Source organism: Novispirillum itersonii subsp. itersonii ATCC 12639 (assembly GCF_000381985.1).
Taxonomy (GTDB): domain Bacteria; phylum Pseudomonadota; class Alphaproteobacteria; order Rhodospirillales; family Rhodospirillaceae; genus Novispirillum; species Novispirillum itersonii.
On sequence record NZ_KB907354.1, the window covers coordinates 1 to 46,509 of the forward strand.

General features: G+C 62.7%; 55 protein-coding genes, 1 tRNA gene and 1 rRNA gene. 41 read left to right on the plus strand and 16 right to left on the minus strand.

Annotated elements, in window-relative coordinates:
• Positions 1–118: 118 nt before the first annotated feature.
• The 3 genes from G365_RS0118010 to G365_RS23965 all read right to left on the minus strand — a co-directional run bounded on the left by G365_RS0118010 (position 119) and on the right by G365_RS23965 (position 3,912).
• Entirely contained in the window at positions 119–1,795 is a 1,677-nt protein-coding gene (locus G365_RS0118010) for an O-antigen ligase family protein (protein WP_155976363.1), read from the minus strand.
• Positions 1,788–3,593, minus strand: coding sequence for a hypothetical protein (locus G365_RS0118015; protein WP_043742943.1), 1,806 nt, complete (start codon positions 3,591–3,593; stop codon positions 1,788–1,790). Before G365_RS0118015 ends, G365_RS0118010 begins: the two co-directional genes overlap by 8 nt.
• Positions 3,594–3,771: 178 nt before the next feature.
• A complete protein-coding gene (locus G365_RS23965; protein WP_155976364.1) occupies positions 3,772–3,912 on the minus strand; it encodes a hypothetical protein in 141 nt (46 codons plus the stop codon).
• Between the two features lie 152 nt (positions 3,913–4,064).
• Between G365_RS23965 and G365_RS0118025 the strand changes: the two genes are divergently transcribed.
• Positions 4,065–5,315 (plus strand): putative DNA modification/repair radical SAM protein, encoded by a 1,251-nt coding sequence (locus G365_RS0118025; RefSeq protein ID WP_019646940.1) that lies wholly within the window; start codon positions 4,065–4,067, stop codon positions 5,313–5,315.
• Positions 5,316–5,317: 2 nt separating this feature from the next.
• On the plus strand, positions 5,318–6,130 hold the full coding sequence (locus G365_RS0118030) for a TIGR03915 family putative DNA repair protein (RefSeq protein ID WP_019646941.1): 813 nt from the start codon (positions 5,318–5,320) through the stop codon (positions 6,128–6,130).
• 25 nt (positions 6,131–6,155) lie between these two features.
• On the opposite strand, the gene G365_RS0118035 is transcribed toward G365_RS0118030, so the two are convergent.
• From G365_RS0118035 to G365_RS0118055, 5 genes are all read right to left on the minus strand, one after another.
• A complete protein-coding gene (locus tag G365_RS0118035; protein ID WP_019646942.1) occupies positions 6,156–9,662 on the minus strand; it encodes an SbcC/MukB-like Walker B domain-containing protein in 3,507 nt (1,168 codons plus the stop codon).
• Positions 9,649–10,380, minus strand: a complete 732-nt coding sequence (locus G365_RS0118040) for a DUF4194 domain-containing protein (protein WP_019646943.1) — start codon at positions 10,378–10,380, stop codon at positions 9,649–9,651. The genes G365_RS0118035 and G365_RS0118040 overlap by 14 nt, the downstream gene beginning before the upstream one ends.
• On the minus strand, positions 10,370–11,839 hold the full coding sequence (locus tag G365_RS0118045; protein WP_155976365.1) for a Wadjet anti-phage system protein JetA family protein: 1,470 nt from the start codon (positions 11,837–11,839) through the stop codon (positions 10,370–10,372). Before G365_RS0118045 ends, G365_RS0118040 begins: the two co-directional genes overlap by 11 nt.
• 81 nt (positions 11,840–11,920) lie before the next feature.
• Positions 11,921–12,529, minus strand: coding sequence for a DNA-binding protein (locus G365_RS0118050; protein ID WP_169545193.1), 609 nt, complete (start codon positions 12,527–12,529; stop codon positions 11,921–11,923).
• 65 nt (positions 12,530–12,594) lie between these two features.
• A complete protein-coding gene (locus tag G365_RS0118055) occupies positions 12,595–13,254 on the minus strand; it encodes a helix-turn-helix domain-containing protein (RefSeq protein ID WP_169545195.1) in 660 nt (219 codons plus the stop codon).
• Between the two features lie 1,121 nt (positions 13,255–14,375).
• On the opposite strand from G365_RS0118055, the gene G365_RS0118060 reads away from it, so the two are divergent.
• Positions 14,376–15,176 carry a DNA adenine methylase gene (locus tag G365_RS0118060; RefSeq protein ID WP_019646947.1) on the plus strand — a complete coding sequence of 267 codons (801 nt, stop codon included), beginning with the start codon at positions 14,376–14,378 and terminating at the stop codon, positions 15,174–15,176.
• Between the two features lie 60 nt (positions 15,177–15,236).
• Here G365_RS0118060 and G365_RS0118065 read toward each other — a convergent pair whose 3' ends face one another.
• The gene (locus G365_RS0118065) at positions 15,237–16,199 is read right to left on the minus strand and encodes a phage portal protein (RefSeq protein ID WP_019646948.1); all 963 of its coding nucleotides are present in this window, start codon (positions 16,197–16,199) and stop codon (positions 15,237–15,239) included.
• Positions 16,196–18,013, minus strand: coding sequence for a terminase large subunit domain-containing protein (locus tag G365_RS0118070; RefSeq protein ID WP_019646949.1), 1,818 nt, complete (start codon positions 18,011–18,013; stop codon positions 16,196–16,198). The genes G365_RS0118065 and G365_RS0118070 overlap by 4 nt, the downstream gene beginning before the upstream one ends.
• Before the next feature lie 158 nt (positions 18,014–18,171).
• Here G365_RS0118070 and G365_RS0118075 point away from each other — a divergent pair, with 158 nt between their 5' ends.
• The 24 genes from G365_RS0118075 to G365_RS23650 all read left to right on the plus strand — a co-directional run bounded on the left by G365_RS0118075 (position 18,172) and on the right by G365_RS23650 (position 34,911).
• Positions 18,172–18,933, plus strand: coding sequence for a GPO family capsid scaffolding protein (locus tag G365_RS0118075; protein ID WP_019646950.1), 762 nt, complete (start codon positions 18,172–18,174; stop codon positions 18,931–18,933).
• A 45-nt stretch (positions 18,934–18,978) separates the two neighbouring features.
• Positions 18,979–19,989 (plus strand): phage major capsid protein, P2 family, encoded by a 1,011-nt coding sequence (locus tag G365_RS0118080; RefSeq protein ID WP_019646951.1) that lies wholly within the window; start codon positions 18,979–18,981, stop codon positions 19,987–19,989.
• Positions 19,989–20,723, plus strand: a complete 735-nt coding sequence (gene gpM / locus G365_RS22280) for a phage terminase small subunit (RefSeq protein ID WP_019646952.1) — start codon at positions 19,989–19,991, stop codon at positions 20,721–20,723. Before G365_RS0118080 ends, gpM begins: the two co-directional genes overlap by 1 nt.
• Before the next feature lie 99 nt (positions 20,724–20,822).
• Positions 20,823–21,278 carry a head completion/stabilization protein gene (locus G365_RS0118090; protein WP_019646953.1) on the plus strand — a complete coding sequence of 152 codons (456 nt, stop codon included), beginning with the start codon at positions 20,823–20,825 and terminating at the stop codon, positions 21,276–21,278.
• 1 nt (position 21,279) lies between these two features.
• On the plus strand, positions 21,280–21,486 hold the full coding sequence (locus G365_RS0118095; RefSeq protein WP_019646954.1) for a tail protein X: 207 nt from the start codon (positions 21,280–21,282) through the stop codon (positions 21,484–21,486).
• 5 nt (positions 21,487–21,491) lie between these two features.
• The gene (locus tag G365_RS0118100; RefSeq protein ID WP_019646955.1) at positions 21,492–21,698 is read left to right on the plus strand and encodes a holin; all 207 of its coding nucleotides are present in this window, start codon (positions 21,492–21,494) and stop codon (positions 21,696–21,698) included.
• On the plus strand, positions 21,695–22,159 hold the full coding sequence (locus tag G365_RS22285; protein WP_019646956.1) for a lysozyme: 465 nt from the start codon (positions 21,695–21,697) through the stop codon (positions 22,157–22,159). The genes G365_RS0118100 and G365_RS22285 overlap by 4 nt, the downstream gene beginning before the upstream one ends.
• Positions 22,159–22,617: a lysis system i-spanin subunit Rz gene (locus tag G365_RS24250; protein WP_019646957.1), complete on the plus strand. Its 459-nt coding sequence runs from the start codon at positions 22,159–22,161 to the stop codon at positions 22,615–22,617. The genes G365_RS22285 and G365_RS24250 overlap by 1 nt, the downstream gene beginning before the upstream one ends.
• Positions 22,608–23,063, plus strand: a complete 456-nt coding sequence (locus G365_RS0118115; RefSeq protein WP_019646958.1) for a phage tail protein — start codon at positions 22,608–22,610, stop codon at positions 23,061–23,063. Before G365_RS24250 ends, G365_RS0118115 begins: the two co-directional genes overlap by 10 nt.
• Positions 23,060–23,530, plus strand: coding sequence for a phage virion morphogenesis protein (locus G365_RS0118120; RefSeq protein WP_019646959.1), 471 nt, complete (start codon positions 23,060–23,062; stop codon positions 23,528–23,530). The genes G365_RS0118115 and G365_RS0118120 overlap by 4 nt, the downstream gene beginning before the upstream one ends.
• Positions 23,531–23,592: 62 nt before the next feature.
• Positions 23,593–24,246, plus strand: coding sequence for a phage baseplate assembly protein V (locus tag G365_RS0118125; RefSeq protein ID WP_019646960.1), 654 nt, complete (start codon positions 23,593–23,595; stop codon positions 24,244–24,246).
• A gap of 12 nt (positions 24,247–24,258) precedes the next feature.
• Positions 24,259–24,615 carry a GPW/gp25 family protein gene (locus G365_RS0118130; protein WP_019646961.1) on the plus strand — a complete coding sequence of 119 codons (357 nt, stop codon included), beginning with the start codon at positions 24,259–24,261 and terminating at the stop codon, positions 24,613–24,615.
• On the plus strand, positions 24,605–25,513 hold the full coding sequence (locus G365_RS0118135) for a baseplate assembly protein (RefSeq protein ID WP_019646962.1): 909 nt from the start codon (positions 24,605–24,607) through the stop codon (positions 25,511–25,513). The genes G365_RS0118130 and G365_RS0118135 overlap by 11 nt, the downstream gene beginning before the upstream one ends.
• Complete coding sequence (locus tag G365_RS23255) at positions 25,510–26,112, plus strand: phage tail protein I (protein ID WP_019646963.1); 603 nt, start codon at positions 25,510–25,512, stop codon at positions 26,110–26,112. The genes G365_RS0118135 and G365_RS23255 overlap by 4 nt, the downstream gene beginning before the upstream one ends.
• 7 nt (positions 26,113–26,119) lie before the next feature.
• Positions 26,120–27,535 carry a phage tail protein gene (locus G365_RS23260; RefSeq protein WP_019646964.1) on the plus strand — a complete coding sequence of 472 codons (1,416 nt, stop codon included), beginning with the start codon at positions 26,120–26,122 and terminating at the stop codon, positions 27,533–27,535.
• Positions 27,536–27,549: 14 nt separating this feature from the next.
• Positions 27,550–27,903: a hypothetical protein gene (locus G365_RS23265; RefSeq protein WP_019646965.1), complete on the plus strand. Its 354-nt coding sequence runs from the start codon at positions 27,550–27,552 to the stop codon at positions 27,901–27,903.
• 22 nt (positions 27,904–27,925) lie between these two features.
• A complete protein-coding gene (locus tag G365_RS0118155; RefSeq protein WP_019646966.1) occupies positions 27,926–29,122 on the plus strand; it encodes a phage tail sheath subtilisin-like domain-containing protein in 1,197 nt (398 codons plus the stop codon).
• Between the two features lie 19 nt (positions 29,123–29,141).
• Positions 29,142–29,648 carry a phage major tail tube protein gene (locus G365_RS22315; RefSeq protein WP_019646967.1) on the plus strand — a complete coding sequence of 169 codons (507 nt, stop codon included), beginning with the start codon at positions 29,142–29,144 and terminating at the stop codon, positions 29,646–29,648.
• 26 nt (positions 29,649–29,674) lie between these two features.
• Positions 29,675–29,989 carry a phage tail assembly protein gene (locus tag G365_RS0118165; protein ID WP_019646968.1) on the plus strand — a complete coding sequence of 105 codons (315 nt, stop codon included), beginning with the start codon at positions 29,675–29,677 and terminating at the stop codon, positions 29,987–29,989.
• A 137-nt stretch (positions 29,990–30,126) separates the two neighbouring features.
• Positions 30,127–32,619 carry a phage tail tape measure protein gene (locus G365_RS0118170; protein ID WP_019646969.1) on the plus strand — a complete coding sequence of 831 codons (2,493 nt, stop codon included), beginning with the start codon at positions 30,127–30,129 and terminating at the stop codon, positions 32,617–32,619.
• A gap of 9 nt (positions 32,620–32,628) precedes the next feature.
• Positions 32,629–33,072, plus strand: a complete 444-nt coding sequence (locus tag G365_RS0118175) for a phage tail protein (RefSeq protein WP_019646970.1) — start codon at positions 32,629–32,631, stop codon at positions 33,070–33,072.
• Positions 33,069–34,043 (plus strand): contractile injection system protein, VgrG/Pvc8 family, encoded by a 975-nt coding sequence (locus tag G365_RS0118180; protein WP_019646971.1) that lies wholly within the window; start codon positions 33,069–33,071, stop codon positions 34,041–34,043. The genes G365_RS0118175 and G365_RS0118180 overlap by 4 nt, the downstream gene beginning before the upstream one ends.
• 251 nt (positions 34,044–34,294) lie before the next feature.
• Positions 34,295–34,489, plus strand: a complete 195-nt coding sequence (locus G365_RS0118185; RefSeq protein WP_019646972.1) for a hypothetical protein — start codon at positions 34,295–34,297, stop codon at positions 34,487–34,489.
• Positions 34,486–34,911: a helix-turn-helix domain-containing protein gene (locus G365_RS23650; protein ID WP_019646973.1), complete on the plus strand. Its 426-nt coding sequence runs from the start codon at positions 34,486–34,488 to the stop codon at positions 34,909–34,911. Before G365_RS0118185 ends, G365_RS23650 begins: the two co-directional genes overlap by 4 nt.
• Positions 34,912–34,957: 46 nt before the next feature.
• Here G365_RS23650 and G365_RS22325 read toward each other — a convergent pair whose 3' ends face one another.
• Positions 34,958–35,569 (minus strand): acyl-homoserine-lactone synthase, encoded by a 612-nt coding sequence (locus tag G365_RS22325; protein WP_019646974.1) that lies wholly within the window; start codon positions 35,567–35,569, stop codon positions 34,958–34,960.
• Between the two features lie 90 nt (positions 35,570–35,659).
• On the minus strand, positions 35,660–36,358 hold the full coding sequence (locus G365_RS0118200) for a helix-turn-helix transcriptional regulator (RefSeq protein ID WP_019646975.1): 699 nt from the start codon (positions 36,356–36,358) through the stop codon (positions 35,660–35,662).
• Between the two features lie 105 nt (positions 36,359–36,463).
• Between G365_RS0118200 and G365_RS23975 the strand changes: the two genes are divergently transcribed.
• Positions 36,464–36,634 carry a hypothetical protein gene (locus G365_RS23975; protein WP_019646976.1) on the plus strand — a complete coding sequence of 57 codons (171 nt, stop codon included), beginning with the start codon at positions 36,464–36,466 and terminating at the stop codon, positions 36,632–36,634.
• A 10-nt stretch (positions 36,635–36,644) separates the two neighbouring features.
• Here the strand turns inward: G365_RS23975 and G365_RS0118210 are convergent, their stop codons facing one another.
• On the minus strand, positions 36,645–37,100 hold the full coding sequence (locus tag G365_RS0118210; protein ID WP_155976367.1) for a hypothetical protein: 456 nt from the start codon (positions 37,098–37,100) through the stop codon (positions 36,645–36,647).
• 126 nt (positions 37,101–37,226) lie between these two features.
• Between G365_RS0118210 and G365_RS24600 the strand changes: the two genes are divergently transcribed.
• Together G365_RS24600 and G365_RS22330 are read left to right on the plus strand one after the other, a co-directional pair.
• The gene (locus G365_RS24600; protein ID WP_155976369.1) at positions 37,227–37,508 is read left to right on the plus strand and encodes a helix-turn-helix domain-containing protein; all 282 of its coding nucleotides are present in this window, start codon (positions 37,227–37,229) and stop codon (positions 37,506–37,508) included.
• Entirely contained in the window at positions 37,490–37,735 is a 246-nt protein-coding gene (locus tag G365_RS22330; RefSeq protein WP_019646978.1) for an ogr/Delta-like zinc finger family protein, read from the plus strand. The genes G365_RS24600 and G365_RS22330 overlap by 19 nt, the downstream gene beginning before the upstream one ends.
• A 2-nt stretch (positions 37,736–37,737) precedes the next feature.
• Here G365_RS22330 and G365_RS0118220 read toward each other — a convergent pair whose 3' ends face one another.
• Positions 37,738–38,931, minus strand: coding sequence for a hypothetical protein (locus G365_RS0118220; protein WP_019646979.1), 1,194 nt, complete (start codon positions 38,929–38,931; stop codon positions 37,738–37,740).
• A 405-nt stretch (positions 38,932–39,336) separates the two neighbouring features.
• Between G365_RS0118220 and G365_RS0118225 the strand changes: the two genes are divergently transcribed.
• Genes G365_RS0118225 through G365_RS24605 form a run of 11 tightly spaced genes read left to right on the plus strand, consistent with a single transcriptional unit; the run spans position 39,337 to position 46,276 of the window.
• Positions 39,337–39,591 carry a hypothetical protein gene (locus G365_RS0118225; protein ID WP_019646980.1) on the plus strand — a complete coding sequence of 85 codons (255 nt, stop codon included), beginning with the start codon at positions 39,337–39,339 and terminating at the stop codon, positions 39,589–39,591.
• Positions 39,588–39,971, plus strand: coding sequence for a helix-turn-helix domain-containing protein (locus tag G365_RS0118230; RefSeq protein ID WP_019646981.1), 384 nt, complete (start codon positions 39,588–39,590; stop codon positions 39,969–39,971). Before G365_RS0118225 ends, G365_RS0118230 begins: the two co-directional genes overlap by 4 nt.
• On the plus strand, positions 39,968–40,198 hold the full coding sequence (locus G365_RS0118235; RefSeq protein WP_155976368.1) for a hypothetical protein: 231 nt from the start codon (positions 39,968–39,970) through the stop codon (positions 40,196–40,198). The genes G365_RS0118230 and G365_RS0118235 overlap by 4 nt, the downstream gene beginning before the upstream one ends.
• A complete protein-coding gene (locus G365_RS0118240) occupies positions 40,188–40,397 on the plus strand; it encodes a hypothetical protein (RefSeq protein WP_019646983.1) in 210 nt (69 codons plus the stop codon). The genes G365_RS0118235 and G365_RS0118240 overlap by 11 nt, the downstream gene beginning before the upstream one ends.
• Complete coding sequence (locus G365_RS0118245) at positions 40,390–40,683, plus strand: hypothetical protein (RefSeq protein ID WP_019646984.1); 294 nt, start codon at positions 40,390–40,392, stop codon at positions 40,681–40,683. Before G365_RS0118240 ends, G365_RS0118245 begins: the two co-directional genes overlap by 8 nt.
• 3 nt (positions 40,684–40,686) lie before the next feature.
• A complete protein-coding gene (locus G365_RS0118250) occupies positions 40,687–43,323 on the plus strand; it encodes a toprim domain-containing protein (protein ID WP_019646985.1) in 2,637 nt (878 codons plus the stop codon).
• Positions 43,320–43,574: a hypothetical protein gene (locus G365_RS0118255; protein WP_019646986.1), complete on the plus strand. Its 255-nt coding sequence runs from the start codon at positions 43,320–43,322 to the stop codon at positions 43,572–43,574. Before G365_RS0118250 ends, G365_RS0118255 begins: the two co-directional genes overlap by 4 nt.
• Positions 43,575–43,630: 56 nt before the next feature.
• Positions 43,631–44,131, plus strand: a complete 501-nt coding sequence (locus G365_RS0118260; RefSeq protein ID WP_245554781.1) for a class I SAM-dependent methyltransferase — start codon at positions 43,631–43,633, stop codon at positions 44,129–44,131.
• A complete protein-coding gene (locus tag G365_RS0118265) occupies positions 44,128–44,529 on the plus strand; it encodes a hypothetical protein (protein ID WP_019646988.1) in 402 nt (133 codons plus the stop codon). The genes G365_RS0118260 and G365_RS0118265 overlap by 4 nt, the downstream gene beginning before the upstream one ends.
• Complete coding sequence (locus G365_RS23980; RefSeq protein ID WP_019646989.1) at positions 44,526–44,720, plus strand: hypothetical protein; 195 nt, start codon at positions 44,526–44,528, stop codon at positions 44,718–44,720. The genes G365_RS0118265 and G365_RS23980 overlap by 4 nt, the downstream gene beginning before the upstream one ends.
• Positions 44,648–46,276 carry a recombinase family protein gene (locus G365_RS24605; RefSeq protein WP_407635443.1) on the plus strand — a complete coding sequence of 543 codons (1,629 nt, stop codon included), beginning with the start codon at positions 44,648–44,650 and terminating at the stop codon, positions 46,274–46,276. Before G365_RS23980 ends, G365_RS24605 begins: the two co-directional genes overlap by 73 nt.
• Here the strand turns inward: G365_RS24605 and G365_RS0118285 are convergent.
• Positions 46,233–46,309: transfer RNA gene (locus G365_RS0118285), tRNA-Met, on the minus strand. The genes G365_RS24605 and G365_RS0118285 overlap by 44 nt on opposite strands.
• 118 nt (positions 46,310–46,427) lie before the next feature.
• Positions 46,428–46,509: ribosomal RNA gene (gene rrf / locus G365_RS24655) — 5S ribosomal RNA — on the minus strand; the annotation flags it as partial.

Sequence of the window (46,509 nt, forward strand, 5' to 3'; positions counted from 1 at the left end):
GCTTTTCGCTGCGGCCCGCGTCGTCGGGAGGCGCTTTATAGGTCCCCCACGCAGAACCGTCAAACACTTTTTTCAGAAAAATGACTCTTTTTCAGGACCCTGCGGTTTCAGGCCGGTTTCAGGCCCCCTCCTCTCCCGCAGGCGGCAGCCCCGCCAAAAGCCCCCATAACCAGATCGTATGCGGACTCATCGCAAAAAACTTTGCCGGGTCAACCAGCTCAGTAATCAAAATAGCGCCCGCAAAAAGCACAGCCCCCCGGACATAGACAGCCGTCGTGAAATCAGCATAGGAGGTCAGGAAGGCCGCACGGATTTGCCCCAGAAGACACCAGACGAAGAGAGCATAGATGCCGAGCCCGGGAAGGCCAAATCCCCCTCCCATCTCGATCACAGCGTTATGCGGAGTATCAAAGGGAAACTGCAGGGCTGCGCTATAAGCCTCGCTCCAGCCACCGGGGCCGATGCCAAGGAGCCAGTTCTCTTTCCAGATCTCAAGGCCAGCCCGCCACAGCCGATCCCGTTGTCCGGTACAAGTTACACTCTCACATTCACGGGTCTTATACTCAATCGGGCCATCGAAATTGCGGTACATCTCGCTGCGATCAACGGGTATCTCTCTCTTTCTTTGGGCTTGACCGGCCACCGGCGGCGCGACCGTCATCTCAACAGACTGGGACAGCCGGAACTGACTTGCCAGACGCGCAGCCAAATCCGGAGTTTCCGATTTTTTTTCAGCGGCTTTCGGCAATTCTGGCGGGCTTGGCTTATGCATTCCCCGCTGGATAACCGTCTTTTCAAGACCCCCGGCAAGAACGGCCCCATACCCAAGAGCCAGTCCCAATACGACAACAGCAGACCCGGCAGAAAAAACAGCACGGCGACGGGACCGCCCCCAAAGCCAAAGCGCCGCAAGCAAGGGAGCCCCGGTCATGCCCAGCAGGGAGGCTTTCGACAGAGTCGCCCCTATCGCAACAGCACCAAGGGCAGTCATCAACAGCAATGCGATTTTTATGCGCACAGAGCACCGTAACGGGCCTGAACCATCCCATACAAAGGCAGCCCAAACCGCCGCCAGAAGGAAAGCTTGTCCGGCAATAAGGAATTTTGCTGTCGCATTAGGGTTCGCATGCACGCCAGCCAAGCGCACCCCTTGCCAACTGGGTATCAGCCGGAGGGCCAAAGCCGTTTCTGAAAAGTAGACCGCCAGAACGTCAACAAGGATAGTGAAGACCAAGGATAAAGCGACGGCGCACATTGCAGAACGGTAGAAGGCCTCTCTTCGCGGACCCGCGCAATAAGAGGAAACAATCATGGCAAATCCGCATACGCAAAAAAGGAAAACTAATTCTTTGAAATTATTTAAAGATAATATTTTATTGTAAAATAATCCTCCTATTAAAAAATAAAATGAATAAACAAATAAAAACATGAACATTATTTTTATTAATATTGATTTTTTATCGAAAATTGATTTCACTTTTAAAGCATCTCTCCAGCTATTATAATTTTTAATATTAATTGATATAATCAATAGTGCCAGAATAAACGGCATTTCCTGGCGTGATATCCCCCAGATCCCTTGAATGGGGGTAATCATGATTAACAGTAAGAGACTGCTTTGCGGGAAAAGGATGCTGACTCCAATCAAAATCCCCCCTACCGCGCTAAGAGCAAGCCGGGGAAAAACCAATCCAAGAGCGGCACAGGCTAAAAAGCACACCAACAGCCCGACCAAAACCCCGGCCATGCCTCTGTCAGACAGTTGCTCTTCCCACCGTGCTACCCGCTTAATCACGGCTGCCCCGCCAAATCATAACGCCACGGAATAACGCGAACAGAAATCCAACCGCCGTCAAAAGGCCCAATATGCTCAGGGGTCGATCAACCTGCGTCTGCTTCTGTACCGCAACCGCTTCAGGCGGAGCCTGACGTGCCGGATCAGACAGGCAAACAGACAGACTGGCGATTGCCCGGCCCGCATCGTCTAAGACGGGCTGCGTGGCCATACCCGCCGGAAAAGCCACCAGAAGGGACGTCCGGTTCATGGCGCTGACCACCACGTTCATCGACTGACCATGAACCAGGGCCGCATCACCGATGGCTTCAGCAATCATTGACCGGGCCTGAACATAACACCCCGGCGTCAGGTCATAACGGGCATAGAGAATGTCGTTCCGTCCCGCCAGCGCGGCCCCAAGGGCCCAGACCTGGATCCCCCCAACCGCCAGAAGCGCCAGAACCAGAAGCGCATGTGCCGGTTTTTTCAGCCGTTGCATCGGAAACGTCCGGCATCCCCACAAGGCCAGAGACTGCAGGAAAAGTGATGGCAAAATCGGCATCAGGCCTGCAAAAGAGGTCCGCCACAGGGCAAAACCAAACAGTACATCGGTCTCCACCCCCTTACGGGCCAAATACCGCCACGCAAAAATCAGCAGAACCGGGACGGCCATCATCCACAGGATCGGCGGCCCGGGGAAATAGGCCCTTGCCTCACCATAAATCAGCGACGTCGTCTCCCCCAGCCCGGCCCCGCCATAAATGTGACGGAACAGGAATTCTTCGAGATTGGGGGCATCACTCAGCCGTAACTTCCGCAACAGCTGATCGGTCAGGGTCGGCATCTCAACACCGCTGTCCACCAGATGCCCCGCCATGACAGCCTGATACAGCGGAAAGGCCACCCGCTGCCCCAGCCGGGTTTTCAGATCCCCCGGCGGCATCAACATGTCTGCCGGAGGAGCGGGCAGAACGACACGCTGACCGGACCGGTTCACGATGACCTGCTGCCCCCCGGGTGCCTTTTCCTTTGCGTCAGCGGGGGCCGTATGCTCGCGCGGCAAGACCGACAGCCCCATGCTCATCGCCAGCCAGCTCGGCGAGCGCATTCTGGTATCCTGAATCCCGGCCTGCACAACGGCGGCCCCCAGCAGCAGGGCGAACAGGCCGGTCATCACATTGCGCCGACAAAAGGCCGGAAACTCCTGCCGACGCCGCTTCGACCACACTGCGGTACAGGCCTGCTCAGCAAGGGGCAGCAGGAAGCCAAAGGCATAGAGAGCCACCACCATCGCCCGGTACGGCGACAGAATCATCCCCATCAAAAGGCTGACACCAAGGGCCATTTTCAGAAAACTGCGGGGCCGGGCGTATAGATACAGTTGCAACAGGGCCGGTAAGGCGAGGTTTTCCATCGAGACAAAGTGCCCATAAGCACTGGACTCGTTCAGGCGGGAGACAAAAGCCGGGCCAAACTGAATCAGGCCGAGATGAATCCCCATCACGGTCAGGCTGCCTGCGACAAACAGATATTCGCTCGCCGTTGCCTCGCGCACCGTACTCTCGGCCGGAACCGCAACCATCAGCCAGCGGCGCCAGAGAGCAAGCGCAATCACACCGCCATAAGCGAGGACATTAAGCGTCCCGACCCAGCGGGCCCCAGCCGTACAGTCCTCGGGAGCAATGGAATTGATGGCGCAGGCATAATTCCCGGACGGAAAAACCTGCACAGGAAATACCGCTGCCACCCCCAGCATTAAACAGGCCACGGCAAACGCCAGCAGCAATCCCAGCAGCAAAGGCAACCGAAGACCCATTACCGAGAAACCCCTGAAAATTCAGCCCCGAGAGACGATACGGGCACCACCACACCAATTTTGTACAGCAGAGAGCGCTATGATCTCTGTCCCGCCTTACAACACAGAGATCCCCCTGCATTGTGGGGGACACGGTATATCACCCGATAATTGTCGAAACAGTCTTTTCTTCACCTGATCAGGCGCGGCTCCCCTCCCCCCAGTTCAGCAACCGGATCTCAACAAAAGCACGGCCCTGCAGGGTCAGACGGTCATGACCGACGTACACAGCCTGAATCGCCTTGATCCTTCCGGCATTAAACGGCCCGTGGACCGACACCAGACGCCCCGCAACACGATCGCCGCGAACATGAAACGCCCCCGGAAGGAACAAGGGGTGAACATTTTTCTTGCGCCCGGCTGGCGACTCATTAGTCTGCATCAGAGAGATTAGAACAAAACAAGATCACCCCGGAGAGAGGGCTGACCGCCATGGCCCAGCTGGATATTGCCCAAAAACTTTCCATCCTTGCTGACGCAGCCAAATACGATGCGTCCTGCTCCTCCTCAGGCGGTAAGAAGCGCAGTTCTGTCGGCGGGAAAGGAATAGGCTCCACCTCCGGCGGCAGCGGCATCTGCCATGCCTACACCCCGGATGGGCGCTGCATCAGCCTGCTGAAAATCCTGCTGACCAACAGCTGCATCTTTGATTGCCACTACTGCATCAACCGGCGGTCTTCCAACGTGCGCCGGGCCCGCTTCACCGCGCAGGAAGTGGTGGCCCTGACGCTGGATTTTTACCGGCGGAATTATATTGAGGGACTGTTCCTGTCATCGGGGATCATTCACAGCCCCGATTACACAATGGAACAGATTCTTGAAGTGGCGCGGTCCCTGCGGGAAGACCACGACTTTCGGGGATACATTCATCTGAAAACTATCCCGGACGCCGACCCGGCCCTTGTCACCCGCGCCGGACAGCATGCCGACCGGGTTTCCATCAACGTCGAGCTGCCGACCCGTGATGGTCTGCATGCCTTGGCCCCGGAAAAATCGGAAACCCGGATTGAAAACGCCATGGGCTTTATGCAGACCGCAATCGCTGACGGGGCCGATGCGCGGCGGCGATACCGTTATGCCCCGGTCTTTGCCCCGGCCGGGCAATCAACCCAGATGATCGTCGGTGCCGATACCGCCAATGACCGCGACATTGTGGCCCGTGCCGGCCGACTGTACGGCCAGTTTGAGCTGCGGCGGATCTATTATTCAGCGTTCAGCCCGATCCCCGATGCCAGTGCGGCCCTGCCGCCACGCCGCCCGCCGTTAATGCGGGAACACCGGCTGTATCAATCCGACTGGCTGATGCGCTTTTATGCCTTTACCCCGGACGAGGTGGGAGATGCCGCCGACCCGGTAACCGGTATGCTGCCGCTGGATATCGACCCCAAACTGGCGTGGGCCCTGAAATTCCGCGAACAGTTTCCCGTCGATGTCAACCGCGCCCCGAAAGAACTGCTGCTGCGGGTCCCCGGGCTTGGCCCCCGGGCGGTGCAGGCAATTGTACAGGCCCGGCGCTGGCGGCGCCTGCGGCTGGAAGATGTTGGCCGACTGACTGTTTCACTGAAAAAGCTGCGGCCTTTTCTGATCACCGATGACTGGCGGCCTATCAGCCTGACCGACCGCACCGACCTGCGTCAGCTGGTTGCCCCCCAACCACAGCAGCTTGACCTGTTTGCGGGGTAATCATGCGGGTGGTCAGACTGGATGATGAGGATGACTTTGACGGCTGGCGCACCGCAGCCCGGGCACTGGCGGCGGAGCGGGTACCCGCCGATCAGGTCCTGTGGCAGATCGGGGATGCCCCCACGGACCTGTTTGCCGCCACCGCCGGGACCGCCCTGCCCAACCGGAGCCTGACGGTCCCCAAGGACTTTCTCGGGCTGGCTGCCAGCGTGTGCCTGCACCGTGATCCGCAGCGCTTCAGTCTGCTCTATGCCCTGCTTCTGCGGGTACTGGTACAGCCGCACATCCTGCAGGACCGTGCTGACCGGCGGATTTCCGTTCTGCGGCGGATGCAGCAGGCGGTGGGGCGGGACGTTCATAAAATGCACGCCTTTGTACGGTTTCGGGAACTGACGGAGGGCGAACAATCACGCTTTGTCGCGTGGTTTGAACCGGATCACCACATTCTGCGGGCTACCGCCGGATTTTTCGTCAACCGCTTTGCCACCATGCACTGGTCGATCCTGACCCCGGAAGGATCGCTGCACTGGGATACCCGCAGCCTGACCGAAGGCCCCCCGGCAGAGAAAACCGACGCACCGGGGGATGACCCGGTAGAGGCCATCTGGAAGAGCTATTACGCCTCCACCTTCAACCCGGCGCGGGTCAATTCCCGGGCCATGCTGAAAGAAATGCCGAAAAAATACTGGCACGGGCTGCCTGAGGCCGCGTTGATCCCGTCTCTGGTGGCCGGAGCCAGCCAGCGGGAACGCGAGATGATCGCCCGGCTCCCGACCACACCGCGCCGGATGGGCAGAAGACCGGACCCCTCCTGAGTGCAGGAGGGGTCCGGTCATGTCCTCAGCCGGAGGCCACAGCCTCCATCCGGGCGCGGAACCCATCAAGCCCGATGTGATCAGGGTTGATGGCCGCAATCTGCTGTCTGGCGTAATCAGACGGATACTCACTGTCCAGATAGACTTCCTGCCGCACCGGGTCGCGGTTGACGGACACGATGCAGTCCAGAACCTCGGTGAAGGTTGGCCGCTTGTCTTCCGGGGCAGCCAAAATCAGCTGTAGACCAAGATCCTTGAAGAACTGGATCAAGGACTGGGTGGTGACGATATCCAGCTTATTGAAGGCCTCGTCAAACAGCACAAGGCCCATGCCTGACGGCTCACCATGCGGATGCCCCCCCGGATAATAGGCCAGAGCCATTGAAGCGGCGATCGCCACATAAAACGGCGCCTGCCCTTCCCCGCCCGATCCGACCGTGGCACGGCCACTCAGGCTGATCAGCCCTTTCTTCCGGACTTCACTGTCGTCGATCTCGATAGACTCATCAGGCTCGGTGTTGGCCGGATGCATATAAAGATCAAAGGTGAAGTAGTTGCGGTAATCCTCGGTCCCCTCACCGCCGGTATTTTCCAGATATTCGTTCAGCTCAGAGATCGCCGCCTGCATCACCAGATCGCCGCTGCGGTTGGCAACAATCGACTGGGCCTTATCCGGGTTGCTGCCAACCTCGATGGCAAGGCGGCGCAGACGGTCAAAGCGGGGGTCAGCTTTCTTACGGAAACTGTAAAACTGGCCGGTAAACTTATGACGGCGCAGCTGCGCATTCAGGCTGCGCAACTGGATATCCAGCTTCTGGAACCGACCGTTCAGGTTGACCAGCAGGTCTTCCTTGAGGGTGAAATACATCTCCCGCTCGGCTTCCTCAGCCCGGACCCGGTGTTCCCGCAGCTCGTTCTGCTGAAGCTTGCTGTGCTGAAGGACAACCCAGTTATAATCCACGCGATAGGGGCTGTCGTCCGCCATCGGGCGCTCAATCCCGTAATCACGGAGATAGTCGTCCAGCATCCTGCGGGCGAGAAGACCCGCCCGGCTGATCCGGTCATCAATATGATCAAGACGGGTGGCACAGTCTGCAATGAACGCATCGTGCCGGGCCGGGAAGCCATCCCCCGGCCAGCCCCGGTGCGGGCGGGTTTCAAAATACGGGGGGGCACTGTCACCGGCCCATTGCAGGGCGGTCCGCAGATCCTCGTTGCGGGCGGCGAAACCATTGGCGGCCCGCCGCATCAGACCGACCTCAAGCCGCATCTGCTCCCGCTTCCGCTCCACCGCCGCCTCGGCCTTGCTTTTGGCGGCGACAGCCTTCTTCCACGCCTCTTTTGCGTCCTCAACCTCGGCCCGGCGCTGCCTGATTTCGTTGGTGATGGCGTCAATTTCCGTGATCAGCGCCGTTTCTTCATCCGACATCACCGCCTGACGGCGGCGCTCAATCTCACTTTCCCCACGGCGGATCTCATCATAGGTCTCGGCAGCCGCCCGCGGATCGAGATCAAGGGTGGCAACGGTCTCGCCAAAGCGCTGCGCCTGCCGCAGCAAGGCGATCTCTGCGGTCAGCCGGCTGGTGTCCGCCGCCAGACGGTCCAGCCCGTCCCGCAGGGTCTGCACCACAGAGGCATCCTGCCGCCCCAGAATGTGAACGATGTCCTGATTGACCGAGAAGGCAAGGCCTGAGGTGGCTCGCCCATCGCGCATGATCGCACGGTGGGCGCGGTTAAGATCAGCAATCGTCTCAACCCGCTTGACTCCGCCCAGATGAGTACAGATCAGGGCCTGAGCATGCGGGTTATCCGTCTTAAGCACTGCGCCGAGGCTATCAGAATCAAGATCGGTCTCTGCGCTGTCGGTCCGGTTGGTTTTCACCAGACGGATTTTATGCAGCCCCTGAGCATTCCGGTTGGCATACAGGATTTCGTTGGCCCGGGTCAGGTGGCGCGGGGCAACAATGACCGCCTCACGGAACAGCCCCAGCAGGGACTCTGCGGCGAACTGCCAGTCTGCATCCGTGACATCCACCACATCACAGAAAACGGTGGCGTCAATATCCTCCGCCCGCAACAGCCGCAGGAAGGCCACGGTGTGGGAGGACAGGGGCCGCGCCCCTTCCGCAGCACGGGCAATGTTCTCCTCAAGGGCCTCACGTTGGCGGCGCAGATCAACAAGGCCCGCCTGACGGTCAGCGACCATCGGCTCGAGGCGGGACGGCAGATCCGCCAGTGGTCTGAGCTTCGCCAGACTGTCTGCGACCGCACCCGCATGCTCGATCAGCCACCCCAGCCCCGGTTTTCCGAGCAGCGAGGCGGCAGACGCCGCCGCCGCAACCGCCCCGCGGGCAGAGGCGGGCAGAAACTCACTGACCGCCTCCAGCGTGGCGGCTGCCCGCAGCAGGTCCCTGATGGTCTTGTCCTGCGCCTGCACCGGGGCAAGCCGCAGGGCCAGAATTTTCCGGTCTGCTTCCAGCTGCTGCAGACGGCCACTGATGCCGCTGTCATTGAGCATTGCCTTCAGGCGGTCCCGCTCGCTGCCTGCTGCTGCCAGTTCGCGCTCAAGGCGTTTCTGGGCCTCTTCAACGCGGATCATCTCGGCGCTGGCGGCAGACATCTGCCCACACAGGCGGCGCAGTTCCTTCTTCGATTTATCAACCCGGACGCAGGCCTGCCCCCATTGGTCCATCGCCCGGCCAATGACCAGATTGCCCCATTCCGCATACTTTGCCCGGACCGAGGCAATACGCTTCAGCTTCTCTTCAATCAGGCGCACCGTTTCCGCCAGAGAGCGCCAGCGCAGGATCGACTCCCTGACCCGCTCGATATCCAGCGGATCAGGCTCCAGAATGTAGGAGCGTACAAACTGGGTCGGGTCAAAGATCGGCCGGAAGGCCACCGCGTTGGAAAACGTGTGCAGGAAATGGCGGGTATCCGGCTGGCGGCCATGGGTCCGCATTTCCGCCAGCATATCGGCCACAAACTTTTCTGCGGTGTTCCGGTAAAAGCGGACTGCCGGACAGCGGCGTTTCAGCTCTTTCTCCAGATCATCCCAGCGCATGACATAGATGCCATCGTCACGCTGCTCCTTAAAGTCTTCGACGGAAAACTGATACCCCGGAGCAATAAAGCGGCTGAGCACCACTTCGCGGGAATCTTCAGCCCGCGCCGACAGCGCAAGACCAACACTGACATGATGCACGCTGCCGTCGGCATGCTGTGCCGAAAACACCACGCTCAGCACGGTTTCGCACTGCGACCGCAACGGCACGCCACCGTCGCTTTTCGGGATGGTGTACCCCAGACAGTAATCGATAATCTTCCGGCCGGATTTGCCACTGGCCGAAGCGTTGGTATGGATATGGCGGTGACTGCCGCCGCAGACCACGGTCTGGATACCGTCTTCGATAGAGGATTTGCCGGAGCCGGTCGGACCAATGAAAGCCGTCGCATCCCGGATATCAACATCCTTTGCCGACACAAGGTACCAGTTGAAGGCGCTGAAACGGGTAGCCTTATACAGCGGCATGATCTTCCTCCTCTCCGGCTGCCTCGGCCGCCCCATCCGGTCCGTCTGTGTCCCCCTCCGTCGTCTCACCCGGGGGCATCTGCCCCGCCCAGTCAGAAACCTGCTGCATGTACGCGTCGGGACAGGCCACTTCGATACCGGGCAGGACGGTCAGCGGGCGCACCCGTTCCACCGGATCCCGTTCCCCCAGCACCACAATCCCTTTCCGCCGGAACTGCTCGAGGATCGCGTACAGCCGGGTTTCCTCAATCTCAACACCGCCGACAACACTCAGCTTGTCGATGAGGTCATCGGTGGTGATCTCCACCGTACCCTTCACCGTCATCGCCTGCGCCTTAAAGCCTTCCTCATAGGCCAGCTTCAGGACAAACAACACCAGCGTTTCGTCTTTTTTCAGCCGGTTGGCCTGCCAGTCGTAGCGCTTTTTGTCCGCACCGGGAAAGCGCAGGGCAATCATGTCAGACCGGGTATCGTGGTACAGCTCCAGCCCCATGGTGGCAAAGTAGCGGCGGAAGAAATCCTGATAGCCATGCCACCGCAGAATGGCATAGACCCGGCTGAGAGTATGCTGGAACGGATAGATGCACTGGCGGGACAGCATCACCTGAATGCAGCGGGTGACTTCCTCTTCCGTCGGTGGCTCGGGCACGCCCTGCCCCGGGCGGTGCCCGTCAGCCTTATCGAGGAGTTCCGCCAGATCTTTCAGTTCATGCGCCATGGTGCGGCCCCTTTGCGGTAACGGTTTTCGCCCGCGTAACGGTGAAATCCGGGAAATCCAGCCACGAATTACAGGCGCGGCGGTTCAGCGGGGTTACCGAAAAATCGCGGGCAAGCGCCCCGTCAAACATAAAGGGAACGTCACGAAGACGTTGAAAAACAATAAAATCGTCCACAGTCTCTACCGAAATTTCACTACCAGTCACACTATCACGCCCCTCGAGAATCCGGTTGAGAAACGCCCGGACCCGCTGCGGTGAAACCGTCACCTGACGGGCATAGTCAAGCTTTGCCAGCCGGAACGCCTCAAACGCCGGATCGGGATGGGTTTCCCGGACCATCGAGCGGTCAATCCCCCGGCTGACCTGACGCCGGTTATACAGAATATCCCCCCCCAGCAGAGGGTCGAGCAGCAGCAGACAGGGATCGGTGGGCACATCCGTCTCCATCCGCACCCCCGTCGCCCCAAGGGCCCGGATCGCCGCCGTCGCCCGCTCCACCGCTCCGCCATCGTGACGGTCCATATACCGGACGATGGTGTGAATTTTCCGCTCAATACGCTGCTGGGTCTCGCTGATCACCTCTAGATGGCGATCAATGGTGTCAAACAGCCGGTACACGTCATGCAGTTCCCGCCGGATGACCAGATCAGCACTGGCATCATCCGCCGCACGGCCTTCGCGGACATACGCGCCGCACAGGCGGGCCATAAGGTCTGCATCCCCTTCGATCTCCGTAACCCGCTGCAGGATGTTATGACGGAACCGGAAAGGATTGTTCCGGGTTTTCAGCGTCTTATAGTCTGCGATCAGCATGTCGGCGACAAACTCATCGAAGAACGCCTGAAACACCGCCCGCAGCCCGTCCTGCGACAGGACGTGATCTTCAATCCGCCGCATCCGGGACGACAAAGACCGCAGATGGTGCGAGAAATCGCTGGAAAAAGACCATGCGTTCCGGATCGCCTCAGAGCGGTCATCGGGGAAGGCAACGGCCGCATCAAGGGCACCGAGCACATTCAGCACCGCGCCACCATAAGACCGGGTATCGCCCTGAACGATCTTCTGAATTTCCCGCAGCAACAGCCGCCCTTCAGCAGACAGATCCACCAGCTTACGAAAGCGGTCCCGCGATTCCGTCAGCCAGCCGCAATCAACCAGATACTGAAAGGTAAAATAACGGCGCAGATCCTGCGTGTCAGAGGATTTCGCCTCACGCGCCAAGGCCCGGGCCTGTAACGGCGCCACATCTTCATCACCCTGTTCCAGCGCCCCGTTCTGGCGCGTATAACGGTCAATGTAATCCCCAAGCTCAGAAATCACATCGGCACGGCGCGGCGTGTCGCCAATGGCAGAGAACGTATGCTCATACAGGTGCAGCAGAAGGGCTGCGTAAAAGCGACGGTTGGTTGCCGCCAAAGGCCGGAAAATTTTATCGGGAACTTTATCAAAAAGCGTCACGGCTTGTTCCATGTGAACAGGTTTTCCGGTGTCCTCTAAAGCATTTTCAGACGGAGGGGAAACCGGTTAATCAAAAAAACTCTAACGTCCGCCAGCGCCCTCTTTCACAGCCCGCAACTCCTGCCGGGCCGCCGCCAGCTTCGCTTCCAGCCGCACCATCTGATCCCGGCGATCTGCATCCACCGCAGTGTGGGCTGCCTGTAACTGCATCATCTGTCTGGCCATCTCGCTCTGCAGGCGCTGCACGGCCGCCTCGGCGTCCTGCGCACGAGCTTCCGCTTTCAGCAGCGCCTGCCGCAGGTCTTTCATCTCCCTCAAAAGGGCGTCCCGCTCCGCCTGCAAGGCAGTCACCTGCGCAGCCGGCGGCCCTGACCGTTTGGCATCATATTCTGTCTGAAGTGTGGCAGTTCCCTGCTCCTGCCGCTCTTCCCGCAGGATGGCCATAAAAGCCCCAAGAACCCCCTGGCTGATTTCTGCCAGATAACGCTCCAGTCTGGGGGGAATCTCGCAGGGTCCGGCCTCGACAGAGGGCCCCGTGCGCCCTTCCCGCCAGTTCTGAAGATGCGGCAGGATATCATTGGGGGACCCTCCCCCAAGTTCCTCGCGCACTTTGCGCACACTTGGCTTGTCCCCACGCGCGATAATGCGGTCCGCAGCAGCAGCGATTGCATCAAAGGTGACTCTAGCCATCGTCATGCCCCCTCGGAGAGCCGGAAGACATAACAGATACCGAATCAGGCCCTTTCCCCCAAGGTCTAAATCCGATGAGGATGGGGCAATCCTTTTGACCGGGGGAACTGACCCTGCCCCTGCCCGGCCTGTACAGAATCTTGTTTGGATTTCTTTGTAAGGTATTTCAGGGTGACAGATCGGTCACCCTCCCCTGACAGATCCGTCTGTGGATAAGTCACTGGTTCGGCTTCTGTTTCGGACCCGGCGGTTTCGTCGGCCTCGGCATACCGGGAGGCCAGTTCGGCCTTCACGGCGGCAACCGCCTGCCGCAGTTGCTCCACCCGCGCCGCCACCGGACGCAGATCAATGCCGCCGGAAATTGACCTCCGGTTGAGGCCATTGTACCGCCGGATGATCCACCCGACGTCTTCCAGCTCACGCAAAAAGCGCGATACCTGCCGGGGTGATACCCGCAGCGAGGCTGCCAAAGATGCATTTCCGGGGGTGACCGTCAGATCCCCCGACGACCAGCGGGCGGCATCAAAGACGTATTCGCACAGCCGCGCCAGCAAGAAACCGGCCCCGAGGCTCAAGTCCGGGGTAACGATTCGCACCCCCGAAAGGATCAGGGAAACGACACGGGCGGTAGTCACGCCACTACAGCGGGCATTGCGAGTATTTTTGACAAGGGTATCAAATGCTTCTGCCCGACGGGCAAAACCGGCGCGGGGCCGGTCCATCATTTGCACAACCTGCATATCTGTTCAGGGCTTTTACTGTCCGAACGCCCCATTTGACTTGACAAAGCGGGGGCGTCAGCGCAGAATAATCCCACTACAGTCCGGGGAGTGTTCTGCACTTTCCACGAAGCCTCGCAGCGCCAACTGCGAGGTTTCTTTTTTTGGGGATCAGGACGTTAGAGCGCCGCCTCCTATCTGGGACGGTAGCCGCTCCATTTTTTCGCTGGACACGCGAAACCGCCTCATGTATCCAGAATCTTATTCTGACACATGAAGCGGTCGTTGGTTGCGGGGGCACGCAACCGCCGCTACCAGAATGTAACCTCACCGGTCAGCATCAGCGCTTAACCTGCGGGTCCCTATCAAGCCTGCCGAGCAATCTGGCGGGGTTTATTTTTTCAGTCAACAAAAACATCCCCGATTTAAAAACGACCATCGGAAAGCGGTTACATCGGTTACAGATACATATTTCATCTCATAACGTTGATATATAATAATTTTTTAGCAATTAAGAACGCTATGATCTGGTCACAAAATGGTTACGGTGTAACCATTTTTACGGTTACGGGCCGCGCTGAAAAAACGATTAAATTTCAAACACTTAAATAATGTAACCGCACATGAAACCGTTTGTAACCAGTCGCGAGTTACAAAAAAACAATTTAATATCAATTGGTTAGTTTCCAATCTAATAGGCTGCAACTGATGTAACCGCGATGCGTCGCCCATCGGGCGCAGCTGGTCTACAGCGCCGCACCGCCACCAGTGTACTGGTCTCTAATTCCTGCTCGTCGATTTGCGTAGATGCCAGAGACCGCAGAACCCGCTCCTAAGCCACGCCCTGCGCCAGTTGCAAGCAACCTCGGCATGAAGAGAAACCCACACACTTTGACCGCAGGTGTGGTGGGGGGAGACTGCGATTGTTTGCGGGCTGGTGGCGGTCTGGGCGCGGTTGAGGTTGGAACACCAACTATCAACCCAGCGGCGCTGTCACGCCGGGCTGTGGTGTGCGAAGCGGGGTTCCGGGTGGTGGAACACCCGGAACGACAGGAGGAACCCCTGCCACGGTAGAACCGCCCCGCAAGCTGCGATCACAGCGCGGGGACTCCTAGAGGATGTATGCAATGGAGTCAATTCTTATTCCGCGTGTGCAGGCTGTTCCGGTTGCCCCGTATGTCGGAGGCAAGCGCCTGCTGGCCAAGCGGATCATCGAGCGCATCAACGAAATCCCCCACAGCCTGTACGTTGAACCGTTCGTCGGGATGGGGGGCGTGTTCCTGCGCCGCCCGGTTCCGGCGCGGACGGAGGTCATCAACGACATCAGCGGCGACGTGGTGACCCTGTTCCGCGTGCTGCAACGGCACTATTCGTATTTTGTGGATTTCCTGCGCTTCACTCTGGCCAGCCGCCGGGAGTTTGAACGGCTACAGGCGACCGACCCCACCACCCTGACCGATTTCGAGCGGGCGGCGCGGTTCCTCTACCTCCAGCGGGTGTCTTTCGGCGGGAAGGTTAAGGGCCGCACCTTCGGGCTGGCGACCGATCACGGATCGCGCTTCAACCTGACCCGGCTGGTTCCGATGCTGGATGACCTGCACACCCGGCTGGCCGGAGTGGTGATTGAAAACCTCCCCTATCAGGAGGCCATCGCCCGCTATGACCGCGACCACACCCTGTTTTATCTGGATCCGCCCTACTATCGCTGCGAAGACTATTACGGTGACGGGGTGTTCAGCCGGGAGGATTTCACCCGCCTCGCCGGTCTGCTGACCGGTATCAAGGGCCGGTTCATCATGAGCCTGAACGACACGCCGGAGGTCAGGGAGATCTTCGCCGCTTTCCGTGTCGACGCGGTTGAAACCCGCTATTCCTTGCGGAAGAACAGCAACACCATCGCCGGGGAGGTGCTGATCTCCAACGCCTGATCCCCAAAAAGGGAACAGCCCCGGCACATGGTCCGGGGCTGTTCCCTTTTACTGGGCTGGTCAGAGTGTGGTGGAAATCACCTCCACCCCCGCCCACTCATTCAGCGCCTGAAAATCCGCAAACAGCGGCTTGATCTCGTTGTCGATGAACGTCTCCCGCGCTTTGCTGATATCCCCAAACCCCCCGGCGTTGCTGGGCACGATCCCCAGCAGCTGGGGCGGAACGCGGTGGACCGCCAGCGTGTCGTCGCGGGTGACGGTCTTGATCCCGACGAATTCGTCTTTCGCCATGGCATCGGCCACCGGGATCACTTTCAGCCCGTCCGGCTTGCCGTTCGGCGCGTACATAAACAGATTTCGGAAATTCCCCGGGCCCTTGGCGTTCTTTAGAGCTTCCCGCAGCCGGTCGATATCCTCCGGCGTGTGCGCGGCATCGGTCAGGTACAGGATGTACCCGGCGTGCGAGCCGTTGATGTAGTACCGCCGCCGGAACAGCGTCGCGTTCTCGGCCAGCAGGATCGACTGGATCGCCGCCAGATAGGTCGGAAGACCGTAAATTTCCTGCCGCACGTCCGGCTCAGTGATCAGGCGCAGCGTGCCCGGGCGGAATGCGTGGGCCTGCCCGCCATCTGCCGACAGGAAAAACGCCGCGCCGTCCCGCCCGACGCGGGTCCACAGCGCCGGGGATCGCCGCAGAGCCATCACCCGGCCCAGACGGGACGGCACCACCTCCACCGCCGCCGTGCCGAAGACCAGATAATCCAGCGCAATCGCCCGGAAATCCGCCTGCGACAGCAGCGGATGGCCGGGGAACAGGCTGGCCAGTAGCCGCGCCTTCAGCCGGATCGCCGATCCGTGATGCGGGCTGGCGTCCAGCAGCTTGGCCAGCCCGTGATAGGATACCGGCGGCTCGTACCATTGGCCGGTCCACGTCGTCTCCAGCAGGCTGACGATGTCTCGCCCGTCCAGCACCGGAACCGGGTCGCCAAAGGTAAACGCCTCAACCGGCAAAGAGCTGGTCATCCGTGAATCTCCATGAAAGACACGCGCTTCTGGCTGGCGCCGTCGGCGAAATCGTTGAAGGTCAGGCGGTCAAAGGCGTGCATGATCGCCCACGCCACATCGGCGTGCCCGGCTTCCTTGCTGCGCCCGGCGCTGAAGGTCGCCTGCCGCCCGCTGGCGGTGGCCCCCTTGCGGATTTGCAGGAACGCCGTCACCACATCGGTGGCGGCCGCGTCATATTCGAACAGCCCTTTGCCGAGGATCTGCTTGGCCTTCAGGACCAACCCGGTCTTGATCTCAACGCTGTAGGAACGGCCCACCACCTGCGGGAAAAAGCCCCGGACGATTTCCAAGACCCCGGCCCCGATGGTGGAGCAGTCCATGCCGATATGCTCCACCCGGTACCGCTGGGTCAGGGTCAGGATCGCTGCCGCCTGCGCCGCAAAGTCGACACCCCGGAACGACAGTTTATCGAGCAGCCGGTACTTTTTGCAGTCGCCATGCGGCGGGGCGACCACCACGACGGCGGCGGAATCCTGCGACAGCGCCGGGTCGTAGCCAATCCAGACGGGCCCGCCGTAGGGCGCGGCGGCGTAGCGGTCAACATCCGTCCAGTCGGTGTCCGGGTCGACCATCCCGGCCTGCAGCTCGGCGAAGGTGAAGAACGAGCTGGTGTCGTCCACCCATTCGCAGCTGAACAGGTTGGCAAAATCCTGATCGTTGTACTCTTTCCGCAGCTGATCGATATCGAACAGGCTGCAGCCGCCGCCCAGGGCGTCGTAGATGGTGACGATCTGCCGCCACTGGCCGTCCTCGCACACCCGTCCGTCGCGCAGGGCGGCGTGGCTGACGTCCAGCGTGATGTGCTGATCCTTCGGGCGGCCTTTGTTGTAATGCTCGCCGGACCAGAAAGCATAGCTTTCGTGCCCGATGACGGACGGGGTGGAGAAATAGGTCTGCCGCCATTTGGAATGCGTCGCCATGCCGCTGGCGACCTTCCGGAATTCGGCAAACCGCCCGATCCACGCAAATTCGTCGAGGTAGACGTGGCCGTGATAGCTCTGGGCGGTGCGGATGTTGGTGCCGAGGAAATACAGCTCCGCCCCATTGGGCAGGGTGATCGGCGTCCCCTTCAGCTCCACCCCGGTGACGTCGCGCACCCACTGGACGATGTAGGCACGGAACACCAGCGCCTGCGCCTTACTTGCTGACAGGAAAACCTGATTGTCGCCGGTCTTCAGGGCGTCAACGAACGCCTCGCGGGCGAAATACCACGTCGCCCCGATCTGGCGGGACTTCAGAATGGTACGGATCCGGTGCCGCTTGGCGTCCAGCCACGTCTGCTGATAGGTGTACAGGTTGCTTTCGAAGTCTTCGATCAGCTGCCCGATCTGCTCGTCGGTCAGCTGATTCTTGGTTTTATCCTGCTCCTCCCGCTTGCGGCGTCGGCCCTCGTTCCGCTTTTTGATATTGGGGTTGAGGTCGCTTTCCTTGCCGGTCTGGCCGTAGTGTTCGATGCGGGCGGTCCGCTCCATCACACGGGTCAGCTCGTCGATTTCCCGGTAATCGCGGTCGGTCTTGTCCGGCTTGGCAATCAGCAGCAGCAGGCGGTGGCCGGTGACAGCGGCCAGCCGGGTCGCCATCGGGGCGTCTGCCCATTTCTCCCGCGTCTTCCAAGTGGCTACGGTGCTATACGGAATTGTAAGTTTACGTGCAATTTCCGCCGCCTTATATCCCTGCCAGTACAGGTTCCGCGCCGTCAGCCGCAGGCTGTCGGTGTCGTCGCTGTCGGTGGTGGTCTCGTCCCACGGCGGGGTCTGCGTCGTGTTGCTCATGCGCCCAAGCTGTCGGCGCGGCGCGGATCTTGTCGTGGGGGCGAGAGTTGAAACTGTCCCTTTCAACTCTCGTCCGCTGGTCAGGGCGCGGATGGCTCCCACACCCTGAGAGCCTCTTTCACCGGCTGCCCGCCCCCACAGGCCCCACAAGGACAGGCATGAAGACGAAATTTATCCGGGTCGCTCAGAGCGGCAAAACCATCGACGGGCGGGAGATCACCCCCGGCGACATCAACCAGATGGCCGCCAGCTATAACCCGGCCACCTACGGTGCGCGGGTGAATATGGAGCATATCCGCTCCCTGCTGCCGGACAGTCCGTTCCGTGCCTATGGCGACGTGCTGGCGCTGAAAGCCGAGGACGGCCCCAACGGCAGCCGGGTATTGCTGGCGGAACTGGACCTGACCGACGATGCCGTCGCCTTGCTGAAAAATGGTCAGAAGGTCTATTGGTCGATCGAGATCACCACGCCGTTCCCGACAACCGGCGGCGCGTATCTGGCCGGGCTGGCGATGACGGATTCCCCGGCCTCGCTGGGAACGGAAAGCCTGAAATTCAACGCCTTCCGCGCCAGCCTGCCGGTAGACCGGGCGAAGAACCTGTTCTCCGTGCCGGTCGAGGACGCCCCGGATTTCCCCGCTGCCGCCGATCCGAAACCCTCCATCTATGAAAAGGTTATGTCGATGTTTTCCAAGGGCAAGGGCGCCGATATTGACAAGGCGGTCGAAGCCGTCGCCGCCGAGGTGCAGGCGCTGAAGGACGGTGCGGTCTCTGCCGCTGACTTCGCCGCGCTGCAGGCCTCGGTCACCACTCTGACCGGCCAGCTGGCTACCCTGACCGAAACGCTGTCGAAAACCTCGGACACCCCGGACCGGCCGCAGGCCACCGGTGGCACCGGTGAGACCCTGACCGACTGCTGATTCCCGCCGGGCTGCCCGCCTCCCCCCTTTCCTAAGGACCACTCCATGAAAAACAGTACCCGGGCCAAGCTCAACGCTTTCGCCAGCCATCTGGCAACGCTGAACGGCGTCTCTTCTGTGTCCAATACCTTCACGGTCGCGCCGTCCGTCGCGCAGACGATGCTGGACCGGATCCGCGAAAGCGCGGAATTCCTGAACGAAATTAATTACGTCGGTGTCGATGAGCTGAAGGGCGATAAACTGTTCTTCGACGTGGCCCGCCCGATCGCCGGTCGCGTTGATACCGCCGCCACCGATCGCGATCCGTCCGAGGTCCATGGGTTAACCCGCGATGGCTATGAGTGCTGGGAAACCCAGTTCGACGCTGCCCTCAACTACAGCACTCTCGACACTTGGGCGAAGTTCCCGGATTTCCAGCTCCGGGTTCGGAACGGTATCAACGCCCAGATCGCCCGCGATCAGCTGATGATCGGCTGGAACGGCACCAGCCGCGCCGTCACCACCAACCGCGCCACCAACACGCTGCTGCAGGACGTCAACACCGGCTGGCTGCACAAGATCCGCACCCATGCGCCGCAGCGGGTGCTGTCGTCGCTGAAGATCGGCGATCAGGCCGGGGCCGATTTCAAGAATCTGGACGCCGCCGTGCAGGCGCTGACCAGCACCTGCATCGACGACTGGCACCAGACCCCGGCCCTGCGGGTGATCTGCGGTTCGGCGCTGGTCGATGAAAAGTATCTGGCCCTGACCAACCGGGCCAATACCCCGACCGAGATCGAGGCGCTGAACAACATCAGCCTGTCGAAGCTGATCGGTGGGCATCTGGCCAAGGTGGTGCCGTATTTCAAGTCGCGCTCCCTGCTGCTGACCCCGACGAAAAACCTGTCGATCTACACCCAGACCGGCAGCATCCGCCGCTTTGTGGTGGAGCAGCCGCAACGCAGCCGGATGGCGTTTTTCAATTCGATGAACACCGATTACGTGGTCGAGGATTACGGCGCAGCCGCCTTGATCGACACCATTCTGGTGCCCGATGGCGCGGGGGGCTGGCACTGATGAGCCACGCCATCCGCCGTCATTATGAAGAAACCTCGGCACGGCTTCAGGCTGAAGCCGCCGGATCCGGCGGGGTCCCCCCCGCCCGTCCGGTGGCCGGGGACAACCGCACCCCGGTTGCCGCCTTGCTGGCCAGTCATCAGTTCGAGCTGAAGCAGACCAAAAGCCTGCAGCGCAAGCTGGCGTACAAGGGCAAGGTTCTGCCGGAGTATGCCGCCTACGTCAGCGGCGTTCTGGCCGCAAACCAGCCGGTCCCTGATCCGGTGGTCCTGCAAATCTTCATCTGGCGCATCGACACCGGGGATTTTGCCGGGGCGCTGGAGATCGCCCGCTGGGCGATGGCCCATGGCATCGCCCTGCCGGATGGAATCGGCTTCAAGCGCACCTTGCCGGAAGTGCTGATTGAGGAGATGGCGGAAATCGCCCTCGGCGGCATCACCGCCGGGGCGGCCGACCCCGATCTGATCGCCCCGCTGGAGGAGGCGCTGGCGCTGGTTGCCGACGTCGACATGGCCGACGAAATCCGCGCCAAGGCCCACAAGGCCGCCGGGCGGCTGCGGGCTGACACCGATCCGGCCCGGGCGCTGGCGCATCTGGAACAGGCCAACACCCTCAACCCGTCTTGCGGGGTGAAGGGCGATATCAAGGCCCTCCAGAAGGCGCTGGCTACCCCGCCGCCTGATAATCCCGAGCCGGAGACGGGGGAAGATCCCCCCGCTGATCCGGGCGCATAACGAGGTCCCCCCCGAACGGCGACGGCGCGGGGGCGAGTGACCTGCTTGCAGATATCTCTCCCCCACCGTTGCCGTTCCCCCCTTTTTCAGCAGGCCGTGATGAACAGCTTTATCCCATCCGCCCCCCCGTCGCTGTCCGGGGTTATCCCCGGTGACGGCTGGTATCCCGACCTGCCCGTGGCCGACTTTGCCGCTACCACCGGTCTGGGGGTGGGATTCAGCCCGGACCTGATCCGCGAGACGCTCTCCGGCGCGATGCTGGAGTGCATGGCTGGCGTGGCGGCGTGGCGGGCCGGGCAGACCGCCGCGTCGCTGGCCGGGGTGCCGGGTCCGCAGCTGGGCAACGACAGCGCCGCCGTCCTCCACTGGCGGCGGGCGGTGTTTGCACTGGCGCGGGCCCGGCTGCTCGGCCTCCGCCCTGACCACGATGCCACCAAGGACGGCCTCGACCGCAGCGATGCCCTGCGCCAGACCGCCGACACATGGCTGGCCATCCACGCGCAGGCCCTCCGCGCCCTGACCAGCGGGGGCCGGGTGGTGGTGGAGGCCCTGTAAAATGCCGCGCACCGTCACCGCATGGCAGGGCGAAACCGTCGACGCACTGGTCTGGCGCGTCACCGGATCCAGCGCCCTGACCGACGCGGTGTTTGCCGCCAATCCCGGCCTCGCCGATCTGGGGCTGTTTTTACCGATGGGCACGCCGGTGGTGATCCCCGATGCCCCGGCCACCGTCACCCTGCCACGCACCACCCTGTGGGACTGACCAGCATGGACCACCTGAAATACGCCTCCCCCGCCACCTACGTGACCGGACTGTCGGTCGCCGGGTTCGGCCTGTCGGTCAACGAGCTGGCCGCGCTGGGTGGTCTGGCTGTGGCGGTGCTGACCGCCCTGATCAACTGGTATTATCGGCGCGCCGAGTATCGGCTGAAGGCCCGCGCCGCCGGTCTGCCCGGCGACGGGGACCCGTCATGACCCCGGTCCAGCGTGGGGCCGCTGCCGTGGCACTGGCCACCGGCCTGATCGCCGGGGCTGAAGGGCTGCGGCTGACCGCCTACCTCGACCCGGTGACGCCCACCATTTGTTACGGCGAAACCGAGGGCGTCCGTATGGGCGACACCGCCACGCTGGCGGAGTGTCAGGCCAAGCTCGACCGCCGTGTCCGGGTGTTTGCCGCCACCGTGCGCCGCTGCGCCGGGGAGGATCTGCCGCCACCGGTCGAGGCGGCGTTTACCTCGCTGGCCTACAACATCGGTGGCGGGGCGTTTTGCGGGTCGACGCTGGCCCGCAAGGCGAAGGCCGGGGACCTGCCGGGGGCCTGTGCTGAAATCAGCCGCTGGACCTATGCCTATGGGGTCCATGTGCAGGGGCTGGCCAACCGCCGCGCCACCGAACGCGCCCTGTGCGAAACCGCCCTCGCCGGAGATCCCTCCTGATGCCGCGCCTGATCCTCCTCGCCGCCCTGCTGATGGGCGGGTTTACCGCTGGCTGGACCGTCAACGGCTGGCGGCTGAATGCCCGGCAGGCCGACCTGATCGCCGCCTATGACACCGCGCTGGATGAGGCTGTCGCCGCCGCCCGGGCTCAGGTGGAGGCGACGGCCCGCCGTCTGGCCGAGGCCGACACCCGCCACACTACCGCCTTGCTGGAGGCTACCGATGAAATCAACCGTCTGCGCCTGTCTGTCGCTGCTGGTGCTGTCAGGCTGCGCGTCCGCGCCACCTGTCCAGCCGCCGCCGCTGTGCCCGGATCCGCCGCGCCCTCCGGCGTGGGTGATGACACCGCCCCCGAACTGGCCGGAGACGCTCGGGAGGCTTATTACACCCTCCGCGACCAACTGACGCGGATGGAAGCGCAGCTGCGCTGGTGGCAGGAGGCCGGGACATGCCGCTGAGCCACCCCGCCACCCTGCGCACCGCCCTGCTGACCGGGCCGCTGGCGCTGCGGGCGGACCAGCTGGCGGTGCTGATCCAAAAAGGCCGGCTGTCCAGCGCCCGGATGCCGAACAACGGCCATTTCCGGCTGGACTATACGCTGGAGGTGATCGTTACCGGGTTTGGCGGGGACCCCGCCGACCTGCTGTATCTGGTCACCGACTGGCTGCACCGCGCCGCTCCGGCGGCGAAAGAGGACGCCCTTACCTTCGATGTCGATTTCCTCGGCGGCGAGACGGCGGGGTGCGACGTGATGATCCACGTCGCGCTGACCGAATATCAGACGCTCCGCGCTGATCCAGACGGCACCCGCCTCGCGCCGCTGCCGGTGCGGGATGTGCAGTCCCCCGGCTGGCTTGCAGCCTCTCTTGGTCTGCCCGTCACGCTGACCGACGCCTCCCCATGACGATCCTGCAGGATGATCTGGAGCCGGGCATCCGCCAGATGCTGGCCAGACTGTCTGATCCGGCCCGCCGCCGTCTGGCGGTGGATATCGGGCGGATTCTCCGCCGGTCGCTGTCCGCGCGGCTGGAGGCACAGCAAGCCCCGGACGGCACCCCGTGGGAGCCCCGGAAACCGCGCCGCGAACCGACAGGTATCCGCCAGCGGACCGCGATGCTGACCGGCCTGCGGTCACAGCGGGTGCTGCAGGTGCAGGCGCTGGCCAGTGGCGTGTCGATCGGCTGGAACGGTCGCGCCGGGCTGCTGGCGTGGATCCACCACACCGGGGCGGTGGCCAGCGTCGCCCCCGGCGGGCCAGAGGTCCAGTACCCGGCGCGCCCCTTGCTGGGGCTGTCGGATCAGGACGCCGCCGCGATCCGCGCCGTCGTCACCGCCGCTATCGGTCGCAGCCTGAGCGGCCTGACGGGTTGAAATCAGCAGTTTCAACCCCGGTTGCCTTTCTGCGGGGCGGCGGCGGGCAGCATCCTGCCCCAATGAACAGCACCGAACTCCACCGCCTGATCGAAAATATCGTCGGCATCGGCACCATCGCCGAGGTCAGTGGCGACCATAGCCGCGTCCGCGTGGCGGTGGCCGACCGTCCGCCGGGCAACTGGCTGCCGGTACCGGGGGAGATCACCAACCGCGCCCGTGGCTGGCACCCGCTGCGACTGGGCACGCAGGTGGTGGTGCTGTGCCCCGGCGGCGATCCGGCGCAGGCGGTCATCGGTGCCATCCTGTATTCAGACGCCCTGCCGCCGCCGGAAACCGGCCCCGACGTCACCGTCACCCGCTGGGAGGATGGCACCACCGTCCGCTACGACGCCGCCGCTCAGGCGATGACCGTCACCACGCCGGGATCGGTCACCGTCGATGCCGCCGCCAGCCTGACCGCCACCACGGCGGGGCCGGTCGCGGTCACCGCTGCCGGTGCCGTCACCGTCACCTCTGCCTCATCAGTGGTCCTTACCGCGCCATCTGTTTTGCTGAACGCCACGCAACCCGGTGCCGGGGCCGCTGAAATGGTCGGATCGTTCCGCCTGCGCGGCGATCTGGAGGTGATCGGCGATGTCACCGTCACCGGCAATCAGCACGTCAGCGGCAACCTGACCTGTGGCGGTGTCAACTCCAACCACCACAGCCACTGACGGGAGGGAGCAATGGCCGCCGTCTGCGTCCATACCGGACGCCTGCTTAACCGGCAGGAGGATATCAGCCAGTCAGTCGTGACGATCCTGACCACGCCGGTCGGCAGCCGGGTGCGCCGCCGCGACTATGGCTCCCTGCTGCCGGATCTGGTCGACAGCCCGGCGAATGCCGCCGGAATGCTGGCGATCATCGCCGCCACCGCCGACGCCATCACCCGCTGGGAACACCGGGTGGTGTTCAACGGCGCGGCGGTGGTACCAGCTTTTGACGGGCAGACCGCCCTCTCCCTCGACCTGACGGACCGCGAGACCGGAGAACCGGTCCGCCTGACGCTGCCGCTGGCATCCGGGGGGAATCATGACGGATAGCGCCCATCTGATCGATCTGTCGGCGCTGCCTGCCCCCACGGTGGTGGAACCCCTGTCCTATGAAGAGATCTACAACCGCAACGCCGCCGCCTACCGTGCGCAGTTCGTCGCGATCCACCCCGGACAGGACTGGGATCCGACCAATGAGGCCGACGCCGCCGTCATCGACATCCAGCAGGTGTCCGAGGTGGAGCTGCAGATGCGTCAGCGCATCAACGATGCCGCCCGTGCCCTGCTGCTGGCCTATGCGCAGCAGACTGACTTGACCCACCTCGCCGCCAATCACGAGGTGGCGCGGCTGGTGGTTGATCCCGGCGATGCCACGGCGGTCCCGCCACGTCCGGCTGTACTCGAATCCGATGACCGGCTGCGGCGGCGGGTGCAGCTGTCGTGGTCGCGGCTGTCTACGGCCGGACCCCGCCGCAGCTACATTTATCACGCGCTAAGCGCCTCGCCGCTTGTCGCCGATGCCGATGCCGACAGCCCGGCACCGTGCGAGGTGGTGGTGGTGATCATGTCCACCGCGCCGGACGGCACCGCTGACGCCTCGCTGTTGGACACGGTGCTGGCGGCGCTGTCAGACGAGGACCGCCGCCCGACATCGGAGGAGCTGACCGTGGTGTCAGCCCAGCCGGTGCCCTACAGCATCGACGCCGATCTGGAAGTCAGCCCCGGCCCTGACCGCGAGGTGGTCCGCGCTGCCTCAGAGGCGTCCGCCGCCGCCTATGCCACCGCGCAGCGGCGGCTGGGGGAACCGGTGACGCTGGACGGTGTCTATAAAGCCCTGCGGGTCGCTGGAGTGCGTCGGGTCCGGCTGATCAGCCCTGCCGCCGATATCGACACCGGGTGGACGGAATTTCCGGCCCTCCAGTCGCTGCGGGTGGGGCTGTTGCCATGACCACGCTCCTGCCCCCGAACGCCACTCCGTTGCAACTCGCGCTGGAAGCCGCGTCCGCCGCCATCCGCACGGTGCCGGTGCCACTGCGCACCCTGCACGATCCGCAGACCTGTCCGCTGGCGCTGCTGCCGTGGCTGGCGTGGGCCCGGCAGGTCGATGTGTGGGATCCGGCGTGGCCGGAAGCCCGGCAGCGGGCGGTGGTGGCAGCTATGCCCGCCATCCACCGCACCCGTGGCACTGTCGGCGCGGTGCGCCGCGCCATGGCCGCCCACGGCTTCCCTTGCACCTATGTCGGCTGGCGGCAGGCGGGGTTGCCGCGCGGCACCTTCGCCCTGCGGACGGCTGCGGGCGCGGCCTTCGCCCCCTCCGACCTGACCACGCTGCGCCGGGTGATTGATTCCGCCAAGGCGCTGCGGTCGCACCTCGCCGCGCTGACCCTGACCGAAACTGCCGCCGCCGCGCCCCTGTTTGCCGGTATCAGCGTGCGGATGGTGCATCACCATGCCGCCGGAATGGCGCTGATCCCGTCCGCCGCCGACCCCGCCGCCACCCCGGACATCTGTGCCGGAGTGCTGACCGTATCCCGCGTGACCCTGTGAGGACCTGATGGCTGAAACTGACCCCTACGGCTGGCGGATGACTCCTGCCGGACTGGCACTGATTGCCAGCGCCATCGCCAGCAATACCCCGATCGGCATCGCCACGCTGGTGCTGGGCGACGGCGGCGGCACGGTGCCGCCAGCCAGTGCCACCGGCATTGTAAACGAAGTCTGGCGCGGCCCGGTCTCCACCGTTCGCCGTGCCCCGGATAACCCGCTGCTGGTCGAGGTTCAGGCGGTGGTGCCGGTGACTGCCGGTCCGTTTGTCGTCCGGGAAGCCGCGATCCTGTCCGCCGATGGCACGCCACTGGCCCTGTGCCGCCGGAGCGACCTGTACAAGGGCGGCCCGGCAGAAACCCACACCATCGACCTGCTGGCCCGCATCGCCGTGTCCGACGCCGCCGTCATCGACCTGACCGTGGACAGTGGCACCTATGCCACGCTGATGGCGGTCTCTGCCGCGATCAGCGATCACGCCAACGGGCGCAGCCACCCCGACGCGACGGAGACGGCGAAGGGCTTTACCCGCCTTGCCACAGCTGCCGAGACGGGCAGCGGTCAGCTCGCGACGGTGGCGGTCCATCCTGCCGGGCTCAAAGCTGCACTGGATGGTCTCGGCCTCGCCGATGTGGCTAAGAGCGGATCTTATAATGCCCTGCAGGATCGTCCTGACCTCAGCGTATACGCACTGGCGACAGACAGCATCTATCCACTCGCAGCGGTGCCGTATCCGACTGTCGTAACGCCTGACTGTAGGATCAACATCACGCCCTCCGCCGTGACTGGCACAGGCGGCGCCATCAGCGTGCCGGCAGGTGTTGATATAGTCATGGCGCAAGAGGTGCGATCCGGTCACGGTCGGATGGTTACAGCAACCACCTCAGCTTGGACGAGCCAACCGCTCGATGTGGGGGCAACATACTATCTGCGCGCCCACATCGACGGGGGGGCACTGTTGATCTACGCCCAGCGAGGCGCAGATACCGATGCCATCCCGGCCAGCCAGAGGGGGACCCCCAACGCGGCATCCGGCGGCGGGTTTGACACCACCAAGACCGACGTGCTGCTGGCCCGCGTGGTGACCGGTGCCGCCGGGGGCGTGCCGACCGTCACGCGGCTCTCTAACAGCGACAGGCTGATGGCTCATATGGAGGCGACGGGGCAGGCCACGGGCTACATCCCGGAAGCTATCGCTTACACGTACACGGTTAATTTTACCTACAACTGGGCTCGCACGCCAGTCGTTGCCAGCGAGTTTGGCTGGCTCTCGGGGGTAGACGCATACATGCAGGGGGGGGTGCGGCGGCTGACCAGATCGGTGAGCCGTTACGGTGCCAGCCTGACGTACCACGGCGATTGGTACAGCTCGCTAGGATCCGGGACGCAGACCCACTGCGGCGCGACCATAGATGTCTCGGCTTGATAGGAGGAGGCCATATGTACGCGACTTTTGACGACGCCGGGCGATGTCAGGTTAAGGGATCAGGCATCGGGGTGGTCGGCATCCCGCTGCCGCCAGACCTATGGGATATCCCATGCCATGAGCTGTATCTCGACGCCTTTGGTAGCGTCACCCGTCGGGTGACGCCTGCGCCTGCCACGGTCCGCAGCCGGGCGGCCGAGATTGCCGCACGGCTGACCGCGATTGACGCCTCCAGCTCTCGCCCCTTGCGGGCGATCATCACCAACGCAGCAACGCAGGCCGACCACGACCGGCTGGCAGCGCTGGAGGCCGAGGCCGCCAGCCTGCGGGCCGAGCTGGCTGCGCTGGCCACCATCCCCACCCCCTGAATCCCCCACAGGAGCCTGATCTATGGCCGATGATTATCTGCACGGTGTACGATCTAAAATCGTTAATACCGGTCTGCGTCCGATCCGCACCATCCCCACCGCAATCATCGGTCTGGCTGCGACTGCCGAAGATGCGGATCCCACTGTCTTCCCGGCTGATGAGGCGGTGCTGATCACCGATGTCTCGCGTGCTATCAGTAAGGCCGGGAACACCGGCACCTTGCCGCTTGCTCTCGATGGGATCAAGGACCACGGCGACGCCGTAGTCGTGGTCGTCCGTGTCCCCGAGGGGGACACGGAGGAAGAAACGGTGGCCAATACCATCGGCACCACTCTGCCCAGCGGCAAACGGACCGGGCTGCAGGCTCTCTATACGGCGGAAAGTAAGCTGCTGGTCCAGCCACGGATCCTCGGAGCGCCGGGCCTTGATCGTCTGCCGGTGGCGGTGGAACTCGCCTCGCTGGCCCATCAGATGAACGGGTTTACCTACGTCTCGGCATGTGGCTGCCAGACGATGGAAGAGGCTGCCCTGTACCGCCAGAACTTCGGCGCAAAGGAAATGATGCTGATCTGGCCCGACGGTGTCGGGCAGGACCCGACCCTGAACCGCCCCGGGGTCATCCCCGCGACGGCACGGGCACTTGGCCTTCGCGCCAAAATCGATCATGAACAGGGGTGGCATAAATCCATATCTAACGTCACGATCGACGGTCTGACGGGTATCAGCCAGCCGGTCTCATGGCTGCGCGGCAAGGAAACCTCGGACGCGCATTATCTCAACAGCCGGGGCGTCACGACGCTTATCCAGAACAAGGGATACAAGTTCTGGGGCAACGAAACCTGCAGCGATGACCCGCTGTGGATGTTTGAGGTTTACGTCAGGACCAGCCAGATCCTCGCTGACACCATTACCGACTGGATGATCTGGGCTGCCGATCAGCCCCTCTCTCCCCTGCTCGCGAAGGATGTGGTCGACAGCATCGACGCCAAGCTGCGGGACTGGGTCACCGCCGGATACATCGTCAAGGGCCGCGTCTGGTTTGATCCACGCGAAAACTCCGAGGCCAATCTTTATCGCGGGCAAGTCGCCTTCCATCTGGACTACTGCCCGATCCCCCCTGCGCAGGGGATCACGCTGATCCAAGAGGTTAATACCAGCTATATGGCTGACCTCAGCGCGGGGATCGTCCGCGCCACCTCTACCCGCTACAGCGCTTAATGTCTCAGGAGCATTCCCCATGGGCTACCCCCGTACCTTGCAAAACTTTAATGTGTTCCTTGACGGCGGCTCCCTCGCGGGGGTCGCCAAGGAAGTCACCCTGCCCAAGCTGACCGTCAAAACCATCGATCACATCGCGGCGGGCATGTCAGCCCCGGTGGCGCTGCCGGTCGGCTCGTTCGAGGCGCTGACCCTGTCGATGACGGTCGCCGAGGCCACCAAGCAGATGCTGACCGGCATCGGCACCGTGATGCCGGTCCGGTTCGTGGGTGCGCTCCTTGACGGGTCTGCCAGCCTTGGCGCGCTGGAGGTCTACGTGCGCGGCCCGCTGACCGAGGCTGACATGGGCACGGCCAAGCGCGAGGCCGGTCTGGACACCAAGCTGGACATGAAGGGCCTGCATTACTACCGCCTGTCGCTGGATTCCGAGGTTCTGGTTGAGATCGACGCCTTTGGCAGCGCCACCATCGGCAGCAGCACGCTGGGGCGTGACCTGCTGCGCATGGTCGGCATCAACATCTCCTGACACATCCCCCAGCCGGAGCAACCATCATGACCGTCCCCGCTGACATCACCACCGTGACGCTGCATGACCCGATTCCCTACGGGTCCGGCACGCTGGCGGAGCTTAAAATCCGCCGGCCAACCACCGGCGACCTGCGCGGCGTGAAGACCGTACTGATGCAGGATGCTGATTTTGGCATCCTGCAGGACATCCTGCCCCGTATCAGCATGCAGCCGCTGACGGCGCAGCATGTGGCCAGCATCAGCCTGCCGGACGGGCTGGAGCTTATGGCGGTGATCGCCGGTTTTTTCGCCCGGCGGCGGGCGGATACCCAGTCCCCGCAGACATTGACCGCGCACTGATCGTCATTCTGGCTGTCCTCCCCGGTGCCCTGCGCATCGGGGAGATCGCCACCCTCCCCCTTGATGATCTGGCTTATGCCTACCACCTCGCGGCGCTGACGCTGGAAGAGCGGGCAGCCGCAGAAGGATAGCCCATCATGTCTGACATGAAATTCCGGGTGCTTTTTGAGGGCATCGACCGCATCACCGCCCCCTTTCGGCAGGCACGGACCGAAACCAACGCCCTGAAAGACAGTCTGAAAGCAGGGGCGGACGGGCTGAAGCGGCTGGCGGATCACGGTAAATCCCTCGACCAGCTGGAAAAGCTGACGGGGATCAAGCGGGCGGCGCAGGAAAACGCGGCCGCCCTGCGGGAGGATCTCGCCCTGATGCAGGCCGGGCAGTCGACGGTGGCCGAAAGCCGCCGTCGACTGGAGGAACGCCGCCAGACCCTGCTGGCGGAGCGCGATGCCACCAAACGCGGGAGCGAAGAGTATAAGCAGGCGCAGGCGGCGCTGAACGCCCTGACCGCCGAACTGCGGCAGGCGAACCGGGATTACAAAGAGTATGAGACCGCCATCAGCCGTGCCAGCCGGGAAAGCCAGCAGGCGGAGGCCAAGATCGCCTCTGCTGCCACCAAGATGGGCCAGCTGCGCGACCGGCTGAAGGAGGCCGGTCTATCCACCGCCTCTCTCGCCGACGCGCAGGCGGAGCTGAAGGCCCGCACCGCAGCTGTCACCGCCACGTTCGACAAAAATTCCGCCGCCATGGCGAAGATGGAAGAGCGCACCAAGCGGCTGGCCGCCGCGCGGGAAAACCTCGACCGTCGGCTGAACCGCGCCACCGGGCTGGCAGCCAGCGGCATGTCCGGCGTTGCCACCGGGCGGCAGGGCCTGACCGCGCTGGATGAGTTCACGGGCGACGCCAAAGAGGCAGAACACACCCGCGCCGCCTTCGCCCTGACCGCCGGGATCGACGCCACAAAGCTGGAAGAGGTCCGGCAGCGGGTGAAAGCGCTGGCAGCGGAAACCAATCAGGACGCCACAGACCTGCAGGACGCCCTTGGCGTTCTGGTCGGGAAAGGCATGGAACCCGATGCCGCGCTGGAGGCACTGCGGGCCATGGGCTTCGCCGCCACCGGCGCCGGAGCCGACATCCGCGACATGGCGGCGCTGACGTTTTCGTTTATGGACAACCTGAAAATTGCGCCGGCCGAAATCGGCAAGGCGATCGACATCGCCACCAAATCCGGCGACCTCGGCGGGTTTGAACTGAAGGACATGGCGAAGACGTTCCCGATGCTGACCGCATCGGCGCAGGCGATGGGGCTGACCGGCAGCCGCGCCATCGGCACCCTGACCGCCGCCCTGCAGGTGGCGATGAAGGGGGCGTCCTCCACCGACGAAGCCGCCAACAATATGGCGAATTTCCTCGCCAAAATCACCGCGCCGGAGACGGTGAAACGGTTCGACGAATTTGGGATCGACATCAAGAAAGCGATGACCGAGGCGGTCGGCAAGGGCGAAAACCCGTTCGACGTCATGCTGAAAAACATCGGCAAAGCGGTGGGTGCGGATCTGGAAAAGGAGATGGACGAGGCCGTCAAGTCCGGCCTGAATCCCGAGCAGGCGGCGCAGGCCCTGGGCGAACGCTTCAACCTCGGCAACCTGTTTGGCGACATGCAGGTCCTGAACGCGCTCGGACCGCTGCTGGCTAACATGGGGGAATTCCGGCGCATCCGCGACGAGGCAATGGGTGCCGAAGGCACCGTCAACGCCAAATTCGCGGCCATGATGCAGACCTCTCAGGAAATTGAAAAATCCTCCTCGATCGCATGGAAAAACCTGAAGGAAACGCTGGGGACCGGCCTGCTGCCGATCCTGAATCAGGGGATGGCGGCGCTGCGGGACCTGATGGTCAGGGTCACCGAATGGGCCGGGAAGAACCCCGAAACCGCCCGCACCATCCTGCTGGTGGCCGGGGGGCTGGCGGCGGTGATCGCCGTCGGCGGGGCGCTGGCAGTGGCGCTGGCCGGGCTGGTGGCTCCGATTGCAGCCGTCCAGTTCGCGATGGGTGTGCTGAACGTCATCATGGCGGCGAACCCGCTGGGGCTGATCGTGCTGGCGGTGGCGGCGGTGATCGCGGCGCTGGCGCTGATGGTCATCTATTGGGATGATGTTAAGGTCGTGGTGCTGGCGGTCTGGGAATATATCAAGACGGCCCTGTCCTTCAGCCCGCTGGGGCTGATCGCAGCGGCGTGGGGGCCGGTGGTCGACTATTTCAAGGGCGACATCGGCAGTATCGGCGAGCTGGTCGAGGCGGTGTTCGGAAAACTGTGGGAGCGGATTAAATCCTTCTGGGGGGCGCTGAAGGACCTGAAATCCGCCGTCACCGGCCTGTTCAGCAGCGATGCCGCGCCGACGGAACTGAACCTGCCGGATCCTCCGCCACTGGCGGCGGTGCCCTCCGGCCAGTCGCTGGCTGCCGTCGCCGGGGGTTCCACCACCACGACCACCAACACCATCACCGTTAACGCCGCACCCGGCATGGATGAAAAGCAGGTCGGGGAAGAGGTGGCACGGCAACTGCGGGAGAAAGAGGCCCGCGACCGCGCCAAAACCCGCACCGACTATTCCGACCGCGATCTGTAGGGCGCAACAATGGCAGACAGCACCGTTTCCACCCAATTTGCCAGCCTCGGGCTGTTCGTGTTCAGCCCGCTGACCGTGCCGGTGCAAGGGGTCAGCCGCACCACCAGCCACCGCATCGACGGGCGCGGGCGGGCCGGTGGGCCGATGGCCTATCAGTCCGCCGGGCCGGGCGATGACAAGCGCACCATCAACGGGGCGCTGATTCCCCCGTGGACCGGCCCTGCTGCCTCGCTGGACCGGCTGCGGGCGATGATGGCCACCGGCAAAGCGTGGATCCTGACCACCGGCAGCGGCAGGCCGGATGGCTGGTGGTACATCGATCAGATTCAGGAAACGCAGACCGACTGGGTCGGGCCCGGCGTGGTGGCGGCGCTGACGTTCACCCTCAGCCTGACGCGGGAGCCTGACGAGGTTCCGGAAAATCTGGGCGACCTGCGGGAGAGCAAGCCGTGACCCCGGATTTCCGGCTGATCGCCGACGCCGCCGACATCACCGCTGCCCTGCGCAGCCAGCTGCTGCAACTGCGCCTGACGGACAAACGCGGTATGGAGGCAGACGAGCTGGAGATCACCCTCAACGCGCCCCCCACACTGGCGCTGCCGCCCAAGGGCGCGCGGCTGGAGGTGGCACTGGGGTGGCGAGGGCGCGGGCTGATCGATAAAGGGGTCTTCGTCGCAGACCCGCCACGGTTCCGGGGACCCCCGGACGAAATCATCATCACCGCCAAGGCCGCTGACTTTGGCAGCCCTCTCCGGGAAAACCGCAGTGCCGCCTACCATGGGCAGACGCTCGGGGTAATCCTTGGCACGGTTGCCGAGCGCCACGGGCTGTCATCTGTGATCGAGGGCGGACTGGCTGCCATGGCCATCGATCATCTGGACCAGACCAATGAGAGCGACATCAACCTTATCCGTCGCCTCGGCGATCAGTACGACGCCATAGCAACGATCAAGGAGGAGCGGCTGCTGTTTGTGCCTGCCGGGAAGGGCATCACGGCCAGCGGTGCCCCGCTGCCGGTGGCCGTGATAGACCGCCGCGACACCGACCGCTATGAGTTCGGTCCCGCCAGCGGTGACAGCGATGTCACCGGGGTCAAGGCCAAGTGGCGGGCTCTGGGGCCGGGGAAAACCAAGGACGAGCTGGCTGGCAAGGACGGCAACACCCGCACCCTGAAACGCACCTATCCGACGCAGGCCGAAGCCCGCGCCGCCGCCGAGGCGGCATGGGCCAAGACGCAGCGCGGAGCCTACGAACTGTCGCTGTCGCTGGTGCATGGGCGGCCAGACCTGATCGCTGGCCAGCCTGTGACCGTGACAGGCTGGCGGAGCGAAATCACCGGACGCGACTGGGTGGCGAAGGACATCACTCACACCCTGACCAACAGCCGGTTCACCACCGAAGTGCCGTGCGAGGAGAGGGTATAAGGTGGCATAAAAAACCTACAAAGGAGGTTATTTTCCCCTTGCGGAAAACCTACTTTGTAGGTAAATTCTCTCTTGTGGTCAGGGGCCGGAAGGGCCGGTCCCCCGCCACAGAGGAGAGTGAAGATGCTGAAACACTTCAAGCTCCACTTCGTACTCTTCGGGATGCAAGTCCTGATCGAGATCAAACCGAAGTGAGATACGGTGCCGGGGCTAGCCCCCCGGCACCACTCTCCAAGGATAAGGGGATTGCCATGTCCGTTCAAGATGTGTTCCGCACCCTGAAAACCCGCCTGCCAGTACTGTTTTCCCTGTTGCTTGCCGGTGTGGTTCTGGCAGTGATCCTGCCGTCTCTGGCGGTGATTATCCTGTTGTCTACGGCAGCGGCGCTGCTGTTTGCAGTGCTGGCCGTGCTGTTCGGAAAACCGGTCAAGAGAGGGCAGCCATGACCCCGGACCTGTTCAAGAGCTGGCGGAAGTCCCTGAAGCTGACGCAGCGCGATGCCGCTAAGGCATTAGGACTCAGTCTGGCGACGATCCAGCTGTACGAAGCCGGTCAGCGGTTCGACACCGGGGCGACTGTGGTTATTCCCACGACCGTGGGTCTGGCCTGTGCCGCTGTGAATGCCGGACTGGTGCCCATACCGTGGCGGGTTGAGCGGTCGGAAGACCGCTGGATCATCTGCGATGCCGTGGGCCCGTTGATGGAGGCCCGCCGCCTTCCTTCGGGCGGATGGGGTGCCTTCGATGACCTTGGCGAACGCGATGATGAAGAAGGGGCAAAAGGTTACCCCTCGCCGGAGCGCGTTGTACTGTTCACGCGGATTAAATTTTCGCTGCAACGGAAACCCGGAGAAGATGACGGGGCCTAAGTAAAGCGGTGCCGCCCGTTAACAGGGCGGCACCTCCATTTGCTGCTCACGCCGCCACCGCCTGCGCCTCCAGCAGGGCGCGGACCCGCGCCACCGTGGCCGGGTCAACGGCGATTTCCCCGGCTGCGGTCGGGGTCCCGTCGATCAACTGTTCCCCCTCAGTCAGTATCCGCACGGAAACCCCGTTGCGGATCAGCGCCATCCGCCACACCAGCAGCGGCATCAGCCCCAGATAGTGGCGGACCCCCAGCCGGATCCCTTCTTCCTGCACCGCCAGAATCAGCGTCAGCAGGCACTGACGCCGCAGCCCGGCAGGCAGAGTGTGATCGACGGCGATCCGGCTTGCCTCCCAGATATCAGGTGCGCGGGGTGGGGTGTAGGGCAGCAGGCCCGGGAACACATCGGCCAGCATATAAGGCACCTCGGTCGGTACCAGACGACAGGCGGCAGCACACTGCCCCCCATATTCGACCAGCACATAGCGGGCTGCCGGGGTGTCAAACTGGTCCCACTCCGTGCCGTCATGGTGGGGGATATCCCATCCCTGCCGGGCCACGAACGCCTGATAGCGCAGGCGGTGATGCTGGTACCACAGCGGGCCATGACTATGGATTGTGGCCCAGCTTATGGTGTGTGCGGTAATGGTATCGGGCTGCATGATTGACTCCGGTTGATGAGAAACCGGACATCGTAGGCAGCGGGATAACAGGCCGGCAGTGGCCTGCGGGTTGTTTTCGCGCCTAGGTTATCAGATCCGTAGGATCCCCAGCGCTACGGCCCGCAGCAGCGCCGCCTCTGTGGTACGGGCTGCGAGCTTGGCCTTCGCGTCCTTCAGGCACCAATTCACACCGTCCACCGTCAGCCCCAGTTGCGCCGCGATCTCTTTGCGGGTGCGCCCGGCCATGGTCAGCCGCAGCACCTCGACCGTGTTCGCGGTCAGGGTGGTGGCATCCGGGCTGATGCAGCGCAGCCGCAGATAGGCCGCGAAGAAACCGGCTGCGATCATTTCCAGCGTCAGCAAGGTGGCGGGATCCAGATCCGCAGGATCGGGCCGGACGGCGCAGAAAACATAACAGCCGGATAACGTTCGTAACGGAATTGATACCCCCGACTTCAGGCCATATTCCGCTGCGGCATCAAACATTTCCGGGCAATAATGCCGCAGATCACGCCACTGCACCGCCCCGGTGGCATACGGCATCACCAACACCACCGGGTCGACCCGCTCGTACTGCGCCTTGAAATAGGCGCGGATCCAGTCATCGGGATAGTTCAGGGCGACGGCAGGTTCGGCGTGATCTTCGAACGCATTCCCGTCGCCCCACAGCGCCCCGAACGCCCAGAACGGGAACCCGGTACGGGCCAGCGTGCGGGCCAGAACGGCGTAGAGATCCCGCACGGACGTGCAGGCAGCGGCTTCGCGGGCAAAAACGTCTAGGCAGTCCATGCGGGGTCCCTGTCTGTGCCGGGGAGCGGCAGGCCGGGGGGGTTGCCGACTCCCATATCTGGTAGTATTTAACATCCTTAACGAGCGCGTGATATCGGGGATAGAATGTCTGAAGAACAGATCCGGCAGCTGATCCGCGAGGCGGTTCAGCCCAAAGCCACAGCACCAGCACCCAGTCAGACCGGCACCAATACCGGCACCATCATCGTCGGACTGACGTCAGCGGCCCTGCTGGCCATTATCGCGCTCGTCGGCATTGTCGCGGTGGTGCGCTGACACTCTGGCCTCAGCGGCGGGAGGCCAGCCGGATCACATTGCCGAGGTCCGCCAGACCATCAGCCCGACCAGACTGCTGCTGCACGTAGTGATGCAGGCTGATGACCAGATCCGCAAACTTAGCCGGGTTGGCTGCCTCAAGGTCTGATTCCTGCATCACCTGAAGCACGGTGGTCAGTACCGTGCGCACCGTGGCCTCGTCCAGCGTCCGGCCTGCCACGCCGCTGCCGCCGGTCACCAGCCAGCCAAAATCCACACCGGCACCGGCGGCAAGGCCACGCAGCCCTTCGGCGCTGGCCTTGGCCTCGCCCCTGATCCATTTGCGCAGCTGCTCTGCCGTCAGTCCCGCCGCATCTGCCGCCGCGGCCCGGGTCGGGAAACGGTCAGCCGCTGTGGCGATCCGCTGCCCCAGCGCCTCGCGGTAGGCGTCCCCGCCCCCGGTGCCATCCTGATCAATCGAAAGCATCGCGACAAAACCTTTCATCAATCGCCACAATAAGCGATTTTTGTTTGCCCATTCCTCTTGTGCGATCAAACAAAAGTCGCTAATCATACATCTAGTGTGACGTTAAACGCGATTTTTGTCGAGATGATGGCGATTAAATCTTGGGATAAAGCAGGCATCAAAGCAGCGGTGATCGCCCGGGGGCTGACCCTACGCGGCGTTTCGCTGGCGGCTGGCCTGCCCCGCGATGCTGCCAGTCAGGCCCTGCACCGCCCTTGGGCGGCAGCAGAGGCCGCAATTGCAGCGGCAATCGGCGAGGCACCGGCGACGTTGTGGCCTGATCGCTACGACCCACACGGGGACGGGGACGGGACACCCCCAGACACTCCACGGCGGCGGCGGAGGCGGCCATGTACAACCAACGTCTGATCAGGTGCCCGCACTGCGGCAGCTACTGCAACGTCCTCAAGACCCGGCTGATCACGCCGGTCTGTTCGGAGGTCACGGTGCAGTGTCGCAATGTCGACTGCCTGCACCGCTATGTCGCTCAGATTTCGCCGGTCCGCACGTTGGTCCCCAGCCAGAGGCCGCGCGGCGACATTCACCTGCCGCAGGCCCGCACGCTGTCGGGGCCGGTGGCGAAGGGGGGAGTATGATGTCAACCACCAGCGGCGGCGTTCTCGCGCTGCACCACCATGCGGAAGAGGTCTGCCCCGAAGCGGGTGATCGTGACGCGGACAGATTTGATGGTCCGGTCGCACTCCGGCCCGCTCAGGACCGGCTGACAGGCCGCAATGAAAGCCTTCTGGTCCGCCATCGGCCAGTTGGACGCCGCAGTCATCAGGATTTGCTCCAGCGTGGCCTTCAGTCCACCATCATAAGCCGACGGCTTATCGGTCATGGGGCGAACCATATCGACAGACAGCAAGGCCGCGCCGGAGACCCCCAACCCCGGAGCAGTTTCGATCACGACACGGGTCCGGCTTGGGATCGAATAGAAGGACAGCGTTTCAACCTGTCCGCTCTCCGTTTTGTTCTCTTCAGTCAACTTCGGTATCAGCAGCCGCAAACCAGAAATGAACCCTGCGCTGTTGCCATAGCTGATGACCCTGTCTTTGCGGAGGTCGGCCGGGCTGGAGGCGGATTTAGCTGTGACTTTAGGCGGAGCTGCTGCCTGCTTTTCAGCTTTCGGCAGAGAAATTACACACCCACCAAAAAAGGTGAGCGCCACAAGGAAATAGGCTGCAAAGGCATTTGCCCGGCGCATTTTGGTGTGTACCGGATACAGACTGGGTTTGAATGCCGCGGCAACGGCCAGAACGAGAAAAGCAAGAGACAGGAAAATCAGGATCTCAGACAGACCAAAGATCGTCAGAATGCCGGACGACAAAACCGCTGTAACGGCAAGGAGGCAGCCTTTGTTATTGATCTCTGTCTGGGTGTTGGTTGTACCAGATTCATCAGGCAGGGGATCAAGCTGGTATTGACGGTCAGCGTCTGCCCACTGCTGAGAACGAACCTCGTCCGGTATCGGATGGCCCATCCATTTGAAGAAGTCTTCGCCGGACAGAACCTGTCCGTCCCTGTCCACCACATCACTGACCCGATCCATTCGGAAGGTGCGGTATTCGCCGCGCAGCCAGCAATGAGCCCCAAAATGGGGCGGGGTCAACCAACGGAACGTAACGATGCGTTTTGTCCGATCCCCGTCGCTGTCGGTATAGTAAATGCCGACAGATTCACCACTGACATCAGCGGGTGGAGCTGCATCAAACGACAGCAGATGATCAGGCTCGGTCTTTTTTCTCCGCCCTCTTTTGCGGCCGGGGGGAACATCAAATTTATCCGTCATCCCGCAGACACCTATCAGTCCATTTTTTTTACCGTCTTTACCCGCTATGCGGGCTTCCCGCCTGAACATTCTTGCATTTTTTATTCTGTGTCCACCGGAAGATTTTTTGTGTTGACCGCCGCACGTGTGGCGCGTACCGTCAGTGTCGGAGGCGTCGAAACCCTCCATCACATCAACGACGGTAGCCGCCCCGAAAGCTTGCGGCTATTTTTGCGCCTGCCTCACGGCAGCGCATACCCCGCTACGGCGGGAGGGCGACGGATAGAATACCCTTCGGGGGAAGAAGTCGCGCTCAATTCCCTGCTCGTTGACAGTGACATTGGGTTTCGAACCTCCCGCCACCAGTGCGCCTTCGAAAGCGATCTGGCGGTGCGGTCCAACGCCCATCAACGGGGGCCCACACCCATGACACCGCAGCACCCTGCCGACCTGAGGTCGGTGGTGAACGATGCCGCATACCTGCTTGCAACCATAGCAGACGCCCTGCGCGGTACCGCCACCCTTGCACACACCAACAACGCCCCAGAAGTCGCCGCGACCTGCGCCCTGATCGCGCATGCCGCCGACGGCTACTCCCTCGCACTGCTGACGCTGACCGGGCAGATCCGCCCGGCCTCCGGCACCGCCACGACATCTGCTCCGCAGGAGACCCGCAAATGAATCCCGATTTCCAGCCCAACCCCATCGACAGCTACGTCGGCGACCGTCTGCGCTGCCGCCGCGAGGTCCTGAACATCACACAGCAGCAGCTGGCGACAGCTATCAATGTCTCGTTCCAGCAGGTGCAAAAGTACGAGCGCGGCCTTAACCGCATGTCGGCCAGCCGCCTGTACATGGCAGCCTGCGCACTCCGGGTGCCGGTCGGATATTTCTTCGAGGATATGGATCCCGGCGTGTACCGGGGGCAGGTGATCCCCGCGAAAGACCCGATGCACCGCACGGAGAACATGGTGCTGGTCCGCGACATAGACCGGCTGCCCACCGCGCAGGCCGACGCCGTGCGGAACCTGATCTCCACCATGGCAGGGGGGCGGGCGTGATGTGCGACTGTCTCACCAAGATTCAGGACAATCTGAAAGCAAAGGGCTTGGAGATTCCCACCAGCCTGCCGCTGCGCGGCGGACCGGCGATACCCTTTTTCCCGCTGTATCGGGCAGACACCGGCAAACTGGAGACCCGGCGCGGGCGCCCGAAATACGTGATGCCAACCCACTGCCCGTTCTGCGGCGCGGAATACGCACAGGAGGGCAGCAGTCATGACGCATGATCTGCACAACGGCATGACCGTCTGGAACGGCGGGGAACTGGCGACGGTGGAAACCCTGCATTACGCAGGGGGGCGGGTTGTCGATGTCACTGTCCGGGGCTGGCGCGGGCTGCGCCGGGTTCCGGCCGCCTGTGTCACCCCAGCGGGGAATGTGGTGCCCCTGCCGACCCAGCGGGCGCAGGAGGGACAGCATGTATAACCAGTCCATCCATTGGGCAACACGCGGCACGGTGATGGTGGGGCGGTTCAACGCCCCCCGCTCCCCGCTGGAAATAACCGCCCTCCTCAGCCAGTCAGCCTCCGGGCGCTGGCAGTGGTGCGTCGATAACCCGGCGGTCGGCTTGTCGACAAAAGGTGAATACCGCGACCGCGCCGCCGCGCTGGAGGCATGCGAACGCGAAGCCAAAGCCCTGACCACACGGGCCTGCCAGATCCTGTCTGACCGGGAAATCAACCGGCGACGCCGCTACGAGCGGGAGGCCTGACCGATGCGCGAGGATACCAGACAGGAGGTCCTCGCGCACCTCCGCCGCGACTTTGGTTTCAAGGCTGCGGGGGAGTGGCTGCGTGAGGGCACCTGCCCAAGCTGCGGGAAAAAAGAGGTTTACGCTCACGGCCTCGAACCGTGGCTGGTCCGCTGCGGGCGGGAAAACCGCTGCGGCTGGTCGGCCACAGTCAAAGACCTGTACCCCGACGCCTTCGGGCGGTACAACGAACGCTTCCCGGCCACCACAGAAAAACCGGACGCCACCGCCGACGCCTACATGGGGTCGGCCCGGGGGTTTGATCCCCTGAAAATCCGGGGCTGGTATCGGCAAGGCCAATACAGCCACCACAGAGGCGACCGCAAGACCGCCACCGTGGTTTTTGACATCCCGGGCCTGCCCGGCGTGGCGATGGAACGGCTGATCGAGCCGGTCCGCGTCACCGACGCCGACGGCAGCGTCGACACCCGAAAGGCCAATTTCATAGGCAGCCACAAAGGCCATTGGTGGCATCCGCCCGGGTTCAGCGTGCAGGATGGTGACACCCTGTATCTGGTCGAGGGCTGCATGGACGCCATCGCCCTGACCCTGTCCGGGGTGAAGGCGGTGGCCACGCTGTCCGCCGGGAATTTTCCGGGGTTGGCGCTGGAGGCCCTGAAGGACCGCAAGATCACGCTGGTCTGGGCATTAGACAACGACAAGGCAGGGCGGAAATACATCCTCCGCCACGCCGAAGCCGCCCATCAGCTGGGCTTTGACAACGCGGCAGCCCTAATCCCGCAGAAGGACCAGAAGGCCGACTGGAACGACGTTTACCTCGAACGGCGGCTGACAGAAACGCACCTGGCGGAGTACCGGTTTCAGGGGGCGCTGCTGCTGGCCAAGTCCGCCCGCGAAAAAGGCCGGCTGATTTACGACCACAGCAAGGGCCGCGCCCGCGCCTTCGCCCTGCAGCACGACCACAAAACCTATTGGTTTTCCATTCCGCAGGAGCTGCTAACGGCAATCCGCGAAACCCTGCGAAAAGAAGGTACGGTGCCGCCGGAGGAGCTGGAAGACCGCGCCGTCGAGCAGGCGATCCGCATCGAGGAGATCGCCAACTGCACCGTCGAATTCCTGTATTTCCAGCGCGACCACGTCACTGACGAGAGCTGGTATTACGTCCGCGTCACCCGCCCCAACGGCGAAGTGGTCAACAACACCCTGACCGGGGCGCAGGTGGCGGCATCGTCGGAGTTTAAAAAGCGCCTGCTGGCGATCGCGCCGGGGGCCCTGTGGACTGGCAACGGTCAGCAGCTTAACTGGATCATCGGGCGGTACCTGACCACCATCAAGACCGTCGATACCGTGGATTTTATCGGCTACTGCCGCACCCACGCGGCCTACATCCTGCCAGACCGGGCAGTGCAGGCCGGGAAGGTGATCCCCATCAACGACGAGGACTATTTCCGGCTGGCCCGATCCTCCGTCAAAACCCTGAACCGGTCGCTGCACCTGACGATCGGCGAACCAGACCAGTATCAGCCGCGCTGGGTGGAGCTGATTTATCGTGGCTGGGGGCCAAAGGGCATCATCGCGCTGGTGCACTGGTTCGGCAGCTTGTTTGCGGAACAGATCCGGGCGGAACAGTCCAGCTATCCGTTTCTGGAGGTGGTCGGCGAGGCCGGGGCCGGGAAAACGACCCTGGTCGAAGCCCTGTGGAAAGCGGTCGGCAGGATCGATTACGAAGGGTTTGATCCCAACAAAGCCTCTGCCGCCGCCCGGTCGCGCATCATGACGCAGGTCAGCAACCTGCCGGTGGTGATGATTGAATCCGACCGCGAAGACCGCGCCAAGGCCGGGCAGTTCGACTGGGACGAGCTAAAAACCGCCTACAATGGCCGCGCCAGTCGCGCCCGGGGCGTGAACAACGGCGGGAACGACACCTACGAACCCGCGTTCCGGGGTTCGATCGTCATCAGCCAGAACGCCAAGGTGACGGCCTCCGAGGCCATCCTTTCCCGTATCGTCCACACCTACCACGACACCAGCCACCACACGCCGGAAAGCAAGCGCGCCGCCGACGAGCTGGCGACGATGCCAGTGACGGCGATCAGTCATTTCCTGACGCTGGCGACCAGCGCCGAGCACAAGGTGATGGACACCGTGCGGACGAAAGCACCGGTCTATGAGGAGCAGATCCTGCGGGACCCGGAGGTCCGCATGATCCGTATCGGGAAAAATCACGGCCAGATGATGGCCCTCCTCGACGCGCTGGCAGAGCTGACCAACCTGCCCAAGCAGATCGTGGAGGACACGCGCCGGGCCCTGCTGGATGCCGCGAAAGAGCGGCAAAGCTGCATCAACAGCGACCACAAACCGGTGCAGGATTTCTGGGAAGTCTACGACTACATCCAGCGCGGAAACAACGTGCTGAACCACTCGGCCGACCCGGGCCAGATCGCGATCAGCCTGAATCATCTCTATCAGGAAGCCTCGCGCAGCGGGCAGCAGTTACCGCCCCTCTCGGAGCTGCGCGGCCTGCTGGAAACCAGCCGCAGCCGGAAATTCATCTGCCGCAAGACCGTCAGGTCAGTGGTGGACAAGGGGGCTCTCCTCAAATGCTGGGTCTTCGCCGCACCGAAGGAAGAACGCAAATGAAGACGATCAGGTCTATCTCGGTCCATAGCGCACCGGATCTTCCGCTGGCTCTGGTCGGCGTCGACGACGACGGGAGCCAATTCCGGATGCCCCTGACACGGCATGCCACCCTGCACCTGATTGCTGACCTCGCTCGCGCTGTGGCGGCCAGCTCACGGATTGAGGAGCCGATGCCAAAGACGCCCAGCCCACCACCGTGGAGCAGCGGGCACCCGACCGCATGGAAACACAACAAAAGCCGGGGGGAATGATGACTGCAAGAACAAATACATCCAAGCGGGTATTGGACCCCTGCTGCGGGAGCCGAATGATGTGGTTCGATCGGGATCATCCTGATGTGGTATTCGGAGACAAACGGTCAGAGACGATCACCGTCACTGATCGCAGCCGAGGAAACCCCAGCGGGACAAGAACACTCTCTATTGAGCCAGACACAATGCTGGATTTCAGAGCGCTCCCGTTCATGGACAACACGTTCAAACTGGTGGCGTTTGACCCTCCTCACCTGATCACTGCAGGCAAAAAAAGTTGGCTGGCCGCCAAATATGGGCGGTTGTCTGACAACTGGCGTAGCGACATTCAGATAGGGTTTTCGGAGTGTTTTAGGGTCTTATCCCCTGACGGGACACTCATTTTCAAATGGAACGAAACACAAATCAAACTCAGCGAAGTCATTAAGCTGACCCCTGTGCAACCCATGTTTGGGCACCGGTCAGGCGCTAAAGGGTTGACCCACTGGCTGGTGTTTATGAAACCGCATGAGGAAGTCACCAACTGCAACATTGATCAGATGGAGATGGACGGATGATCGACGTCGAAGAGATGGTTGACGCCACGGCGGCGTGGATGTGGCAAGAAATGGTTGTTAAGAACGGCAAAGAGGGCGGGAATAAACCGCCACTCTGGGATGCCACACCGACCTCGACAAAACGCGAATGGCGATGCGCCGCGAGCCACGCAATGCAGTCACTTGAAATACCCCTCGAGACGTTGGCCGCGCTGAAGGCTGGAACGTGGCGCGCCGTGCCGGTGGATCCCACTAGCAAGATGCTGGACGTGCTGTCCAGCGTGTCTTGGTGTGAAGTGGACGACGACCTTTATGATGGTTGGGCCGCGATGCTGGACGCCGCGCCCCGGAAACCGAGATCATCGTCGTCGGCTTTGCCGACAATCGGCGGAAAGCAACGGCGGAGGGGGGCAACATGACAGAGCCCATCCCGATACGGCACCACACGCCTCATCCCGCCCTGCAGACGCTGGCAAAGATCCTTGCGAAAGCAGCAATCACAGAGCACTTTCGATACAACAACAGTGACGACGAATCATGCAACGTGCAGCCATTTACGCCCGATACAGCTCTGATCGCCAGTCAGAGCGATCGATCGATGATCAAGTGAGAGACTGCCGCGCTCTTGCTGAGAGGCTCGGCGTCTCTATCGCTGATGTTTACACAGACGCGGCGATATCTGGCAGCATCAGTGCCCGCCCCTCTTGGTCGACCTTGCTGGATGTCGCCAGACAAGGCGGCGTCGATATCATCCTCGCGGAGAGCCTCGACCGGATAGGCCGCGATCAGGAGCATATTGCCGGGGCGTTTAAACGGCTGGCCTTCGCCGGAGTGAAAATCCACACCATAGCCGAAGGCGAGATATCAGAGATCCACATCGGTCTAAATGGAACGATGGGCGCGCTTTACATCAAAGACCTTGCCCTACGCACCCGCCGCGGCCAGCGCGGGCGCGTCGAGGCCGGATACGCAGCCGGTGGACTGGGCTATGGATATGATGAGGTCCGCAGCCTTGATTCAGCCGGGCAACTCGTCCTCGGGCAGCGACAAATCAATCCGGCAGAAGCGGATGTCATCCGGCGGATCTTCGCCGAATATGTTGCCGGCCGATCCCCGAGAGAAATCGCCCAGGGCCTGAACCACGATGGCATACCGGCACCGCGAGGCGGCCTTTGGAACGCCAGCACGATTAACGGCAACCGCGCACGCGGGAATGGCATACTCCATAACCAGCTGTATCGTGGAGTGCTGATCTGGAACCGTCAAAGGTTCGTGCGCAACCCAGACACGGGCAAGCGTCAGGCCATACTGAACCCACGGCATGAATGGGTGGAAAAGGAGCATCCCGAATTGCGTATCATTGATGACGCTGTCTGGACGTCAGCGCAGGCAGTCAAGGGAGAGTTTGCGGGCCGGGCACTGCCTCACCGCCGCCGCCCAAAACACGCGCTGTCAGGGCTGATACACTGCAGCTGCTGCGGCGGCCAGTATATCGTGATTGGCAGCAATAGGATGGGCTGCGCCAACTACCGCGAGCGCGGCACCTGCGACAACAAGATCTCAGTGCGCATGACGGACGTCGAAGCTCGGGTCTTCGCCGCGATAAAAACTCAGATGACAGATCCAGAGCTGATCGCAGTGTTTATGGCTGAATACCGCGCACAGTACGCAGCGATGCTGCGGGAGAAATCATCTGCCCGGGCACGGGTAGAGGCAGACCTGCAGCGGATACAGGGCGAAATAGATCTGTTTTTTGACTGGATCGTCAAAGGTCTCGTCGAACAGAGCGAAGACGCGCGCGATCGCCTCGCGGCGATGACAGACAGAAAGCAGAAGCTCAAGGCGCAACTGGCAGCGATGCAGGCCGATACCCCGCCCTTATCTGCGATCACGCCCTCGGTCGAGGTCTATCGGCGGTGGCTGGACCGCGTGACCGATGCACTCAACGACGCAGAGCACCGCCGCGACGCGGTCGAGATCATGCATCAGCTGATCGATCGCCTGACGATCCATCCATCTGATAAAAAAGGCGAATACTATATCGATGTGTCTGGGCAGTTAGCCATAATGCTCGAGGCCGCCAATCTCAGCGAGACGGGCGACCTCAAGTCGATGGTAACGGTGGTTGCGGGGGCAGGATTTGAACCTGCGGCCTTCAGGTTATGAGCCTGACGAGCTACCGGGCTGCTCCACCCCGCGGTATAGTGTCGTGTCTGAGCCTCAGGACGGAGAGGCCGGATTAGGTCCGGCCTTTGTCGTGAAGAGATCGTGAGAAGCAATGTATCGTTTTTTGTTTCGCGTGACGTGCGTTTAGAAGACCTGGCAGTTACCTACTCTCCCGCATCTTAGGATGAAGTACCATTGGCGCGACTGGTTTTCACGGCCGAGTTCGGGATGGG

Excerpts from the sequence above, each read along its gene's own strand:
- G365_RS0118090 (WP_019646953.1), top strand. The coding sequence starts at position 20,823 with ATGAACAGCTTTATCCCATCCGCCCCCCCGTCGCTGTCCGGGGTTATC.
- G365_RS0118075 (WP_019646950.1), top strand. The coding sequence starts at position 18,172 with ATGAAGACGAAATTTATCCGGGTCGCTCAGAGCGGCAAAACCATCGAC.
- G365_RS0118175 (WP_019646970.1), top strand. The coding sequence starts at position 32,629 with ATGGCAGACAGCACCGTTTCCACCCAATTTGCCAGCCTCGGGCTGTTC.
- gpM (WP_019646952.1), top strand. The coding sequence starts at position 19,989 with ATGAGCCACGCCATCCGCCGTCATTATGAAGAAACCTCGGCACGGCTT.
- G365_RS0118065 (WP_019646948.1), bottom strand. The coding sequence starts at position 16,199 with ATGACCAGCTCTTTGCCGGTTGAGGCGTTTACCTTTGGCGACCCGGTT.
- G365_RS0118165 (WP_019646968.1), top strand. The coding sequence starts at position 29,675 with ATGACCGTCCCCGCTGACATCACCACCGTGACGCTGCATGACCCGATT.
- G365_RS23265 (WP_019646965.1), top strand. The coding sequence starts at position 27,550 with ATGTACGCGACTTTTGACGACGCCGGGCGATGTCAGGTTAAGGGATCA.
- G365_RS0118185 (WP_019646972.1), top strand. The coding sequence starts at position 34,295 with ATGTCCGTTCAAGATGTGTTCCGCACCCTGAAAACCCGCCTGCCAGTA.
- G365_RS24250 (WP_019646957.1), top strand. The coding sequence starts at position 22,159 with ATGCCGCGCCTGATCCTCCTCGCCGCCCTGCTGATGGGCGGGTTTACC.
- G365_RS0118230 (WP_019646981.1), top strand. The coding sequence starts at position 39,588 with ATGAATCCCGATTTCCAGCCCAACCCCATCGACAGCTACGTCGGCGAC.
- G365_RS0118015 (WP_043742943.1), bottom strand. The coding sequence starts at position 3,593 with ATGGGTCTTCGGTTGCCTTTGCTGCTGGGATTGCTGCTGGCGTTTGCC.
- G365_RS0118030 (WP_019646941.1), top strand. The coding sequence starts at position 5,318 with ATGCGGGTGGTCAGACTGGATGATGAGGATGACTTTGACGGCTGGCGC.
- G365_RS22315 (WP_019646967.1), top strand. The coding sequence starts at position 29,142 with ATGGGCTACCCCCGTACCTTGCAAAACTTTAATGTGTTCCTTGACGGC.
- G365_RS22330 (WP_019646978.1), top strand. The coding sequence starts at position 37,490 with ATGTACAACCAACGTCTGATCAGGTGCCCGCACTGCGGCAGCTACTGC.
- G365_RS0118040 (WP_019646943.1), bottom strand. The coding sequence starts at position 10,380 with ATGGCGCATGAACTGAAAGATCTGGCGGAACTCCTCGATAAGGCTGAC.
- G365_RS22325 (WP_019646974.1), bottom strand. The coding sequence starts at position 35,569 with ATGCAGCCCGATACCATTACCGCACACACCATAAGCTGGGCCACAATC.
- G365_RS0118130 (WP_019646961.1), top strand. The coding sequence starts at position 24,259 with ATGGCCGCCGTCTGCGTCCATACCGGACGCCTGCTTAACCGGCAGGAG.
- G365_RS0118255 (WP_019646986.1), top strand. The coding sequence starts at position 43,320 with ATGAAGACGATCAGGTCTATCTCGGTCCATAGCGCACCGGATCTTCCG.
- G365_RS0118060 (WP_019646947.1), top strand. The coding sequence starts at position 14,376 with ATGGAGTCAATTCTTATTCCGCGTGTGCAGGCTGTTCCGGTTGCCCCG.
- G365_RS23650 (WP_019646973.1), top strand. The coding sequence starts at position 34,486 with ATGACCCCGGACCTGTTCAAGAGCTGGCGGAAGTCCCTGAAGCTGACG.
- G365_RS24605 (WP_407635443.1), top strand. The coding sequence starts at position 44,648 with ATGCAACGTGCAGCCATTTACGCCCGATACAGCTCTGATCGCCAGTCA.
- G365_RS0118055 (WP_169545195.1), bottom strand. The coding sequence starts at position 13,254 with ATGATGGACCGGCCCCGCGCCGGTTTTGCCCGTCGGGCAGAAGCATTT.
- G365_RS23980 (WP_019646989.1), top strand. The coding sequence starts at position 44,526 with ATGACAGAGCCCATCCCGATACGGCACCACACGCCTCATCCCGCCCTG.
- G365_RS22285 (WP_019646956.1), top strand. The coding sequence starts at position 21,695 with ATGACCCCGGTCCAGCGTGGGGCCGCTGCCGTGGCACTGGCCACCGGC.
- G365_RS0118080 (WP_019646951.1), top strand. The coding sequence starts at position 18,979 with ATGAAAAACAGTACCCGGGCCAAGCTCAACGCTTTCGCCAGCCATCTG.
- G365_RS0118125 (WP_019646960.1), top strand. The coding sequence starts at position 23,593 with ATGAACAGCACCGAACTCCACCGCCTGATCGAAAATATCGTCGGCATC.
- G365_RS0118135 (WP_019646962.1), top strand. The coding sequence starts at position 24,605 with ATGACGGATAGCGCCCATCTGATCGATCTGTCGGCGCTGCCTGCCCCC.
- G365_RS23975 (WP_019646976.1), top strand. The coding sequence starts at position 36,464 with ATGTCTGAAGAACAGATCCGGCAGCTGATCCGCGAGGCGGTTCAGCCC.
- G365_RS0118155 (WP_019646966.1), top strand. The coding sequence starts at position 27,926 with ATGGCCGATGATTATCTGCACGGTGTACGATCTAAAATCGTTAATACC.
- G365_RS0118250 (WP_019646985.1), top strand. The coding sequence starts at position 40,687 with ATGCGCGAGGATACCAGACAGGAGGTCCTCGCGCACCTCCGCCGCGAC.
- G365_RS0118095 (WP_019646954.1), top strand. The coding sequence starts at position 21,280 with ATGCCGCGCACCGTCACCGCATGGCAGGGCGAAACCGTCGACGCACTG.
- G365_RS0118220 (WP_019646979.1), bottom strand. The coding sequence starts at position 38,931 with ATGACGGATAAATTTGATGTTCCCCCCGGCCGCAAAAGAGGGCGGAGA.
- G365_RS0118120 (WP_019646959.1), top strand. The coding sequence starts at position 23,060 with ATGACGATCCTGCAGGATGATCTGGAGCCGGGCATCCGCCAGATGCTG.
- G365_RS23255 (WP_019646963.1), top strand. The coding sequence starts at position 25,510 with ATGACCACGCTCCTGCCCCCGAACGCCACTCCGTTGCAACTCGCGCTG.
- G365_RS24600 (WP_155976369.1), top strand. The coding sequence starts at position 37,227 with ATGGCGATTAAATCTTGGGATAAAGCAGGCATCAAAGCAGCGGTGATC.
- G365_RS0118260 (WP_245554781.1), top strand. The coding sequence starts at position 43,631 with ATGATGTGGTTCGATCGGGATCATCCTGATGTGGTATTCGGAGACAAA.
- G365_RS23260 (WP_019646964.1), top strand. The coding sequence starts at position 26,120 with ATGGCTGAAACTGACCCCTACGGCTGGCGGATGACTCCTGCCGGACTG.
- G365_RS0118225 (WP_019646980.1), top strand. The coding sequence starts at position 39,337 with ATGACACCGCAGCACCCTGCCGACCTGAGGTCGGTGGTGAACGATGCC.
- G365_RS0118170 (WP_019646969.1), top strand. The coding sequence starts at position 30,127 with ATGTCTGACATGAAATTCCGGGTGCTTTTTGAGGGCATCGACCGCATC.
- G365_RS0118240 (WP_019646983.1), top strand. The coding sequence starts at position 40,188 with ATGACGCATGATCTGCACAACGGCATGACCGTCTGGAACGGCGGGGAA.
- G365_RS0118035 (WP_019646942.1), bottom strand. The coding sequence starts at position 9,662 with ATGCCGCTGTATAAGGCTACCCGTTTCAGCGCCTTCAACTGGTACCTT.
- G365_RS0118265 (WP_019646988.1), top strand. The coding sequence starts at position 44,128 with ATGATCGACGTCGAAGAGATGGTTGACGCCACGGCGGCGTGGATGTGG.
- G365_RS0118200 (WP_019646975.1), bottom strand. The coding sequence starts at position 36,358 with ATGGACTGCCTAGACGTTTTTGCCCGCGAAGCCGCTGCCTGCACGTCC.
- G365_RS0118115 (WP_019646958.1), top strand. The coding sequence starts at position 22,608 with ATGCCGCTGAGCCACCCCGCCACCCTGCGCACCGCCCTGCTGACCGGG.
- G365_RS0118025 (WP_019646940.1), top strand. The coding sequence starts at position 4,065 with ATGGCCCAGCTGGATATTGCCCAAAAACTTTCCATCCTTGCTGACGCA.
- G365_RS0118100 (WP_019646955.1), top strand. The coding sequence starts at position 21,492 with ATGGACCACCTGAAATACGCCTCCCCCGCCACCTACGTGACCGGACTG.
- G365_RS0118070 (WP_019646949.1), bottom strand. The coding sequence starts at position 18,013 with ATGAGCAACACGACGCAGACCCCGCCGTGGGACGAGACCACCACCGAC.
- G365_RS0118050 (WP_169545193.1), bottom strand. The coding sequence starts at position 12,529 with ATGGCTAGAGTCACCTTTGATGCAATCGCTGCTGCTGCGGACCGCATT.
- G365_RS0118245 (WP_019646984.1), top strand. The coding sequence starts at position 40,390 with ATGTATAACCAGTCCATCCATTGGGCAACACGCGGCACGGTGATGGTG.
- G365_RS0118210 (WP_155976367.1), bottom strand. The coding sequence starts at position 37,100 with ATGCTTTCGATTGATCAGGATGGCACCGGGGGCGGGGACGCCTACCGC.